Below are 48,396 nucleotides of genomic sequence, written 5' to 3'. Positions count from 1 at the left end.
CCCCCGCCCCCCCCCCCCCCCCCGCCGCCGTGGCCGGCCCTGCCGCCGGGCCCGCCCCCGGCACCGACCCCGCCATCGCCGTCGAAGGACTCCGCAAGAAGTACGGGCCCAAGGCCGCCCTGGACGGCCTCGACCTGACCGTGCCGCGCGGCACCGTGCACGGCGTCCTCGGCCCCAACGGCGCCGGCAAGACCACCCTCGTCCGCATCCTGTCCACCCTGCTCCGCCCGGACGCCGGTACCGCCCGGGTCGCCGGCTTCGACGTACGGCACCGGCCCGACGAGGTACGCGTACGGATCGGGCTGCTCGGCCAGCACGCCGCCGTGGACGAGGAGCTCAGCGGCCGGCAGAACCTGGAGATGTTCGGCCGGCTCTACCACCTGGGCGGACGTGCCGCTGCGGCCCGCGCCGCCGAACTGCTGGAACGGTTCGCGCTGGCCGACACCGGCAAGAAGGCGGTCGGCCGGTACAGCGGCGGGATGCGGCGGCGCCTCGACCTGGCCGCCAGCCTGATCATGTCGCCGCGCATCCTGTTCCTCGACGAGCCGACCACCGGCCTGGACCCGCGGGGCCGCACCGAGGTGTGGCAGGCGGTCCGGTCTCTGGTCGAAGGCGGTACGACCGTCCTGCTGACCACGCAGTACCTGGAGGAGGCCGACCAGCTGGCCGACCGGATCTCCGTGGTCGACGGCGGGCGGATCATCGCGGACGGCACATCCGACGAACTCAAGGCCAAGGTGGGCGGCGACCGTATCGACGTGGTCCTGCACGACCCGGCCGACCTGGAACGCGCCGCGGCGATCGTCGGCGCCGTCGCCGGACCGGCCGCCACCGACGCCGACGCCCGGCGGGTCAGCGCGCCGGTCACCGACCGGATGGCGGCACTCACCGAGACCGTACGGGCCCTGGCCTCGGCCGGGATCGAGGCGCGGGACATCGCCCTGCGCCGCCCCACCCTCGACGAGGTCTTCCTGCACCTGACCCAGCGGCCCGCCACTGAGGAGACGACCGTATGAGCACTGCCACGGCATCTGCATCTGCACCGGCACCCGCCCCGGCTCCCGGGGCCCGCGCCCGTACGGCCGGCTGGGTCCTCGCCGACTCCTGGACCATGACCCGCCGCGGCCTCGCGCACTGGGCCCGGCAGCCCGTGCAGGTCGTCGTCGGGCTGGTCTTCCCCGTGATGATGCTGGTGATGTTCGGCTACTTCCTCGGCGGCGGGATGGCGCTGCCGGGCGGCGGCGACTACAAGGAGTACCTGGTCCCCGGCATGCTCGCGCTGACCATGGCCTTCGGCCTGGAAGCGACGATGGTGGCGGTCACCCAGGACCTCAACAAGGGCGTCATCGACCGCTTCCGGTCCATGCCCATGGCTCCGTCGGCGGTCCTGATCGGCCGCAGCGTCCTGGACATGCTGGAGTCGTCGGTCAGCCTGCTGGTGATGATCGGCGCCGGGCTGGCGATGGGCTGGCGCTGGCACGGCGGCCTCGACGACGCCCTGTACGCGGTGGGCCTGCTGCTCCTGCTGCGCTTCGCGATGCTGTGGATCGGCATCCACCTGGCCCTGGTCGCCGGCAAGCCCGAACTGGTCCAGGCCGTACAAATCCTGGTCTGGCCCGTCGGCTTCCTCTCCAGCGCCTTCGTCTCCCCGGCGTCGATGCCCGGCTGGATGGGCGCCGTGGCGGAGTGGAACCCGATGTCCGCGACCGCGGGCGCGATACGGGAACTCTTCGGCAACCCGCACTCGGCGGGCGGCGGTTGGGCGCCCCAACATGCGGAACTGCTGGCGGTGGCGTGGCCGTTGGCGCTGCTGGCGGTGTTCTTTCCACTGGCGGTAAGGAGGTTCGGGCGGTTGGGGAGGTAGGTCGGGGAGGGTGAGGTCGGTGGGATCGGCCCTCACCCCTCGGTAAGGGACCGCAGGTCGATGTCTACGGGGAACGGGACGCTGGTCACGAGCTTGCCGGTGTGGACAGGGCGCTCGGGGCTGGGAGCGTAGACACCTGTCTCGTGGTGCAGCCAGAACTCGTGCACCACGGGCAGGTCGTTCTCGTCGCGTTCGATGCGCCAGTAGGAGGGGATGCCAGCTTCGGCATACAAGCCGGGCTTGAGGATCCGGTCATGGCGGCGGGACCCGGTCGAGACGACTTCGACGGCCAGTACGGTGTTCTTCGCGGGGGTGCAATCGAGGGTGCTGCTGTCGAGACCACGCTTGTCGAAGACGACGACATCTGGTTTTGGGGCGTTACGTTCATCGAGCATGGTCCAGCGCTCGACGTTGACACCGAAGGGCTCGACCCGGGCACTTCGAAGCCTGAAGTACAGCTCGTCCCGGACCAGGTCGTGCCACCATACGGTCGCTCCACGTACCACGATCTTCCCGTCCACGAGTTCCCAGTCGTACGGCAGGATCAGCTCCTTCACCTGGTCATACGTCCAGCCGTCCGGCGGCGGGTACATCCAGTTCTCCGGGGTGGCCCGCTCTCCCCGCTCCTGCTCGGCTTCTGCGGCCATTGCTGCTCCCATGCACCGAATCGTGAACGCGTTCGTGGTCCCGCGTCCTTCGAACGACCGTAGCGCCACCCGCACGAGTGAAGCCGGGCGACGCGCCCCCGCTCTCCTCCGTGGCGAGGGCGACCTCAGTGATGGAACGCCGTATCCGTACCCGCACGATTCCCCAGCGGCCCGCCCTGCTTCCGCAGTTCCGGCAGCAAACGTTCCAAATCGGCCATGAACAGATCGCTCAGGTCGTGGGAGAAGCCGTTGCGGCAGACGATGCGGAGGACGGAGAGGTCGTCGCGGTCGGGCGGGAAGGTGTAGGCGGGGATGAGCCAGCCGCGTTCGCGCATGCGGCGGGAGACGTCGAAGACGTCGAAGCCGCGCACGCCGTCGGCCGTGGTGAAGGCGAAGACGGGCAGTTCGTCGCCGCGGGTCAGCAGGCGGAAGTCGCCCAGGGCGCCGATACGGTCGGCGAGCGAGCGTGCCACGTCGCGCGTGTTCTGTTGTACGGCGCGGTAGCCGGCCCGGCCCAGCCGCAGGAACGTGTAGTACTGGGCGACGACCTGGGCGCCGGGCCGGGAGAAGTTGAGGGCGAAGGTCGGCATGTCGCCGCCCAGGTAGTCGACGCGGAAGACCAGCTCCTCCGGTAGCGCCTGCTTGTCGCGCCACAGGGCCCAGCCGACGCCGGGGTAGACCAGCCCGTACTTGTGGCCCGAGGTGTTGATGGAGGCGACGCGCGGCAGCCGGAAGTCCCACACCAGGTCCTCGTCCAGGAACGGCGCGATCATGGCGCCGGACGCCCCGTCCACATGGACGGGGATGTCCAGCCCGGTGCGCTCCTGGAGGGCGTCCAGGGCCGCGCAGATCTCCGCCACCGGCTCGTACGACCCGTCGAACGTCGAGCCGAGGACCGCCACGACGCCGATGGTGTTCTCGTCGCAGAGCGCGGCGGCCGACTCCCCGTCCAGGTGGAAGCGGTCGCCGTGCATGGGCACCTGCCGCGCCTCGACCTCCCAGAAATTACAGAACTTCTCCCAGCACACCTGCACGTTCGCGCCCATGACCAGGTTGGGCCGGGCGGTGGCCGGGTAGCGGTCGGCGTTCGCCCTGGACCAGCGGCGCTTGAGGGCCATCCCGGCGAGCATGCACGCCTCGCTGGAGCCGGTCGTGGAGCAGCCGACGGCGCCGGCCGGGTCGGGCGCGTGCCACAGGTCGGCGAGCATGGCCACGCACCGCTGCTCCAGTTCGGCGGTGCGCGGATACTCGTCCTTGTCGATCATGTTCTTGTCGCGGCACTCCGCCATCAGGATGTCGGCCTGCGGCTCCATCCAGGTGGTGACGAAGGTGGCGAGGTTCAGCCGGGCGTTGCCGTCCAGCATCAGCTCGTCGTGGACGAGCTGGTAGGCGGCGCGCGGGGCGACCGGGTCGTCCGGCAGGGAATGGCGGGGCGGCGCGTCGGCCATGCCCGCCACCGGGTCGGCCTCCCCGTAGAAGGGATTGACCGACAGACGCTGCTCGCGGTCCCTGGCGGACGCGCCCTCGTGGAGTGCCATGGTGGCCGCGTACCCTCAGCCGGCCTCGGAAAGCCCCGCCTTCAGGGCGCGGGTGTATTTCACGACACGCCGCGCCTGGACGCCGGCGGCGGTGCGCACCTCGTCGTCGAGCGGCGTCTCGGGGCCGCCGACGTGCGAGGTGCCGTACGGGTTGCCGTCCGCGAATTTGCTCGGGTCGGTGTAACCGGGCGTCACGACGATGCCGCCGAAGTGGTGGATGGTGGTGTAGAGGGCGAGCAGGGTCGTCTCCTGGCCGCCGTGCTTGGTCGCGGAGGCGGTGAAGCCGCTGTAGACCTTGTCCGCCAGCCTGCCCTGCTGCCACAGCCCGCCGAGCGTGTCGATGAACTGCTTGAGCTGCGAGGCGATGTTGCCGTACCGGGTGGGCGAGCCGAAGATCACCGCGTCCGCCCAGACCATGTCGTCGGGCGTGGCCTCGGCGATGCCGGCGGTCGCGCGGACATTCTCGGCCCAGGCGGGATTGGACTCGATGGCCGCCTGCGGGGCCAGCTCGGCGGCCTTGCGCAGCCGCACCTCGGCGCCCGCCTTCTCGGCGGCATCCGCGACGGCCTTGGCCAGTTCGGTGATGGTCCCGGTCGAGGAGTAGTAGATGACGGCGAGGCGTACGGAGCGGTCGCCGGGGCCGGTGGCGGTGCTGCTGTCGGGCCGGTCGCTGGGCTGGGTCATGGTGATACCTCCTCTGGAGGGACGATACGGGCATACCGGGTTATACGGGGGGTTGGGCGCGCCTGCGGCTGTGCTCGTGGTCGCGCCGTGGCCGTGCTCGGTCGGACCGCACCTGTGACCGCGCTCGGTCGGACCACGTTCGTGACCGCGCCGGTGGTCGCGCTCGGCCGCAGGCCGTCGGGGCGCGGACGGCACCCTCTCCCCGTCGACGGTGCTCCCTCCCTGCCGACGGCACCCCCTCCCCGCCGACGGCGCCCCTCCCCACCGTGACGCCACGATGGGTGAAGCGTCAACAACCGATTCCCATACGCCTGTTGCGCGACCCCGGCGATCAACTTAGGCTTACCTAACTAACGCGGGACGGGGGTACGGTCCGCCGGCCCGCCGCGCCGTCCCCGGGCCACGACCTGGCACGGAAGCGGCGTCCGAGGCGAATGAGACCAAGGAGCGGACGTGGAAGCGAACGAGGAACGGGCGACACCCACACGCGCGGCCCGCGGCACCGTCACCGGGCTGCTGTTCGGCCAGCTCGCCACGTACGCCGTGGGCACGGCCGTCCGGCTCGGCGTGCTGGACCGCATCGGCGCCGGCACCCGTACGGCGGACGAAGTGGCGGCCGACTGCGGAACCCACCCGCAGGCCACGCTGCGCCTGCTGCGCGCCCTGGCCGCGCTGGACCTGCTGACCGAACCCGAACCGGCCGTCTTCGAGGCCACCGCCGCCGGAGCGCTGCTGCGCAGCGACGCCCCGGACTCCATGTACGCGCTCGCGCGCATCTTCAGCGAGCCGCTCATGACCCGCGCCCGGGAACGCATGGAGGACAGCGTTCGCACCGGCGAACCCGTCTTCGACGCGATCTTCGGTACGGACTTCTTCAGCCACCTCAAGAGCGAGCCGGAACTGTCGCAGGTGTTCAACACCGCGATGGGCCAGGGCACCCGCATCGCCGCCCAGGACGTGCCGCCCGCCTACGACTTCGGGCGCTTCGGCACCATCGTCGACGTGGGCGGCGGCGACGGCACGCTGCTCGCCGCCATCCTGCGGGCCCACCCCGCACCGCGCGGCATGATCTACGACACCGCCGAGGGTCTCGCCCAGGCCGGCGCCAAACTGGCCGCCGAGGGCGTCGCCGACCGCGTCACCCTGCGCACCGGCGACTTCTTCACCGAAGCCCCCACCGGCGGCGACCTCTACCTCCTCAAAAGCGTCATCCACGACTGGAACGACGACCAGTGCGCGCAAATCCTGCGCCACATCCGCCAGGTACTGCCCCCGGACGGCCGCCTCCTGATCATCGAGCCGGTCCTCACCGACACCGTGGGCCCCGACGCCTCCGCCCTCCCCTACCTGAGCGACCTCAACATGCTGGTCAACGTAGGCGGCCGGGAACGCACCCGCACCGACTTCGAAACCCTCTGCACCAAGGCCGGCTTCCACCTCACCGGCCTCACCCCACTACCGGCCCCGGACCCCTTCGTCCTCATCGAGGCCATCGCGGTCTGAGCCGGTACGGGCCGGTCACCTACGACCGGCCACCACGCGCCGCCCGGCAACCTGCCCGGCCGGGCGGCGTCGGCGTACCGTCACCGGCGGCGTACGGCTGGGGCGCCGACGAGAGCGCGGTCACGGGCGGTGACACGGTGCAGGTACCGGTCGATCGCTTCAGGCCCTGCCCCGGGCCCGATCGCGTCGAGTCCGAGCACGAGACAGACCTGCCCGCCGCCCAGGGCGTACTCGATCCATCGGACCGTCGGCCGTGGCACCCGCAAACAGAAATCCGGGTGGCCATAGTCGAGTACGAGGTGCGGCCCCCGGACCGTCAGCCGGTCACCGATGTCCGGAACCCGCCCCGAAGCGGCGCACAGCCCGAGGCCACCGGCCATGCCGAGCAAAGAGGTCTCGATACGCTCGACGGATTCGCCGGGACGGCGCGGAGGCGGATGCGCGATCAGCATCCACGCCACGAGGCCGGCCGGCGGGGCCGCGTCGAGCCATGTACTGACCACGACACCGGCGACGAACGCGGGCCCCGGCACGGGCCGGACCGCGGTCACCATGCCAGCACCGCCCACACGACCTTCCCGAGCGGCCGGTCCGCCACGCCCCAACTGTCGCAAAGCGCCTCGACGATGAGCAGCCCGCGGCCCCTTTGGCGGTCCGCGTCAGGGGGTTTCCGACGGGGACGACGCCGAGCCGGATCGTGCACCTGAATCCGCGCCCCGGCGGGAGAGGCCGTCACGGCCAGGGCGACGAGATCTCCGGGCTCGGTCCCGTAGCGGCAGGCGTTGGTGACGAGTTCGCTGACGAGGAGTTCGACTTGGTCGAGCCGTTCTTCGGTGATTCCGGGTACGGACTGTTGGACCACTTGGCGGGCGTAGGTGCGGGCTTGCCCAACACTTCTGGCCGTACCGGGAAATGTACGTGGTGGTGCGAGTGTGAGTGCTTCCTGAAGGGAGTCTCCGCGGGCGGTGTTTTGCATGGGTCGGCAACCTTTCGTCGCCCTCGCCCTCCTGATTGGCGCGACGCTTCAGTGGCGGCGATCGGCCCTCGTTGCGTCGACACCGAGGAATGGGCGAGCTTGGGGAATTATTCGGCGCAGCACCGTTTCCGCTTTGATCTTGTCGCTGGTTGTCGCTGGTTGTCGCTGGTTGTCGCTGGTTGTCGCTTGTGTTGCCGCGCTGCCGGGCGCGTTGGGGGCGCGCTTCTCATGAGTCCCGCACGCACGATCGACGGGAAGGGAAGCGTTGAACCGTGCCGTTGTGGTTGTGGAACGGTGACGCATGAGGAACGTAGCGCCTGACGCTGATGCGTATCAACAGTTGTACGTCTAAAGAGTGAGACGGAGTGCGCCAACGATTGTGACCCGCGCACGGGTGAGCCCCTCCGCCGAGCTCGGCGGAGGGGCTCACCCGTGCGCGGGTCAGTTCGGGTCGCCGAACCGTCCTTCCTTTGCTCCCGAGATGAGCGCGCACAATTGGGCTTGCGACGTCCGTATGATGTCCTGCGGGGCATCGCTCTCACGTATCAGAATCCCGCCGCCATGGCCGGCGATTTCTATGCAGTTACCCTCTGCGTCGGTCGACTTCGAAGACTTCTGCCACTGAATGTCCACGGTTCCCAGCTTTCACGCTTGGTGCGTCAATTTATGGACGAAGTCGAATGACTTCGCGGGGGTCAGGGCTCTTTCTTGGGTGCGGTCGAGAACCGCTCGGTAATTGGCGAGCCGAGTATCCGCATCAAGGAAAGCAGGCCCCGTCGGTGTGTCCGTCTGCACGGTGTCGAGCTGCGGCACGGGGCCGTACGCGTAGAGGGTCGAGCTTCCGGCGTTCGGGAACCCCGCTCCGAAGGGGATGACGCGTACTTCGACGTTGTCCCGCTCCATCTCTTTGAGCAGGTACTCGCGCTGCGTTCGAGTAACCTCTCGCCCGCCGAACTCCATCCGCAGCGCGGCCTCGTGGATGAGGAACGTACAGGCCGGAGGCGTTGGGCGGTCGAGCACGTCACGACGCCTCAGCCGGTGGGACAGCCGACGGCGGAGGGTGGCGGGGTCGAGGGACGGTACGGCTTCCGTGAAAACGGCGCGGGCGTACTCCTCGGACTGGAGCAGGCCGGGCATGTGCATGATTTGCACCGAACGCAGTGCGACTGCGTGGTATTCCAACTCGGAGAGGTCGAGCGCACCGCCCGACAGGTCTCCCCTGTAGTCCTCCCACCAACCGCTGATGCGCTCTTCCGCCATGGCGGCCAGGGCATCGATGTAGGAAGCGTCGGGACAGGTGTAGTGCGATGCCCACGCTCGCACGCGCTCCCGGCTCACCCCGAAGCGGCCCGATTCGGTGTTGCTGATCGTGGTCCGGTCTGTGCTGAGCAGGGCTGCGGCCTCGGCGAGTGTGAGGCCGGCGTGCTCACGCATCTTCCGCAACTCGGTGCCCACACGGCGCTGTCGCGCTGTTGGCGACTTCCTGGGTGGCATCCGCTCCCCTTCTGTCGGGTCTCAGTGTGGCCCGCGTACTTATGGGGGTCTATCAGGTCCCACGGGTTATACGAATACGTACAACTGAGCTAGTGTCACGCCTCACGTCTACGGCCACAACCCTTCGAATCCGCGGCACTCACGCGCCACGATGGGTGGCCACCGGTCCGGCAGCGGCCTGGCCTGGGACCGGACGTGAGAGGACTCGCACCATGCGACTGGGCATCACTGGGCACAGAGGGCTCTCGGCGGCCATCGAGAAGACCGTGCGGGCCGAGATGCAGGCGCGCCTGCGGGGGTATGGGGCCTCGGAACTGTGTGGGGTCTCCTGTCTTGCCGACGGCCCCGATACGTGGTTCGCGGAGATCGTGCTCGCGTTCGGAGGGCGTATCGAGGCCGTCGTGCCCGCGGAGGGCTATCGCGCAGGGCTTCCGGAGGGGCATCGCGCCACGTATGACGTGCTCCTCGGGCAGGCGGTGGAGGTGCATCGCACCGGGCTGCGGGAGTCGTGTCCGGAGGCTCACATGGCAGGTGGCGAGATTCTTGTGGGGCTCGTTGACCGGCTGTTGGCGGTGTGGGATGGGGAGGAAGCGCGGGGGTTCGGTGGTACGGCCGATGTGGTCGCATACGCCCGGCGTACGGGCGTACCCGTTGACGTCATCTGGCCTGCCGGGGCCACCCGGGATTAGCGGGCCGGCCCCCGCCCCTCACCCCGCACTCGCCAGCGAAAGCTTTGCCGCGAAGCCCAGGAATGCTGCTCCGGCGCCTGCCGACAGGCCCGCCGTCAAACGCTTGCGGCGGCGGAATGTGGCGGCGAGGTAGGTGCCGCTGAAGATGAGGATGGTGAGGTAGGTGAAGCTGAAGAGTTGGGCCCAGGCGCCGAGGGTGAGGAAGGAGAGGGCGGGGTGGGCGTAGTGGGGGTCCACGAACTGGACGAAGAAGGAGATGAAGAAGAGGATCGCCTTGGGGTTGAGGAGGCTGATCACGAGGGCGCGGCGGTACGGGCGCTCGCGGACCTCCTTGGACCGGCCGGCCTCGTCGGCCGTGGCCTTCTTGCGGAGGGACGTGGCGGCCTCGCGGTTGCGCCACAGGGACCAGGCGCCGCGCAGCATGCCGATCGCGAGCCACGTGAGGTAGCCCGCGCCCGCGAACTTCACGATGGCGAAGAGGACCGGGCTGGTCTGGAGGAGTGAGGCCACGCCGCCCGCGGACAGCGTCATCAGCACCGTGTCGCCGCACAGCACGCCGGCCGCCGCGCGGTAGGCGATGCGCGGGCCCCGGCGGGCCGCGACGGAGACGACGTACAGCGAGTTCGGGCCCGGCAGCAGCACGATGAGCGCGACGCCCACCAGGTAGGTCGGAAGATCGGTTATCCCCAGCATGGGGGCAGGATGCCACCGGCGTCCCGTCCGCCCCACTGGTTTCCGGGATACGGACTTGCACCTCACGTGGCGTGAGGTCGCATCGTGGAGCGCGTACCGAGAAGGAGGGCGGAAGCAGTGGGCTACTCCGTGGGACAGGTCGCCGGATTTGCCGGTGTGACGGTGCGTGCCCTGCACCATTACGACGAGATCGGGCTGCTGGTGCCGGGCGGGCGCAGCCACGCCGGCCACCGGCGCTACAGCGACGCCGATCTCGACCGGCTCCAGCAGATCATGTTCTACCGGGAGCTCGGCTTCCCGCTCGACGAGGTGGCGGCCCTCCTGGACGACCCGGACGCCGACCCGCAGGAGCACCTGCGGCGGCAGCACGCGCTGCTGAGCGCCCGGATCGGCAAGCTCCAGGCCATGGCCACCGCCGTCGAACACGCGATGGAGGCACGCAAGATGGGCGTCAATCTGACCCCTGAGGAGAAGTTCGAGGTCTTCGGTGACTTCGACCCGGACGCGTACGCGGGCGAGGTGCGCGAGCGCTGGGGCGGCACCGAGGCGTACAAGGAGTCGCAGCGCCGTACGGCCACGTACACGAAGGAGGACTGGAAGCGGCTGACGGAGGAGTTCGACGCCATCCACCGGAAGATGGCCGACACGATGGCGAGCGGGCTGCCGGCCGACTCGGCCGAGGCGATGGACGTCGCCGAGGAGCACCGCCGGTTCATCTCGTCCGGCTACTACGACTGCTCGCACGAGATGCACACCTGTCTCGGCGAGATGTACGTAGCGGACGAGCGTTTCACCGCCACCTATGAGGCCATCCGGCCCGGGCTGGCCGTCTACATGCGCGACGCGATGCTCGCCAACGCGGTGCGCAACAGCTGAGACCGTACGGGACAGGGGAGCGCGCCCCCTGGCCCGTACGGCTGTGTCGCGGTCCGGACCGGCCCGGTCCGTACGGCCGCGTCGCCAGGACCGGCCGCTCAGGCGGCCTTCGGGGCGATCACCACGGCGGTGCCGTACGCGCAGACCTCCGTGCCCACGTCCGCCGCCTCCGTCACGTCGAAGCGGAACATCAGCACCGCGTTCGCACCGCGGGCCCGCGCCTGTTCGACCAGCCGCTCCATGGCCTGGTTACGGGTCTCCACGAGCGTCTTGGTCAGGCCCTTCAGCTCGCCGCCGATCATCGACTTCAGCCCGGCCCCGATCTGGCTGCCCAGGTGCCGCGAGCGCACCGTCAGGCCGAAGACCTCGCCGATGACCCGCTGCACCTCGTATCCGGGGACGTCGTTGGTGGTCACCACCAGTACGTCGGCCTGCGCGGCCTGCCCGCCGCCGAACTCCTCGATGCCCATCGTGTGTCCTGTCCCTCCGTGCGGTGAGCCCGCCGGGAGGCCGGCTCCTCGGGGGAGCGTCTCATGGGGGCGGGGCAGAACCGCGGGACCCGGGGGAGGGGGCGTCGGTGTCCGGCCAGGGAGGGCGCGAGGGGCGTCCCGGCGCGTATCCGGGGGCCCGCTGAGGCCCGTGACGGGCGGCTGGAACCACGGCATGTCATCCGGCGTTGATAGCTTTGGGCCGCACACTGCGCCTCCATCCCCGTCGCACCGCACGATCCGGCGCCCTCGACCCAGGAGCCTTCACCCCGTGAATACTCTCGCGCTCGGCCCCCAGTGGCTGGACCCGGACTACCTGATCGGCACGTTCGGGCTGATCGGCGTGCTGATCATCGTCTTCGCGGAATCCGGCCTGCTGATCGGCTTCTTCCTGCCGGGCGACTCGCTCCTGTTCACCACCGGCCTGCTGGTGACGACCGACAAGCTGGACAAGCCGCTGTGGCTGGTGTGCCTGCTGATCGTGCTCGCGGCCGTCCTCGGCGACCAGGCGGGCTATCTCTTCGGCCGCAAGGTCGGACCCGCGCTCTTCAAGCGCCCGGACTCCAAGCTGTTCAAGCAGGAGAACGTGGAGAAGGCGCACGAGTTCTTCGAGAAGCACGGCCCGAAGTCGCTGATCCTGGCCCGCTTCGTGCCGATCGTCCGTACCTTCACCCCGATCATCGCGGGCGTGAGCCGGATGAACTACCGCTCGTTCATCACCTTCAACGTGATCGGCGGCACGCTGTGGGGCGCGGGCGTGACCCTGCTCGGCGCCTCCCTCGGCAACATCGAGTTCGTGCACAAGCACATCGAGCTGATCCTCGTCGCGATCGTGCTGATCTCCGTCGTCCCGATCGTCATCGAGTACCTGCGCTCCCGCGGCAAGAACAAGAAGGCGGCGGCCCAGGTGGCGTACGACCCGGCCGGCGCCGTACAGCCGCCCCGCCAGCCCGGCAACGACGGGCGCCGGGGTCGGCACGCGAAGCGATAGGCGTACGGCCCTACGGGCGACGCGGCGCGCGGGCCCACCGGCCCGCGCGTTCGTGCGCCCGGCCCCGACGGCACCGGTGACCGGCGCACCGGAAGCCCCGGGTTTCTCTCGTTGCGCAGGGGAAACCCGCAGCACATAAGAACCTCAGTGAGGGCCCCGCCCCGCGCGCCCCTGCCGACCATCAGGCATCGTGTCCTTGATGGTCGGCAGGAGGCGTACGAGGAGCGAAGAGACGTGGCGTCGGACGCACAGCGGGGACAGCGCGGAACCAACGGCACGAACGGGAAGAACGGCGTGAACGGCGTCAAAGGCGTGCACGGAACCAGCAATGGTGCGAACGGCGGAACCGATCACTCCGAGGACCGCAAACCGCAGTCGGACGAGGCGCGCAGCGCCTTCACACCGCCGCTCGGCGTGCCGTACCCGCCGGTCCCCGAGGAAGAGCACCCCACCTCCGAGTTCGCCCTCCCCGAGGGCCTGAAGACCGAGGCGCCGGCCGAGCCGGAAGGCTCCGCCTTCAGCCCGCCCGGCGGTACGGCCACCGGCAACGGCAGCACCACCGGACAGCACCAGCTGCCCGACCGGACCCCGGCGGGCTGGCCCGCCTTCACACCGCCGCACGGCGTCCCCGTCATCAACCTGACCAAGCAGACGCCCTGGCAGGACCGGATGCGCACGATGCTGCGCATGCCGGTCGGCGAGCGGCCGGTGCCGGAGCGGGTGGAGCGCGCCGAGGACACCGGACCCGCCGTACCGCGCGTCCTGGACCTGACGCTGCGCATCGGCGAGATCCTGCTGGCGGGCGGCGAGGGCGCGGAGGACGTGGAAGCCGCGATGTTCGGCGTCGCGCACGCGTACGGGCTGGAGCGGGTCGAGCCCACCGTCACTTTCACGCTGCTGTCGATCTCCTACCAGCCGTCGCTGGTCGACGACCCGGTCACGGCCAGCCGTACGGTACGGCGGCGCGGCGTGGACTACACCCGGCTCTCCGCGGTCTTCCGCCTCGTCGACGACATCACCTCTGAAGGCATCACCCTGGAGGAGGCGTACCGCGGCCTGGCCGAGATCCGCCGTAACCGCCACCCCTTCCCGAGCTGGTCCCTCACCCTCGCCTCCGGACTGCTGTCCGGCGCGGCGAGCATGCTGGTCGGCGGCGGGGCGATCGTCTTCATCGCGGCGGCGATCGGCTCGATGCTCGGCGACCGGCTGGCCTGGCTGGCGTCCAGCCGCGGGCTGCCGGAGTTCTACCAGTTCGTGGTCGCGGCGATGCCGCCGGCCGCCATAGGCGTCGCGATGAGCTTCTCGCACGTCGCCGTCCAGGCGTCCGCGGTGATCACCGGTGGCCTCTTCGCGCTGATCCCCGGACGGGCCCTGGTGGCCTCCGTACAGGACGGCCTGACGGGGTACTACATCACCGCCGCGGCACGCCTGCTGGAAGTCGGCTACCTCATCGTCGGCATCGTCATCGGCGTGCTCGCCGCGCTCTACATCGGGTTGCAGCTCAATCCGGAGGACCTGTACCCGGCGGCCGGATTCAGCACGTTCATCGATCCGCCGGTGCAGACGCTGGCCGCCATGCTGCTGGCGCTGTCCTTCTGCGTACTGCTCCAGCAGGAACGTCACACCGTCCTGTTCGCCACGCTCAATGGCGGCGTCGCGTGGGTCACCTACGGCGCGCTCGCCAACGTCAGCGGCATGAACGCGGTACCCGCCACGGCCATCGCCGCCGGCCTCGTCGGCCTCTTCGGCCAGCTCCTGAGCCGCTACCGGTACGCCTCCGCGCTGCCGTACGTCACGGCCGCGATCGGGCCCCTGCTGCCCGGTAGCGCCACGTACTTCGGCCTGCTCAACTTCGCCCAGGGCGACATCGGCCCCGGCGTCTCCTCCCTCATCAAGGCCGCGTCCCTGGCCCTGGCCATCGCGGTCGGCGTGAACCTCGGCGGCGAGGTGGCCCGCCTGTTCATGAAGGCACCCGGGATGGCTCAGGAGGAGCCGGGGGAGCGGCGGGCGGCGAAGCGGACGCGGGGCTTCTAGCGAAGCCTCGCGGGAGGGGGCCGCGGGGTTTCCGCGTGCCTCCGGCCGCGTCGTCCTCAATCTCCCCCAGCTAACGCTGGGAGGTACCCCCAGACGGGCTTGATCTGGCTAAGCCGTTCCAGATGTCCCCGCCGCGTCCGGCCTCGGCAGCGGAACGCGCCCGGCTTCACCCGGTCGGAGCCCCCCGACAACGCAAAGGCGGCACCCGACCCTCCGGATGCCGCCTCCGCGAACAAATGACTGCTGTCAGCCGACCAACTTCGTCAGGCGACCGACTTCATCCCGAGCTGCAGGCTCAGTGGTGGGCGCCGCCCTGCGCCTCCAGGCGCTTGAAGGAAGCCTCGATCTCGGCCTCGGCCTCGGCGCGGCCGACCCAGTCGGCGCCCTCGACGGACTTGCCGGGCTCCAGGTCCTTGTAGACCTCGAAGAAGTGCTGGATCTCCAGGCGGTCGAACTCCGACACGTGGTGGATGTCGCGCAGGTGCTCCACGCGCGGGTCGGAAGCCGGGACGCACAGCAGCTTGTCGTCGCCGCCGGCCTCGTCCGTCATACGGAACATGCCGATGGCGCGGCACTTGATCAGGCATCCGGGGAACGTCGGCTCGTCCAGGATGACCAGCGCGTCCAGCGGGTCGCCGTCCTCGCCGAGGGTGTTCTCGACGAAGCCGTAGTCGGCCGGGTAGCTGGTCGAGGTGAAGAGTCGACGGTCCAGGCGGATCCGTCCGGTCTCGTGGTCCACCTCGTACTTGTTCCGCGAACCCTTCGGGATCTCGATGGTGACGTCGAACTCCACGGGTGGCTCCTCCATGATCAACACATACGTCTGGTGATTAAGTGTCCCCCACGCAGGTGTGTGGTGGCGAAAGGGGCTGGTCCTAAGTGCCGGAGACCAGGTCGTGGCAGGTCAGGTGGCAGGCCGCGCAGCGGTTGGCGCAACGTTCCGCCCGGCGGGCGGCGGGCTCGGCCCGGTCGGCGGGGTCCACCGCCGCGTCCGTGACCCGTTCGGCGGCGGGCTCGGCGCGTTCGGCCTACCGGTCCGCCGCGGACACCACCCGTACCGCCTGGCGGTCCGCCTCCAAGCAGCAGCGGCAGACCGTACGGCTGACGGCCAGCTCCACCGTCCTGGGACTCGTGGTCTCGGCCGGAGCGGTGACGCTGGCCGGTCCCTGGGACTCCGGCCAGCGTACGGCGGAGCGGGCCCGCGCCGCGGCGGCCGACGGAAGGGGTGGCGAGCGTCACGCCCCGGGCGGCACCGCGACCGTACCCAGCGCGCCGCCCGTACTGGCCGCGGCCGGCACGCCCGCAGGCGGAACGCCGCCCGCGCCCGGCGCCAAGGCCCTGGCCGACGTGCTCGCGCCGCTGATGAAGGACCCGGCGCTCGGCTCGCTGCGTACGGCATCCGTCGTGGACGCCGCCACCGGCCGGGAACTCTTCGGCGCCGAACCGGCGCGCAACGCCACGCCCGCCTCGACCGTCAAGCTGGCCATCGCCACCGCCGCGCTCTCCGCGCTCGGCCCCGAGCACCGCATCGACACCACGGTCGTCGAGGCCGGGAGCGGCGGCATCGCCCTGGTCGGCGGCGGCGACCCCACCCTCACCGCCCGCGCGCCGAAGCAGGACGCCCAGGACCAGCCGGCCGGCCTGCGGGCGCTGGCCGACGGGACGGCCCGTGCGCTCAAGGACCGCGGCACCACCAAGGTACGGCTCGGGTATGACACCTCGGCCTATACGGGACCGGTGCTGCACCCCATAAGCCCCAACGAGAACATCGCCCCCGTCACGCCCCTCATGGTCGACGAGGGGCGCCTCGACCAGAGCGAATACGGGCCCGCGCCCCGCGACACGGACCCGGCCGCGGCGGCTGCCCGTACCTTCGCGCGGATGCTCAAGGACCGCGGCGTCACGGTCGACGGCGAGCCCGCCAAGACCACCGCCCCCGCCAAGGCCCCCCGCCTGGCCACCGTCCGCTCCCTGCCGCTCGCCGGGCTCGTCGAGCGGATGCTGACGCACAGCGACAACGACATCGCGGAGGCGCTGGCCCGCCAGACGGCCCTGGCCGGCGGCGAACCGGCCAGCTTCGAGGGCGCGGGCCGGGCCGTACGCAAGGAACTGGCGGACCTCAAGCTCCCGCTGGGCGGCGCCGTCTTCGAGGACGGCAGCGGCCTGGACCGCGACGACAAGGTCTCGGCCGGCCTGCTCTCCCGCATCCTCACCCTGGCCACATCCGCCGACCACCCCGAACTGCGCCCGGTCACCACCGGCCTCCCGGTCGCCGGCTTCACCGGCACCCTCAGCAGCCGCTACGCGGGCGAAAAGGCGGGCGCCGGCACCGTACGCGCCAAAACCGGCACCCTCACCGGCGTGAACACCCTGGCCGGCACGGTCGTGGACACCGACGGCCGCCTCCTGCTCTTCGCCTTCATGACCAACAACACCACCGACCCCCAGGCGGCCCAACAGGCACTGGACCGCCTGGCAACAGCAGTGGCCAACTGCGGTTGCCGTTAGCAAACAACCACCAAACAACCAGCACCCGACCACCCACACCAGCAAGAACCCACCTTCCCCCTCCCACCCACGGAAGGGGACGGGCCGGAGCGGCCTGCCGCGCAGGCCCGTCCCCGAACCTTGACCGCCCCGCGCAGCGGCCACAGCCCGCCGCAGGCGCGAACGGACCGGCAGCCGAAACCGAACCGCCACCGACGGACCGGCCCGGCCCGCCGCAGGCGACCCGCGCCGCGCTACCCCAAGCGGATGCGCCCACGTACCGTGAACCCATGACGAGCATCGGTGGTGTGGAGATGGTCGACTGGAACCTCGCGGTAGCGACCGCGACCCGGTTCGTGCGGCCGGGACCAGAGGTGAGCCGCGACGAGGCGCGGGAGATCGTCGCCGAGCTGCGGCGGCACGCGAAGTCTTCCGAGGAGCACGTGCGCAGGTTCACGCGCATGGTGCACCCGGAGACGGCGGCGGAGGGGGAGCCGGGCGCGGAGCAGCCTCGTACTCAGCACGACACCCCTGTCCTCGTCGTGGACCGCCCCGGCTGGATCAGGGCCAATGTGGCCGGTTTCCGCGCCGTGCTGAAGCCGCTGCTGCACAAGATGGAGGAGCGCCGCTCCTCCATGCCGGGCGGCGCCGTGCTGGGCGCTGTCGGCGGCAAGGTGACCGGCGTCGAGCTGGGGATGCTGCTGTCGTTCCTGGCCTCGCGCGTTCTCGGCCAGTACGAGACCTTCGCGCCCGCCTCGCGCGACCTGCCGGCGGGGGCGCAGGGCGGCCGGCTGCTGCTGGTGGCGCCGAACATCGTGCACGTGGAGCGGGAGCTGGAGGTGGACCCGCACGACTTCCGCATGTGGGTGTGCCTGCACGAGGAGACGCACCGTACACAGTTCACGGCCGTGCCCTGGCTGCGCGATCACATCGAGGGCGAGATCCAGTCCTTCCTGGGCGAGACGGAGATCGACCCGGGGACGCTGCTGGAGCGGCTGCGGGAGGCCGTCCAGTCGCTGACCGGCGGCCGGCCGGAGGGCGAGGAGGGGGACGACGGGAGCCGCAGCTTCGTGGACCTGGTGCAGACCCCGGCGCAGCGGGAGATCCTGGCGCGGCTGACGGCGGTGATGTCGCTCCTGGAGGGGCACGCCGATTATGTGATGGACGGTGTCGGCCCGGATGTGGTGCCGTCCGTCGCGGAGATCCGCGAGAAGTTCCAGAAGCGGCGGGCCAGCGGCGCGGGCCGGCTGGACCAGGCGCTGCGCAAGCTGCTGGGGCTGGACGCGAAGCTGCGCCAGTACCGGGACGGCGAGCGGTTCGTACGGGCCGTCGTGGACGAGGTCGGCATGGACGGCTTCAACCGGGTGTGGACGTCGCCGAACACGCTGCCGACCAAACAGGAGATCGCCAAACCGGCGGACTGGGTCGCGCGGGTGCATCGCTGAAGGGGCGGAGCCCCGGGGGACAAAGGCGCGAGCCGGTCGCACCGCAGGGCGGGTGAACGCTCCCCTCAATCACTCTTCTGAGGGACCGTGACCGCAGGATGGGCGTGCAATGCTCAGGGAACTGCTCGTCTCTGTCACCATCTAGGCACTCTGTGTGACGAAAAGCCGTTGCTCGGCCCGAAGCCCCCCACGATTGGAAACGGACATGGGTCCCCATCCAGCGGTCGCCGCGATACGCGTGGCGGTCCGCCGCGTACTCCACGACGTACTGAACCACCACTCCTCGCAGATCCCGGCCCCCGCGCACGCCGCGCAGCAGCCGGTCGCCGCGGGCTCCGCGGGGCCCGCCGGGGCGCCGGCCCCCGCGGCGGACGCGCCCCCTCTGGTGCTCGTCGCGTGCTCCGGCGGCGCCGATTCCATGGCACTCGCCTCCGCGCTGGCCTTCGAGGCGCCCAAGCTGGGCGTAAGGGCTGGCGGCATCACCGTCGACCACGGCCTCCAGGACGGCTCCGACCTGCGCGCCGCCGAGGTCGTGGTGCGTCTGCGCGCCCTCGGTCTGGACCCGGTCGAAGCGGTGGCCGTCCAGGTGGGCGCCGAGGGCGGCCCCGAGGCCGCCGCCCGCGACGCGCGCTACGCCGCGCTCGACGCCGCCGCCGAGCGCCACGGCGCCGCCGCGATCCTCCTCGGCCACACCCGCGACGACCAGGCAGAGACGGTCCTGCTGGGGCTCGCCAGGGGCTCCGGCACGCGCTCCCTGTCCGGTATGGCGGCCACGACGGGCCGCGGCGGCCGCTACCGCCGCCCTTTCCTGGAGGTGGACCGGCAGACGGCCCGTAAGGCGTGCCTGATCCAGTCGCTGCCCGTATGGGACGACCCGCACAACGCCGATCCCCTGTACACGCGCTCCCGGCTGCGTCACGAGGGCCTGCCCGCACTGGAGAAGGCGCTCGGCAAGGGCGTCGTGGAGGCCCTGGCCCGTACGGCCCAGCTCTCCCGGGACGACGCCGACGCCCTGGACTCCTGGGCCGCCGACGCGGAGCGCACGGTCCTCGACGAGCGCGGCGCCCTGGACGCCGCCAAGCTGTACGCCTTGCCCGCCGCCGTCCGCCGCCGGGTGCTGCGCCGGGCGGCCATCGCGGCGGGCGCGCCGGCCGGTTCGCTCTTCGCCCGCCACATCGAAGAGGTGGACCGGCTGATCACGGCCTGGCGCGGGCAGGGAACCGTCAACCTCCCCGGGCGGGTGGGTGTGCGACGGCAGGGTGGCAGACTGGTGATCCGGCAGGGCTGAGCCGTACGAGACCGCCTTGCTGCATGAGTCTCATGACACCGAACCGAGCGAGAGTGGCACGGGTGGACGACAAGGACATGGGTTCCGACCTTCAGTCGGTGCTCATCAGCAAGGAAGAGATCGACGCGAAGCTGGCGGAGCTGGCCGCGAAGATCGACGCGGAGTACGCGGGCAAGGACCTGCTCCTGGTCGGCGTCCTCAAGGGCGCCGTGATGGTCATGGCGGACCTGGCGCGTGCGCTGTCCAACCCCGTCACGATGGACTGGATGGCCGTGTCGTCGTACGGCGCGGGCACCCAGTCCTCCGGAGTGGTCCGCATCCTCAAGGACCTGGACACCGACATCAAGGGCAAGCACGTCCTGATCGTCGAGGACATCATCGACTCCGGTCTGACGCTGTCCTGGCTGCTGTCGAACCTGGGCTCGCGCGAGCCCGCCAGCCTGGAGGTCTGCACGCTGCTGCGCAAGCCGGACGCGGCCAAGGTCGCGATCGACGTGAAGTGGATCGGCTTCGACATCCCCAACGAGTTCGTCGTGGGCTACGGCCTGGATTTCGCGGAGAAGTACCGCAACCTGCCGTTCGTCGGCACGCTCGCGCCGCACGTCTACGGCGGCTGAGCGGCGCCGTACCCGTCCGGCCGCCGCACCGGCGGCCGGGGCCCGGGACCGACCGGAGACCGGCGGCGGGAACCCCGTGGGGCCGCCCGCCGTTGGAGCAGGGAGAACGGCATCCGAAGCTGCATTGTTAACCGTGGGCGGCGTCGTCGGGTGACAATGCTGGGGTACCGTCCGAAGGTCAGTCTTTTTTCGGGCCAGTAATACACCGTACGCACGACCAGCCCTCCACAGGGCTGTTGTGCCTCACTGTGGCAGGAGGGACGGGGCTCAGAGAGCTCCGTATGGATGGACGTGAAGCGATACTTCCGTGGGCCGGTCATGTGGATCGTGCTGGCCGTCCTCGCCGTGGTCGTGTTGATGCAGGTCGTCGGCTCGTCCGGCGGCTACAAGACGGTGGACACCGGTCAGGTCGTCAAGGCGATCACTGACAACAAGGTGAAATCCGCCGAGCTGACGACCGGCGACGAGAACAAGATCAAGGTCGAGCTGTCCGGCGACAACAAGGTCGACGGCTCCAACAAGCTCCAGGCGAGCTACATCGGCGACCAGGGCGTCGATCTGGCCAAGACCCTGCAGGCCAGGTACCAGACCGGCGAGATCAAGGACGGTTACACCGTCTCCCCGTCGAAGCAGAACCCGTTCGTCGGGATGCTGATCTCGCTGCTGCCCTTCGTCCTCATCGTGGTCATCTTCCTGTTCCTGATGAACCAGATGCAGGGCGGCGGCTCCCGGGTGATGAACTTCGGGAAGTCCAAGGCCAAGCTGATCACCAAGGACACCCCGAAGACGACGTTCTCGGACGTCGCGGGTTCGGACGAGGCCGTCGAGGAGCTCCAGGAGATCAAGGAGTTCCTCCAGGAGCCGGCCAAGTTCCAGGCCGTCGGCGCCAAGATCCCGAAGGGTGTGCTGCTGTACGGCCCGCCCGGTACGGGCAAGACGCTGCTCGCGCGCGCCGTCGCCGGCGAGGCGGGCGTGCCGTTCTACTCGATCTCCGGCTCCGACTTCGTCGAGATGTTCGTGGGTGTCGGTGCCTCCCGGGTCCGTGACCTGTTCGAGCAGGCCAAGGCGAACGCCCCGGCGATCGTCTTCGTCGACGAGATCGACGCCGTCGGCCGGCACCGCGGCGCGGGCCTCGGCGGCGGCCACGACGAGCGCGAGCAGACGCTGAACCAGCTGCTCGTCGAGATGGACGGCTTCGACGTCAAGGGCGGCGTGATCCTGATCGCCGCGACCAACCGCCCGGACATCCTGGACCCGGCGCTGCTGCGCCCCGGCCGCTTCGACCGGCAGATCGCCGTCGACCGCCCGGACATGCAGGGCCGCCTGGAGATCCTCAAGGTCCACCAGAAGGGCAAGCCGGTCGCGCCGGACGTCGACCTGACGGCCGTCGCCAAGCGCACCCCCGGCTTCACCGGTGCCGACCTGTCGAACGTGCTCAACGAAGCCGCGCTGCTGACGGCCCGCAGCGACGCGAAGCTGATCGACAACAAGGCGCTGGACGAGGCGATCGACCGCGTGGTGGCCGGTCCGCAGAAGCGGACCCGCATCATGTCGGAGAAGGAGAAGAAGATCACCGCGTACCACGAGGGCGGACACGCCCTGGTCGCGGCCGCTTCGCCGAACTCCGACCCGGTCCACAAGATCACGATCCTGTCCCGCGGCCGGGCCCTGGGCTACACCATGGTCCTGCCGGACGAGGACAAGTACTCGACCACGCGCAACGAGATGCTCGATCAGCTGGCGTACATGCTCGGCGGCCGTGCGGCCGAGGAACTGGTCTTCCACGACCCGACCACCGGCGCCGCGAACGACATCGAGAAGGCGACCGCAACGGCCCGTGCCATGGTCACCCAGTACGGTATGACCGAGCGGCTCGGCGCGATCAAGTTCGGCTCCGACAACTCCGAGCCGTTCCTCGGCCGTGAGATGGGTCACCAGCGCGACTACTCCGAAGAGGTCGCGGCGCTGGTCGACGAAGAGGTCAAGAAGCTCATCGAGACCGCGCACAACGAGGCGTGGGAGATCCTGGTCGAGAACCGCGATGTGCTCGACAACCTGGTTCTGCAGCTCCTGGAGAAGGAGACGCTGAACAAGGAAGAGGTCGCCGAGGTCTTCAAGCACATCGTCAAGCGCCCGGCCCGCCCGGCGTGGACCGGCTCCTCGCGGCGTACGCCCTCGACCCGCCCGCCGGTGCTCTCCCCGAAGGAGCTGGCCCCGGCCAACGGCTCGGCGCCCTCGGCCCCCTCCGCCCCCTCGTCGTCGAATGTCTCGACCGAGAAGACCGAGTCCCCCGAGGACCGGACGCCGGAGAGCTGACCGCTTTCGGGCGCCGCCGACAAGGCACCGGCCGGGTTCGCCCGGCAGCAGACCGGGTCCGTACGGAACATTCCGTACGGACCCGGTTTTTTCGCAGCGCTGCGATCGTTATGACCGGAATGTCATGGGTCTCACACCGGCCCCGGAATGAAAGCCGTGCCCCACGGGTTCTAGCCTGGGCACGTGGTACTCCGCCTGAGGGGCGGGCGCAACAGGAACGAGGCACGAGATGACCGATCCGGTGACGCTGGACGGCGACGGCAAGATCGGCGAGTTCGACGAGAAGCGCGCCGAGAACGCCGTACGTGAGCTGCTGATCGCCGTCGGCGAGGACCCGGACCGCGAGGGCCTGCTGGAGACACCGGCGCGGGTCGCCCGCGCGTACAAGGAGATCCTGGCCGGACTGCGCCAGGAGCCCGAGGACGTCCTGACGACCACCTTCGACCTGGGCCACGACGAGATGGTGCTGGTCAAGGACATCGAGATCGTCTCGCTGTGCGAGCACCACCTGCTGCCCTTCCACGGCGTCGCGCACGTCGGCTACATCCCGGCCGAGAGCGGCAAGATCACCGGCCTGTCCAAGCTGGCCCGGCTGGTCGAGGTCTTCGCCCGCCGCCCGCAGGTGCAGGAACGCCTCACCACGCAGATCGCCGACTCCCTGATGCGCATCCTGGAGGCCCGCGGCGCCATCGTGGTGATCGAGGCCGAGCACATGTGCATGTCGGTGCGCGGCATCCGCAAGCCGGGCGCCAAGACGACCACCTCGGCCGTACGCGGCCAGCTGCGGGACTCCACGACCCGCTCCGAAGCGATGAGCCTGATACTGGCCCGCTAGGCCGTACGGGGGCGACTGGCCCGCTAGGCCGTACGGGGGCCGACGCGCCTCATGGAGGCCGGCTGACGTCCGCCGGCGGGCCTCCGGAGATACGAACGAGGGCGGGGCCCGGTGGAATCCACCGGGCCCCGCCCTCGTCGTCACGTCGCCCTCGGGGCGGTGTCCGCTACGCCTTGAGGTGGCCGCCCATCCACTCCAAGGCGGCCGGTATCTCACGGCGCCAGGTGTTGAAGTTGTGGCCGCCGCTGTCGAGGATGATCGACGCGATCCGGCTCGGGGATTTGGTCTGCTGGATGAACTTCAGCGTGTCCTTGTAGTTCTCCTCGCCCTGCTTGCTGGAGGTGACGAGGAGGTTCACCGGCGGTGCAGGAAGGTTTTTCTGCCGCCACATGAGGTCGTTCTCCCGCTCCAGCTGCTTGTCGCCGCCGAACAGCGCGCCGGTCGTGGCGTCCAGCGGGGCCTTGTACGCGCCGGAGAGGGCCACGCCGGTGGAGAACGCCTTCGGGTAGCGCATCGGCATCTTCAGGGCGCAGTAGCCGCCCGTGGAGTCCCCTATGACGCCCCAGTTCCTGGCGTCGGTGCCGACCCGGTAGTGGCTGGCTATGTCGTGGCGCACGTCATGGGTGAAGAACGTCTCGGTCTGCGGGCCGTTCGGGATGTCCACGCACTCGGTGTCCCGCGGCGGTGCCACGGTCGGGCGCATCATGACCAGTATCGTCGGCTGCATCTTGTTCTTGCGGACCAGGTCGTGCTGGGTCTGCGGGAAGTGCAGCTTCTTGTACAGGGCCTGCGCGGTGCCCGGGTAGCCGGTCAGCACCACGGACGCGGGGAAGCGCTTCTTCGCGTACTTGGGCTGGAAGTACTGCGGCGGCAGATACACGAACGCCGGGCTGTTGATCTTGGATTTCTCGCCCTGCAGCATGACCTTGTCTATCCGGCCGCCGACGTGCGGCTTGGAACCGCCGGGCACCCCCACGTGCTCGCTGCCGAGCATCTTCAGCTTGGTGCCGTTCGGGCCGGTCTCGTAATTGGTCACCACGCCCGGCTCCTGCTCCTTGCCGAACAGGTCCGCCCAGGATGCGTAGAAACCGAACGAGTTGTTCGCGAACAGGCCGATCGACGCGAAGATCGACAGCTGGGTCGCCAGCAGCAGGCCGACGCGGCCGAGGACCGCGCGCCAGTTGCGCTTGGACAGGCGCGGCCACAGCCAGATGGTGAGGACAAAGAGTGCTACCGCGAAAAGGACGGCCAGGAGCAGCACTTTTTTGCTGGTGAGACCCATGTGGCGCTTTCTTCCGGGCGGCCGGTCGACACGGCCGCAGGTGGAACCCCGGGCCCTGAAACGCCGTCATACAGGGCGCAAAAGTCCAGATGCTGCGACTAACACTCGCACGTTCTCTCGACCGGGGCGACGGGAAAGTAATGTCTGACAGGCTAGATGGCGAAAAGTCCGGGACGGTTGCGTGGCGTCCGCCACGCTGGCTGCGCGGCCCCCGCCCCGAAAAGGTCCCGCCATTGGTGGGGACCGCCGGAGCGGTCGTCGGGCTGCTGAATCTGGCGGCCGGGCTCTTCCCCCGTTTCCGGCACAGCCGGCTGCATGCGCTGGCGGAGGTCCTGCCGGGCACCGTGAGCGCCCTGGCCGCGGCTTCCTCCATAGTGGTCGGCATCCTGCTCCTGATGCTCGCCCACGGGCTCAAACGGCGTAAGCGCCGCGCCTGGGTGGCGGCCGTCGCGCTGCTCCCGGTGGGCATCGCGGCCCAGCTGGTCTACCGGCACTCCGTCCTCGGCGCGGCCTTCTCGCTGGCCCTGCTGGCCTTCCTGGTGTGGCACCGCCGCGCCTTCGAGGCGCTGCCGGACCCGCGCAGCCGGGTGAAGGCGCTGCTGAACTTCGTCGCCCTCGGAGGCATCAGCTTCGGCCTCGGCCTGGTGATCGTGAACTCCCACCCGCACAAGATCGTCGGCGATCCGTCGGTGTGGGAGCGGATCAAGCACGTCCTGTGGGGCCTGTTCGGCTTCGAGGGCCCGGTCCGGTACGTCAGCAACGTCGACTACACCGTCGGCTACTCCCTGGGCGCCCTCGGCCTGCTGACCGTCGCCACCACCGCCTACCTGGCCTTCCGCCCCGAGCACCCGGCCGCCCGGCTCACCGAGGCGGACGAGGAGAAGCTGCGCGAGCTGCTGGCCAAGCACGGCGGCCGGGACTCCCTCGGCTACTTCGCGCTCCGCCGCGACAAGGGCGTGGTCTTCTCGCCGACCGGCAAGGCCGCGGTCTGCTACCGGGTCATATCCGGCGTGATGCTCGCCAGCGGCGACCCGATCGGCGACGTGGAGGCGTGGCCGGGCGCCATCGAGCGCTTCATGGAGGAGGCGCGGGCGCACTCCTGGACCCCGGCCGTCACCGGCTGCAGCGAGACCGGCGGCCAGGTCTGGACCCGCGAGACCGGCATGGACGCGCTGGAGCTGGGCGACGAGGCGATCGTGGACGTGGCGGACTTCACCCTCACGGGCCGCTCGATGCGCAACGTACGCCAGATGGTCAAGCGCATCGAGCGCAACGGCTACGAGACCCGGGTGCGGCGGGTGCGCGACCTGGAGCCCGAGGAGCTGGCCCGTATCCAGAAGGCCGCCGACGCCTGGCGCGACACCGACACCGAGCGCGGCTTCTCGATGGCGCTGGGCCGTATCGACGCGGACAAGGACGGCGACGCGGTGATCGCCACCGCCCACCTGGCGCCCGCCGAGGGCGAGACGCCCGGCCCGTTCGGCGACCTGAAGGCCATGCAGCACTACGTACCGTGGGGCAAGGACGGCATCTCGCTGGAGCTGATGCGCCGCGACCGCTCCGCCGACCCCGGCATGAACGAGCTGCTGATCGTCGCCTCCCTCCAGGCGGCCCCCGGCCTGAAGATCAAGCAGGTGTCGCTGAACTTCGCGGTCTTCCGCTCCTCCCTGGAGCGCGGCGAGAAGCTGGGCGCGGGCCCGGTCATCCGGATCTGGCGCGGGATGCTGATCTTCCTGTCCCGCTGGTACCAGATCGAATCGCTCTACAAGTTCAACGACAAGTTCCAGCCCCGCTGGGAGCCGCGTTTCGTGGTCTTCCGCAACAGCCGGGACATACCGCGCATCGGCCTGGCCGCACTACAGGCCGAGGGGTACCTGGAACTGGGGCTGCCCCGGGCGCTGCGCCGCAAGGCGCCCGCCGAGCCGCAGCCGTGCGCGCACAAGGACGAGCCCATCACCGCGGACGCGGTCGGGACCGCCGCGTAAGAACCGGGTACGCCGCCCGCCTCTGACCGGGGTGGGCGGCCCCGTACCCCACACGCCTAGGCTGGAGCCATGAGTACCTTGCGCGGCCGGGTGGCCGGACTTCCGGACTGGGACCGCTGCGCGGTGATGGGCGTGGTGAACGTGACGCCCGACTCGTTCTCCGACGGCGGGCAGTGGTTCGACACCGAGCTGGCCGTCAAGCACGGGCTCGATCTGGTCGCGCAGGGCGCCGACCTGGTGGACGTGGGCGGCGAGTCGACGCGGCCGGGCGCCGCGCGGGTGGACGAGGCCGAGGAACTGCGCCGGGTCGTGCCGGTCGTGCGGGAGCTGTGCGCCGCCGGGGTCACGGTCTCGGTGGACACCATGCGGGCCTCGGTCGCCGAGCAGGCCGTCGCGGCCGGCGCGCGGCTGGTCAACGACGTGAGCGCGGGCGCGGCAGACCCGGCGATGGTGCCGGTGGTGGCCGCGGCCGGGGTGCCGTTCGTGGTCATGCACTGGCGCGGCCGGTCCATCGACATGAACAACCGGGCCGTCTACGGGGACGTGGTCTCCGAGGTCGTCGACGAGCTGCGGCAGAGCCTGGACCGGGCGGTGGCCGGCGGTATCGGCCCCGAGCGCATCGTGATCGACCCCGGGCTGGGCTTCGCCAAGGAGGCCGCGCACGACCTCGCGCTGGTCGCGCACCTGGCCCGGCTGCGGGAGCTGGGCCGTCCGCTGCTGGTGGCCGCTTCGCGCAAACGTTTCCTGGGCAGGGTGCTGGCAGGGGACGCGCACGCCGCCCCGCCGCCGGCCCGGGAGCGGGATGCGGCGACGGCCGCGGTCTCGGCGATGGTCGCGCGGGAGGGAGCCTGGGCGGTGCGGGTCCACGAGGTACGGGCGAGCGCGGACGCGGTACGGGTCGCGCGCGCCGTGGAGGGCGCGGTGCGGGAGACGGGCGGGACGAGTGTGACGGGCGCCGCGGGAGCGGCGGACGCGACGGGAGCGGTGTGAGTCCACGTACGGACATCGAGCTGGTCGAGCAGGCGAACACCGACCTGTACGAGGCCATGGAGCGCGGTGATCACGCGGCCATGTCCGAGATGTGGATGGACGGCCAGGTGAGCGTGGTGCACCCGGGCTGGCCGGTGCTGCGCGGGCGCGGCGAGGTGCTGCGCTCATACGCCCTGATCATGGCGAACACCGAGTACATCCAGTTCTTCCTGACGGACGTGGAGATCGACGTCCTGGGCGACACCGCGCTGGTGACCTGCACCGAGAACATCCTCAGCGGCGGGCCCGCGGAGGAGGACGGCTCGGTCGGGCCGCTGATCGGCCAGCTGGTCGTGGCGACCAATGTCTTCCGGCGTACGGAAGAGGGCTGGCGGGTCTGGTCGCACCACGGCTCGCCCGTCCTGGCGGACCGGGACGACGACGAGGACGGGGAAGCGGGGGAGTCCGGCGACGGCGACGGGCCGGGCGCCGGAAGTATGGGCGGCTGACGAACGTGAAACCCGCGTGAAGTCTTCGGGCAATTTCGCGGGCGTTGTGTGGTCGAACTGTGGTCTTGCCGGGGCTGCCGTCAGGTCCGGACCAGGGCGGACGACGGGTCCGACCGTCAGCGGGAAGCGTCAGCAAGGTCGACTTCTGCGCACCCGTTCGAGCCAAGTGCTGCAAGGGTAGGGGTGGGACCGCGAGGGCCCGGGTAGTGGCCGCGCGGACGGCCGCCCGACCGCTCGGCGGTGCCGCCCTGCAGCGTCGGGTGGCCTTGTCCATGGCCCCCGTGGGCAAGCACTGTCGGTGCTCGCAGGTAGATTCGATGACAGGGCGGCGTGCCGGACGAGTCCTCGGCCCCCGCCCGGAATTCCGACGATCAGTGGTACCAGAGGTGCCAATGGGACCAGTGGGAGTGTGATTCGCGTGGATCGTGTCGCGCTGCGTGGGCTGAAGGCCAGAGGGCACCACGGGGTCTTCCCCCGGGAACGCGAGGAGGGCCAGACCTTCATCGTGGACCTGGTGCTGGGTCTGGACACCCGCCCGGCGGCGGCGGCCGACGACCTCGCGAAGACCGTGCATTACGGCGTCGTGGCGGAGGAGGTCGTGGCCGTCGTCGAGGGCGAGCCGGTCGACCTCATCGAGACGCTCGCGGAGCGCATCGCCGGTCAGTGCCTCAAGCACGAGGGGGTGCAGGAGGTGGAGGTGGTCGTCCACAAGCCGGACGCCCCGATCACCGTCCCCTTTGACGACGTGACCATCACCATCACCCGGAGCCGAGTATGACCAGCAGTGACCCGACCGTACAGCCGGTGCCCACGTCCGTGGTGGAGCGGGTGGACGCGGCGGACGTGACCCTCTCCAACCCCAAGCGGGCCGTCCTCTCCCTCGGCAGCAACCTCGGCAACCGCCTGGAGACCCTCCAGGGGGCCATCGACGCCCTGGAGGACACCCCGGGCGTCCGGGTCAAGGCCGTCTCGCCGGTCTACGAGACCGAGCCGTGGGGCGTCGACCCGGGCTCCCAGCCCACGTACTTCAACGCCGTGGTGCTCATCAAGACGACGCTGCCGCCCAGCTCGCTGCTGGAGCGCGGGCACGCCATCGAGGAAGCCTTCGAGCGCGTCCGCGACGAGCGCTGGGGCCCGCGCACGATCGACGTGGACATCCTCGCGTACCAGGACGTGGTCTCCGAGGACCCGCTGCTCACCCTGCCCCACCCGCGCGCCCACGAGCGCGCCTTCGTGCTGGTGCCGTGGCACGACGTGGACCCGGAGGCGGAGGTCCCGGGCCGCGGCGCGGTGGTGGAGCTGCTCTCGGCGGTCGGCCGCGAGGGCGTCATGCCGCGGGCGGACCTGGAGCTGCGGCTGCCGGAGTAGCGGTCCCGGCAGCGCGGTGGCGGCTGTCCAGGAACCGGGACCGCCGGGGCGGTCGTTAAGACAGCGGCACACGTACGAGAACGAAGGCACGAGGGGCGAGCGCTCGGTGAAGCAGCTACACATCAAGGTGCTGGTCGGGCTGTTCCTGGCGGCCGGGGTGCTGGCGTGGGCCGGCGCCCGGCTGTGGGACGCCCTCGGCACGCTCCCCGGCGTGCCCCTGGCGGCGCCCATCGTGCTGGCCCTGATCGCCGCCGTCCTGGCCGCCACCGCCCTGTCCCTGCGCTCCCGGCTGAACGCCCAGCGTGCCCGCGAGCCCGGCGCCAAGGGCGTCGACCCGCTGGTCGCCGCCCGCGCCGTCGTCTTCGGCCAGGCGAGCGCCCTGGTGGCGTCCCTGGTGGCCGGTCTGTACGGCGGCGTCGGCGTCTTCCTGCTGTCCACCGGCATGGACGTGGACCCCCGCCGGGACCAGGCCATCTACGCCGGCTTCTCGGTCCTGACGGGGGCGGCGGTGGTGGTGGCCGCGATCTTCCTGGAGCGGGTGTGCAAGCTTCCGGAGGACGATGACGAGACGGGCACGGGGGGCGCTAGCCCGGCGTAGGCGGCCGGTGCGGGCGGCGTACGGCCTCGTACTGGACCTGCCGCCCGGCCCGTACGGCTACGCGCCGGGGACGCTCTCCACCACGACGTCCTCCCGCTGTACGTGACCCGCGTCCGCCGCCGTGGACCGCCGCAGCGCGGCATGCAGGCCCGCGGGCGTCAGTACGCCGAGGAAGCGCTCGCCGTCCAGCACCGCGATCCAGCCCGCGTCGTGCTGGAGCATCGTGCTGAACGCCTGCTTCAGCGGCGCCCCGAGCGGCAGCCACGCGTCCATCCGCCGCGCGTGGTCCCGCACCTCGCCACCGGTCTCGCCGGGCCCGTCGGGCCCGCCCGTTCCGGCGGCCAGCCCGGCGCCGGAGACCCACCCGTGCAGGGCCCCGTCCGCGTCGAGCACCACGGCCCATGCCGCGCCCTCCTCGGCCAGCCGGGCCGCGGCCCGCGCCGCGTCGTCGTCGAGCCGGACCACCGGCGGCTGCTCCAGGTCACCGGTCTCGATCGGGGTGACCGAGAGCCGCTTGAGACCGCGGTCGGCGCCGACGAACTCCGCCACGTACGGGGTGGCCGGTGCGCCCAGCACCGTGGCCGGGGTGTCGAACTGCTCGACGCGGCCCGCCCCGTACACCGCGATGCGGTCACCGAGCCGGACCGCTTCCTCGATGTCGTGGGTGACGAAGAGCACCGTCTTGTGGAGCGTGGACTGCAGGCGCAGGAATTCCGTCTGGAGGTGTTCGCGCACGACCGGGTCGACGGCTCCGAACGGCTCGTCCATCAGCAGGACGGGCGGGTCGGCGGCCAGCGCGCGGGCCACGCCGACGCGCTGGCGCTGGCCGCCGGAGAGCTGTTCCGGGTAGCGGTCCCCGTACTGCGCGGGGTCCAAGCCGACCAGGTCGAGGAGTTCGGCCGCGCGGTCCCGGGCCTTCTTGCGCTGCCAACCGAGCAGGTGCGGGACGGTGGCGGTGTTGTCCAGCACCGTCTTGTGCGGGAAGAGGCCGACCTGCTGGATGACGTAGCCGATGCGGCGCCGCAGTTCGACGGGGTCGATGGTTGATATGTCCGTGCCGTCCAGATAGATGTGACCGCTCGTCGGCTCGATGAGCCGGTTGACCATCTTCATCGTCGTGGTCTTGCCGCAGCCCGACGGCCCGACGAGCGTGACCAGCTCGCCCTCCCCGACCTCGAAGGAGAGGTCGTCGACGGCGGTGGCGCCGTCGGCGTAGCTCTTGGTGACGTGCTCGAAACGGATCATGGTGGGGTCCCCCAGTGTGAACGGTCGCCGGCCGGGCAGGCGCACGGAGCGCTCCCCGGCTGATACCCGCGGAATCCGTTCCTTCGCAGGCGTCTTGTTACGACTGGATGGCGGGCCGGTTGGATTGTCAGTGGTGGGGGATAGGGTCGCAGACAGTCACCGAAAATGTGAGCGACAGGGCGGGGGAGGTGACCGCGGGTGAGTGCGCAGAGCTGTCTGGAAGCGAACGACTGGATCTGCGGTGAGTATGTCCGGACGCGCAGCCAGGAGTTGATCGACGCGACCGTCCAGCATGTGGGCATCACGCTGGTGTCCGTCGTCATCGGGCTGCTGATCGCCTTCCCGCTGGCGCTGGTGGCCCGCCGCTGGCGGGCCGCCGCAGGCCCGGTCCTCGGTCTGACGACGATTTTGTACACGGTCCCGTCGCTGGCCATGTTCGCCCTGCTGACCCCCATATTCGGGGTCTCGGCGGCCGTCGTGATCACGGGCCTCGTGCTGTATTCGCTGACGATCCTCGTACGCAACATCCTGGCCGGGCTCCAGTCCGTGCCCCAGGAGGTCCGCGAGGCGGCCCGCGGCATGGGGTACGGCCCGGTGAAGCTGCTGTTCGGCGTCGAACTCCCGCTGGCGCTGCCCGCGTTGACGGCCGGGCTGCGCATCGCGACGGTCTCGACGGTCGCGATGACGACGATCGGCGCCGTGGTGGGCTACGGCGGCCTCGGCAACCTCATATCCAGCGGCATGGAGGGCTTCTTCAAGGCGGAGGTGCTGACGGCCTCGGTGCTGTGCGTGCTGCTGGCGGTCGTCGCCGACGTCCTCCTCCTCGGCCTCCAGCGACTGCTGACGCCGTGGACCCGGGCGCAGGCGCGGGCGCGCTCCCGGGCGCGGCGCGAGCGGCGGGCCGCCGGGCGGGCGAAGAAGGCGGTGGCCTAGGCGATGGACGCGATAACGGGCGCGTGGGACTGGCTGGCGACCTCGGCCAACTGGGCCGGCGAGAAGGGGGTATGGCACCGGCTCGGCGAGCATGTCTATCTGAGCGCGCTGTGCCTGGCGATCTCCTGTCTGATAGCCCTGCCGGTCGCCCTGTATCTGGGCCACATCGGCAAGGGCGGGGCGCTGGCCGTCAACATCTCCAACGTGGGCCGCGCGGTGCCGACGTTCGCCGTACTGGTCCTGCTGACGCTCAGTCCGCTGGGTACGGCGGGGGACTGGCCGACGATCATCGCGCTGGTGCTGTTCGCGGTGCCGCCGCTGCTGACCAACGCGTATGTGGGCATGCGGGAGGCCGACCGGGACGTGGTCGAGGCGGCGCGCGGGATGGGCATGTCGGGGCCGCAGCTGCTGCTGCGGGTCGAGCTGCCGCTCGCGTATCCGCTGATCATGACGGGGCTGCGCTCGGCCGGTGTCCAGGTGGTGGCCACGGCCACGCTGGCCGCGCTCGCGGGCGGCGGCGGCCTCGGCCGCATCATCACCGCCGGGTTCGGCAACTACAACACGCCGCAGGTGGTGGCGGGCGCGGTGCTCGTGGCGGTGCTGGCGCTGCTGGTCGAGGGGCTGCTGGTGCTGACGGACCGGGCCTTCGACCCGATGCGCCGCGGCCGGAGCCGGTCGCGGAAGTCCCGTACGACGGCCGACGACGCGACACCGGCCGGGAGCCCCGCGTGAGCCGGACCGGCCTGCGACGGGACGGCCCGGCCCGGAGATGACGCGTCCCGGGGCCGAGGTGATCACGAGCCCGAGGCCCGGGTGAACACGAGCCCGAGGCCCGGGACGCTCAGCGATGACGGGCCCCGAGGCCCCGGGACCCGCGCAAGAACTTCCTCTCTCCTCCTTGGATGGTGAACCGGTATGAACCAGGACCCGAACAGCCAGCACCACAGCCACCACCCCACTCGCCGGTCCGGCCGCGGCCGGAGACCGGCCCGCGCGCTGCGTGCCGCGCTCGTCGCGGGCACCGTGGCCGCGCTGGCCGGCGGGCTGGCCGCCTGCGGCGGAAAGAGCCTGGAGGAGAAGGGGGGCGCGCAGAGCGGCGGCGGTAAGGGGGACCTCGTCATCGGCTCGGCGGGATTCACCGAGTCGAAGGTGCTCGCGGAGATCTATTCCAAGATCCTTAACGACGCCGGATACCACGCCACCGTCAAGACGCTCGCCAATCGCGAGCTGTACGAACCGGCGCTGGAGAAGGGCCAGATCGATGTCGTACCGGAATACGCCTCGACGCTCGCCGAATTCCTCAACGCCAAGAAGAACGGACCCGACGCGAAGCCCGTCGCCTCCAGCGACATCGGCAGGACGGTCGAGGCCCTGAAGGCGCTCGCCGGTCCCCGCGGACTGAAGGTGCTGCCGGCCGGGGAGGCGACGGACCAGAACGCGTTCGCGGTGACCAAGGAATTCGCCGACCGCCATCAGCTGAAGACGCTCTCCGACCTCGGCCGCTCGAAGCAGAAGGTCAAGCTGGCGGCGGGCGAGGAGTGCGAGACGCGGCCGTTCTGCAAGCCGGGCCTGGAGAAGACGTACGGCATAGCCGTGACGGGCATCGACCCGAAGGGCGTCGGCACCACCCAGGCCAAGCAGGCGGTCAAGGACGGCACGGACCAGATGGTGCTGACCACGACCACGGACGCCACGCTCGACAACTTCGGCCTGGTGCTGCTGAAGGACGACAAGAAGCTGCAGAATGCCGACAATGTGCTGCCCGTGGTGAATGCGAAGAGCGCCGGTGACAAGGAGATCGAGGCGGCTCTCGGCAAGCTCACGGACAAGCTGACGACCGGCGATCTGATCGACCTGAACCGCAAGGTCGACGCGGAACGGCAGAAGCCGGCGGATGTCGCGCGCGCATATCTGGAGTCGAAGGGACTGGCAAAGAAGTAACCACCATGAAACGAAGCGGCGGGCGGGGCCCCATAAGTCCCGCACGCACGGTAAGTTTCAGGCCATGCCACGAGGACGCCACCGCCATTCGCCACCCCTGCACCGGCTTCTTCCCCCTGTGACGGTCGCCGGTGTGTCCCTAGCCTGCGCCTCGGGCGTCTGGTTCGTCGGTGATGACCTGGTACAGGGCGCGCTCGCCACGGGCGCGGCGGCCGCCGCGGTCACCGGTTCCGTCCTGCTGCGCGCATGGGACCGTACGGCCGGCAAGAGCGTCGCCGAGCTGAAGACCGCCCGGGTGCGGGACGAGTGGAAGACCGACGAGCGGATAGCCGAGCTCGAAACGGACCTGGAGGAGTCCCGCGAGATACGCGGCAGGCTGGACACCAAGCTGCGGGCCAAGCGGGCCGAGCTGGCCCGGCTGCGCAGCGAGCACGCCGAGCTGCTGCGCCGCTACGCCACCGCCGAGACCGAGCGCGCCAGCGCGCTGGAAGGCCGCCGGCTGCTCGCCATCGAGGCCGGCACGCCTGCCGGGGAGCTGACGGCCGGGGACGGCCCGGACGGCGTGCCGGGCACGCTCACCGCGGTGATGTACCACCGGGCGGCGGAAGCGCTGCGGCACCTGTCGCGCAACGCGGCCCGCCAGGCCGAGCACGGACCGGCCGGACACGTACCGGCCCAGGACGGTGAGGACGGCCAGGGGAATCCCGTGGCGGCCACGGAGCCTTCGGCCGAGCAGGGCCGCCCCCGTACGGCCGCCGATCCTCAGCCGACCGGTTCGGAGCCTGACGGTTCGCAGCAGACCGGTACGGAGCAGGCCGGTACGGAATCCGACGGTTCGCGGCCGGGTGATGCCGTGGCCGCCGCCGGTGAGGACTCGAACGCCGTCTCCGGAAGCGACGCCCCCGCCGGTGACCGGAGCCCCGCCGGCGCCGACGCCCGGGACGCCGGGCGGCAGACCGCGCGGCCGGCGCCGAAGCTGCGTCCCGTACCGGCCGCCGCGGCCGTCGTCCCGCCCGTAAAGGTGCCGCGGCTGCCCGCTTCCCGGGTACAGGGCGGTTTCGACTTCTTCGGTACGGCCACGGGCACCGGCGCCGTACGGAACGGGACGGCGCCGACCGGCCCGGGCACGGGCGTGCCGTCGGCCGTACCGCGCCGCGCGAAGCCCGCCCGCCAGCTGGAGGAGGACCTCGCCGACGTGGTCGGGGACGAGGCGGTCGCCGAACAGTCGGCGCGCGGCCGGGCCCGTACGACGGACGAGGTGCAGTCCGGGAGTGGCCAGAAGTCCGGGAACGGCGGCTCGAAGCCCGCGACCGGCTCGAAGCCCGGCGAGGCCGGGGACGAGGCGGCGGAGGCGGCCGAGACGAAGACGGCTGCGGTGGCTGACGCGGCCGAGGCGTCGGACGGCGGCACGACCGAGGGAGCGGCCGAGGAAGCGTCCGAAGCCGAGGACTCCGGCAAAGGCGACGGCGAGATCATCGACCTGACCGCGCACGACGAGACCGAGCAGATCGACCTGGTGGAGCTGCGCAGCGCGGTCTCCTCCTGATCGCTTCCGCGCCTTCCGAGGAGCCCGCCCCGCTGCACGAGCCGCAAACAGCGCTCCGCATCCGGCCGCCGTCACTCATGACGGCGGCCGACTGCTGTCACTCACGGCGGCGTCCGGCCGCCGTCAGCACGGCCGCGACCAGCGTGAACCCGGCGGCCAGCCACGGCAGGCGGGCCGCCCCCACCGTCTCCACGCCGATGCCGCCCAGACCGCCCGCCAGGGATACGGCGAGGTGGATGGCGGCCGCGTTGAGGGAGACGACCACGGCCTGGGCCTGGGGGGCGAGCGCGGCGATCCGGTGCTGCTGGGGTGTGGTCACCGAGAACGACACCCACCCGGACACCGCCACCGCGACCAGCGCGGCGGGCAGCCACTCCCTGCTCAGCGGTACGAGCGCGAAGACGACGGTGAGCGCGAGCGCGGCGCCCAGGATCACCCGCCGCGGGCCGAAGCGGTCGGCCAGGTGCCCGGCGACGAGGTTCCCCGCCGTACCGGTGACGCCGAAGATCAGCAGCAGGACCGCCGCGAGGGTGCTGTCCGTACCGCCGCCGCCCGCGCCGTGGCCGAGCACGGGCGCGTAGACGGCGCTGATGTATTCGAACGGAATGTAGATCCCGACGAACACGACGACGGTGACGGCCAGCGCGTACAGGACACGGCGGTCCGCCAGTGGGGCGAGGCGGCGGCGCAGGCCGCGCGGGGTGTCGATGCGTACGCGCGGCAGGCGGGCGGCGAGCAGCGGTACGACGAGCAGGGGCAGGACGGTGACCAGCCACATCGTGGTGCGCCAGCCGTACGCGCCGCCGACGGCGGTACCGAGCGGCGCGCCGAGGACCAGCGCGGAGGTCAGCCCGGTGTTCACCAGGGCGAAGGCACGCCCGCGTGCCGTCTCGCCCGCGAGGGCGGCGGCGGTGGCCGAGGCGTTCGGGGTGTAGAGCGCGGCGCCGGCCGCCGCGACGACGCGGGCGGCGAGGGCCAGCGGGTAGGTCGGAGCCAGGGCGGTGGCCGCGTTGCCGAGTGCGAAGACGAGCAGCGCGGTGATCAGCACCGTGCGCCGTGACCAGCCCGCGGTGAGCGCCGCCAGGAGGGGCGAGAGCAGCGCGTAGCCGATGGCGAACGTGGTGACGAGCTGACCCGCGGCGCCGAGGCCGATGTGCAGGTCGGCGGCGATGTCGGGGAGGACGCCGGCGATCACGAAGGCGTCGGTGCCGACGACGAACGTACCGAGGGCGAGCACCGCCCCGTGGAAGCGCCAGCTTCCGGAGGCGGCGGAGGCGGAGGCGGCCGATGAGGTCGGTGCGGTGGGAGTGCCGGGCGTGCTGGGCGCGCACGGCGGTGGATGGGACGCGCTGTTGCGGGGCATGCGGCCTCCGGCTCAGGAAATGGTACCGATCAGTACCGTCTGCTGGGATGGCGAGACGGTACCGATCGGTTCCATCTGAGGTCAAGGTTGGTTATCGTGGCCGCATGCCGACCAACGCCAGGGAACGGCTCGTCAGGGCAGCCGAGGACCTCTTCTACGCCGAGGGCATCCGTGCCGTCGGCGTCGAGCGGCTGCTCGCCACCTCCGGGGTGGGGCGGGCCTCGTTCTACCGCCACTTCGCGAGCAAGGACGACCTGGTCGTGGCCATGATCGACGGATATGGCCGGCGCTGGTTCGACTGGCTGCACGCCGCGGTGGCCGAGCGTGGCGGCACGCCGCTCGCCCTCTTCGACGCCCTCGCCGCGCGCTTCGCATCCGACGACTACCGTGGCTGCGCCGCCATCAACACCATGGTCGAGATCGCGGACCCGGCCAGCGCCGCGCACCGCGCCGCCGCCGCCCACAAGGCCACCCTGACCTCGTACGTCGCCGAACTGCTCACCGGCGCCGGCTACACCCGCGGCACCCGCGAACTCGCCGAACAGCTCGTCCTGCTGATCGACGGCGCCCAGGTCACCGCCCTGCGCGAGCGCTCGGCGGCCCCCGCCCTCCGCGCCAAGGCGGTGGCGACCGCCCTGCTCGCGGCCGCATGACTCACCGGAGGCGGCGGATCAGGGAATCGAGGGGGCTCCGGCCCGACTCGGGGGCGAACGGCGTGCCCGTCCTGCGTGCGCGGAAGTAGATCAGCAGCGACTCGCCCAGGAAGCTGACGCCGATGGTGAGTTGGGTGGGGCGGGCGTACGGGTGCATACCCATGTGCTCGGCGAGGATGCCGTAACCGGCGGAGACCAGCAGCGACGCGATGACGACGGCGAATGTGCGGCCGGTGTAGCGCTGCCACAGGGCGCCGTCCCGCTCGCCGAGGTGGACCAGGCAGCCGCGTACGGCGCCGAGCGCGAGTCCGAGGAAGGCGCCGGGGATCACCCAGGCGAGGTCGGTCCCGGTCACGTTGTCGGCCTTGGCGATGAAGGCGATGCCGAGCGCCGTGAGGACGGCCGGGCCCGCGAAGAGCTCGCGCACATGGACCGGCTCACCCTTCAGCCGCCTGACGATCACGAGGACGAGGATCGCGGCGATGAGCGTCGCGAGCAGCCAGCCGTTCACTGTTCCCCCGAGAGTGTGTGCTGGTGGGCGCGTAGGGCAGCCCCGAATGTTTTTAGCTCGACCGAGCTAAAAACAATTTAGCGCGGCCGTGCCACAATGGCCACCATGCCCAAGATCGTTGATCCCGGGGCCCGCCGCCGGGCCGTCGCCGACGCCGTGCTGCGCGTGATCGGCCGGGAGGGGGTGGAAGGCGCCTCGCTGCGCAACGTCGCCGAAGAGGCCGGGCTCGCCATCGGATCGGTGCGGCACTACTTCCGCGACCACGACGAGCTGCTGCTGTTCACGATGCGCGAGCTGAGCGCGCGTATCGACGGGCGCGTGCGCACCCACGTGGACCGCCTCCTCGACCCGGCGGCGCGCGACGAACGCCCGGCGCGGGTCGAGGAGCTGATCGGGGAGTTCCTGGCGCTGGACGAGGAGCGGCGGCAGGAGGCGGTCCTGTGGATGGCGTTCTGCGGGGCGGCCCGTATCCGCCCGGAACTGCGGGCGTGCGCGGTGGAGATGGAGGCCGGCCTGCGGGACCTGCTGGCGCGGGTGCTGCGCGGCGCGCAGGAATCCGGCGCCCTGCCCGCCGACCTGGACGTGGACCTGGAGTGCCTGCGGCTGTCCGCCCTGCTGGACGGGCTCAACCTGCGGGCGATGCTGGAGCCGGAGTACGTCACTCCGGAAGCGCAGCGCGCGGTGCTGCGGCGGCATCTGCAGGGGCTGAGGGCGCGGTAATCCGGTCGACGGACTGCCGTACGTTCGGCAGCATTCCGTCATGGCAGACACGGCAGACACGGCAGGCGACGCACGTAAAGGAGAACCCGTGCCGGAGTACGGGTTCCGCTTCTGGCCCCCGCACGGCATCCGTATCCGCACCCCGCGCCTGGAACTGCGCCTGCCGGACACCGCCTTGCTGGACGAACTCGCCGCGGTCTCCGCGGACGGTGTGCACGATCCGGCGGAGATGCCGTTCAGCGTGCCCTGGACGGATGGTTCCCCGGAGGAGCGCGGGCGGAGCACCTTCCAGCACCAGCTCGGCTTGATCGCGCAATGGCGGCCGGAGCGCTGGGCGCTGGGCCTGGCCGTGACGCGGGACGGCAAACCGGTGGGCATACAGGAACTCTCCGCCGCCGACTTCGGCGTGACCCGGGAGGCGGAGACCGGTTCCTGGCTGGGGCTGGCCCACCAGAACCAGGGCATCGGTACGGAAATGCGCGCGGCCGTCCTGCACTTCGCCTTCGCACAGCTCGGCGCGCACGCCGTGACGTCCGCCGCGATGACGGACAACCCCCGGTCCCTGGCCGTCTCGCGCAAGCTCGGATACGTACCGGACGGCGTGCGGGTCATCGCGGTGCGCGGGGAGGCGCGGACGCTGCGGCGGCTGCGGCTGGACCGGGAGCGGTGGGAGGCGCACCGGATGGTGCCGGTCGAGGTGACGGGGTGGACGCAGGAGTGCCGGGAGCTCTTCGGGGCATGAAGCGGCGGGCCGTACGGCGAGGCGGGACGTTTGCATACGGGTACGCTGGCGACCGACTTGATCAGGGCGCGGCGCGCGCCGTACGGGACGCGCGGGCGCCGGGCGGACGCGGGGGTGGGCAGTGGCCGGACCAGGCACCGGGAGAGCGGCCGGGCCGGTGACGCGGACGGCGCTGGCTGCCGCCCTCGCCGTCACGGCGCTCGCCGCGGCCGGCTGCTCGTCGGCGTCCGAACCGAAGGCGCGGCCGGAGCCCACGGCCAAGCCCTCCAGGACCGCGCCCGCCTGCCCCGAGGACGGCGTCGTCATCAAGGGGCTGCCGGTGGACGCCGCCATGGGCACCCGCGCGATGGGGATCACCCTGACCAACTGCGGCACCCGCCCGTACAAGATCAACGGCTACCCGGGCGTCCGCGTCCTCGACGAGCACCGCAAGCCGCTGGACGTGAAGGTAGCGCACGGCTCGGACATCGTGGACGACATCGGCCCCGAACCGCTGACGCTCAAGCCGGGCGAGCACGCCACGGCCGTACTGATGTGGCGCAACCGGGTCACGAACGTGACGGGCGGCGCGGTGAACGGCGCGTACCTGGCGCTCACACCGGCCGAGGACGGCGGCCGGCCGCAGACGGTGCGCGAACTGGTCGACCTGGGCAGCACCGGCAGGCTCGGCGTCACGGCGTGGCACCGGGAGGGGCCGAAGCCGCGCAGGTAGCGGCGCTCGCCCGCGTACCGGCGCCGCCTACTTGTCGATGTCGCCCACCACGAAGAACAGCGACCCGAGGATGGCGACCATGTCGGCGACGAGCGTGCCCGGCAGCAGTTCGGTCAGCGCCTGGATGTTGTTGTACGACGCCGAGCGGAGCTTGAGGCGGTACGGGGTCTTCTCGCCCTTGGAGACCAGGTAGTAGCCGTTGATGCCGAGCGGGTTCTCGGTCCAGGCGTAGGTCGCGCCCTCGGGGGCCTTGAGGACCTTCGGCAGGCGCTGGTTGATCGGCCCCGGCGGCAGGCCGGCGATCCGGTCCAGGCAGGCGTCGGCCAGGTCGAGGGAGTTGTGGGTCTGCTCCAGCAGGCATTCGAAGCGGGCCAGGCAGTCGCCCTCCTCGCGGGTGACCACCTTCAGCGTGTCCTGGAGCTCGGCGTACGCCAGGTACGGCTCGTCGCGGCGCAGGTCGAAGTCGACACCGGAGGCGCGGGCGATCGGCCCCGACACGCCGTACCCGTGCACCGCTTCGCGGCTCAGCACGCCGATGCCGCGGGTGCGGCCCCGGAAGATGTCGTTGCCCAGGACCAGCCGGTCGAAGACGTCCATCCGGGAACGGACCTCGGAGACGGCGTGCCGGGCGCGCCCGAGCCAGCCCGCCGGCAGGTCCTCCTTCAGGCCGCCGACGCGGTTGAACATGTAGTGCATGCGCCCGCCGGAGATCTCCTCCATCACGTTCTGCAGCTCTTCGCGCTCGCGGAAGGCGTGGAAGACGGGCGTGATGCCGCCCAGCTCCAGGGGGTAGGAGCCGAGGAACATCAGGTGGTTGAGGACCCGGTTCAGCTCGGCGAGGAGCGTACGGGTCCACACGGCGCGCTCGGGGACCTCCATGCCGAGCATCCGCTCCACACCGAGGACCACGCCCAGCTCGTTGGAGAAGGCCGACAGCCAGTCGTGGCGGTTGGCGAGCATGATGATCTGCCGGTAGTCGCGCGCCTCGAAGAGCTTCTCGGCGCCGCGGTGCATATAGCCGATCACGGGCTCGGCGTGCTGGATGCGCTCGCCGTCCAGGACGAGGCGCAGCCGCAGCACGCCGTGCGTGGAGGGGTGCTGCGGGCCGATGTTCAGCACCATGTCGGTGCTCTCCGCCGCGCCGCCGATGCCGACCGTGGTCTCCGTCATGGGAACAGTCTCGCAGCTCGCCGGCCGCCGCCGGCCGTCACCTGGTGAGCAGCCCCGTACAGCTGCCGCCGACCGGTTGCAGCAGCCAGCCGAAGGAGCCCAGGCCCGCCGGGTCGGTCAGCTCCGCCGCCGCGCCCGCCGCGCCGAGGGCCCGTACGTAGGCGGCCGGGTCGCTGGAGGCGAGGGACAGGGGCGGGCGGCGGCCGTCGATGCCGAGGGCGTGCAGCGCCTGCCGCTGGGTGAGGTGTTCGGCGCCGGGGCCCGCGCAGGCGTCGAGGGCGACGTGGGCGGTGATGTCGCAGGTGCCGTCCGGTACGGGGCGGACCTCGCGGCCCTCGCGGAAGCCGGTGAGCGTGCCGTAGGGCGGGCGGGCGTCGCGGGAGTGCGCGTAGTCGGCGGTGACGGCGAGGCCGGCGCGCAGGGTGTGTACGGCGCGGGACCAGGCCGTGTCCCGGGGGTGGCCGATCTCGGCGCGCAGCCCGGAGGCGGGGGCGTGGTCCGGAGCGCAGTCCGGCAGGGGCCACCACCGGGCGAGCCAGTCGGCGTCGGCGCCGGTGACCGGGTCGCCGAGCCGTTCGGTGCCGTCCGCGCTGACGAGGACGAGCCGCGGCACCCCGTCCCCGTCGGTCTCGGCGACATCGACCGGGACGTTGTCCAGCCACTCGTTGGCGAAGAGCAGGCCCGTCAGGGAGCCGGGCGCGGGCAGCTCGGCGCGCCAGGTGACGCGCTCGTCGAGGCCGGCGGGCCGGGGGGCGCGTTCGACGGCGTAGGGGCGCACGCGGGCGCACACCGGTTCGGGGAGCGCCGCCAGTACGCCCGTCAGCAGTTCGCCACGCCCGGCGCCCACATCCACCAGCGCGAGTTCCGCCGGGCTGCCGAGCGCCGCGTCGACCCGGCACAGCAGCGTGGCCAGCGCCTCGGCGTACAGGGGGGATACGTGCACGGAGGTACGGAAGTGACCGGCGGGGCCCGGCCCGTCGCCGCAGGTGTAGAAGCCACCGGGGCCGTACAGCGCCCGCTCCGTCGCGTCCCGCCAGCCGCACCAGTCGTGTGTCACCGCACCACGGTACGCGGGGCCGCCCGGCCCGGGGCGCGGACCGGCGCCGGAAACGGCCGTGTGCCCGGGGACCGGAGACCACGGTCCCGGGCCCGTCTCCACCTTGCGGAGTAGTCCCGTCCCCCAGGATCGCCCGTCCGGTTGACCCGTCCGCCGATACGCTCTGCCTACGCTGGGTGACGTGCAGCGTCTCTACGACTTCTTCCGCAGGCATCCGACCGGTGTGGACACCTTCTGGGCGGTCCTGCTGTTCGGTGTCAGCAGCCTGACGCTGGTGGCGTCGGCGGATGCGCAGAGCGACCTGAGGACCGTCGCCGACGCCCTCGTCGACATCGCGATGTGCCTCGTCGTGGCGCTGCGGCGCAAGGCGCCCGGACAGATGCTGCTGCTGGCGATCGTGGTCGGGCTCTGCCAGGTCGGGACCGACGTACAGCCCAGGCCGTCCAACCTCGCCATGCTGGTGATCATCTACACGGTCGCCTCCGGCACCCGGCGCTGGGCCTCGCGCGTCGCCCTCGCCGGAGCGCTGCTCGGCCCGACCATCGCCGCCGTCCGGTACGGCGGGGACGAGGCCCCGCACCGCAACCTCTGGCAGGGCCTGATCGCCATCGCCTTCCTCACCGTCCCCTTCGTCCTGGCGTGGGTGCTCGGCGACTCCGTGCGGACCCGCCGCGCGTACTGGGCCCAGCTGGAGGAGAAGGCCGCCCGCCTGGAGAAGGAACGCGAGACGCAGTCGCGCATCGCGGTGGCCGCCGAGCGCGCCCGGATCGCCCGCGAACTGCACGACGTCGTCGCGCACAACGTGTCCGTGATGGTCGTCCAGGCCGACGGCGCCGCCTACGTCCTGGACTCCGCCCCCGAGCAGGCCAAACAGGCGCTGGAGACGATCTCCGGCACCGGCCGGCAGGCGCTCGCCGAGATGCGCCGGCTGCTCGGCGTGCTGCGCACCGGTGAACAGCCCGAGAGCGGCGAGTACGTACCGCAGCCGGGCGTCGAGCAGCTGGCGGACCTGATCGACCAGGTACGGGGGGCCGGGCTGCCGGTCGACTTCCGGGTGGCGGGCGAGCCGCGCCCGCTGCCCAGCAGCGTCGAGCTGACCGCGTACCGCATCGTGCAGGAAGCGCTGACCAACACCCGCAAGCACGGCGGCCCGGACGTGGGCGCCACGGTCCGCCTCTCCTACCAGGACGGCGAGCTGGACCTGCTGGTCGAGGACGACGGCCGGGGCGCCCAGCACGAGCTGTACACGGGCGGCGGCGCCGACGGCCTCGGCCACGGCCTGATCGGCATGCGCGAACGCGTCGGCATGGTCGGCGGCAGCCTGGACGCGGGGCCGCGGCCGGGCGGGGGCTTCCGGATCAGCGCGGTGCTGCCGTTGAAGTCGGGGCAGTGAGGGGGAGCCGGGGCAGTGAGGGGAAGGGCGGTGAGGGCGGCGGTGGTCGGGGGCCGGTCGTCCCGCCGGGCGCTCCGCCTCCTGCCGGGCGCCGTCCCGTAGGGCTTTCGCTCCGTACGCACTTACCCCCGTACGCATATATCTCCGTACCCTGTTGCCGCACCGCCGTTGAAAGGGACCTCCTGCCATGACTGTCCGCGTGATGCTCGTCGACGACCAGGTGCTCTTGCGCACCGGTTTCCGTATGGTGCTGGCCGCACAGCCCGACATGGAGGTCGTCGCCGAGGCCGGTGACGGGGTGGAGGCCCTGGAGGTGCTGCGGTCCACCAAGGTCGACGTGATCCTGATGGACGTCCGGATGCCGAACCTGGACGGGGTGGAGACCACCCGCCGGATCTGCGCGGACGGTCAGAAGGAAGATGCGCCGAAGGTGCTCATCCTGACCACCTTCGACCTGGACGAGTACGCCTTCTCCGCGCTCAAGGCGGGGGCCAGCGGCTTCATGCTGAAGGACGTGCCGCCGAACGAGCTGCTGGCCGCGATCCGCGCCGTCCAGAGCGGGGACGCGGTGGTCGCGCCGTCCACCACCCGCCGCCTGCTGGACCGGTTCACGCCGATGCTGCCGACGGCCGCCGCCGAGCCGTCCCGCCCGGAACTCGGGCGGCTCACCGAACGCGAGCGGGAGGTGCTGCTGCTGGTCGCGCAGGGGCTGTCGAACGGCGAGATCGCGGCCCAGCTGGTGCTGTCGGAGGCCACGGTCAAGACCCACGTGGGCCGCATCCTCACGAAGCTGGAACTGCGCGACCGGGTACAGGCGGTGGTGCTGGCGTACGAGACGGGGCTCGTACGGGCCGGGGGCGGCGCGGGGGCCTGACGGAGTCCTTCCGGTACCGGGGCGGGGCAGAACCGCTAAAACCCGCCCTGAGCTGCGCAAACCGCCGATAATGGGAGGCGTCGGCACACCGCCCAACGGTAGGAGCTCATCCATGACAGCAACTCCCGTCACCCCGTCGGCCGCCTCCCACCCCCACTTCCCCACGTCGTCGCTGCACGACCTCATGTACGGGCACATCTACGCGTCCGCACTGCGCGCCGTCGTCCTCCACGGCATAGCGGACCTCCTGGCCGACGGCGCGCGGACCGCCGACGAGCTGGCCGAACGTTCCGGTACCCGGACCGTCCCCCTGCGCCGCATCCTGCGACTGCTGGCCGCACGCGGCCTGTTCAGCGAGAACGCGGACGGCACCTTCGGCCTGACGGAAGCCGGCGCGGACCTGCGTACCGGGGTACCGGGCTCCCGGCACGCCGGTGTCCTGCTGTTCACCGACGAGATGTACCAGCGGTCCGCCGACGGTCTCGCGGACACCCTCCGTACGGGACAGCCCGGTTTCGACGCCGCGTACGGGGTCCCGTTCTTCACCCACCTCGCCGAAACCCCCGACGCGAGCCGCCTCTTCGACACCGGGATGACCTCGCTCACCGGCGGGGTGAACGAACTGCTCGCCGGGAGCTACCCGTTCCCCGACAGCGGGACGGTCGTGGATGTGGCGGGTGGCCGGGGCGGCCTGCTCCGCGAAGTGCTCACCCGCTCACCGGGCCTGACCGGCGTGCTCTTCGACCGGCCCGGAACGGTTGCCGATCACCTGCTCGACACCGCCGAGTTGGCCGGCCGCTGGCGTACCGAGGGCGGGGACCTGTTCACGGCCGTACCCGAGGGCGGCGACCTGTATCTGCTCAAGAACATCCTGCACGACTGGCCCGACGACGACTGCCTGCGCATCCTCGGCACCGTCCGCAGGGCCATGACCCCGGGCACCCGGCTGCTTGTGATCGACGCGGTGCTGCCCGCCGACGGCACGCCGCATCCGGCCTTCGCGCTGGATGTGGTGATGCTCATGATGCTTCAGGGGCGGGAGCGTACGGCTGCGGAGTTCGAGGTGTTGCTGGAGGGGGCGGGGTTTCGGATGGTCCGGGTTGTGCCTACTCCGGCGCTGACTTCGGTTGTTGAGGCTGAGGCGATTTGAGGCTGAGGTGGTTCGAGGGGGGCGGGGGTGGTGGCCCGGTTGGTGTTGGTGAGGTGAACGGGCAGCGGTGTGGGGGCCGTTGGGGGTGAGTCGAGAGATGGCGCGGGGTTGACGGGGGTGGGGGAGGGGAGGAGATTGGGCGGGCTCCGTAAGGAAACTTTCCTAACAGAGGGGTCCTCCCGTGCGTATACGTACCGCCGCCCTCGCCACCGCCGCCGGAACCGCGCTGCTCGCCGCCGCGGCACTGCCCGCCACCGCCCAGCCCTCCGCCGCTCCCGCCGCCGCGAGCCGGCCGGGCGTGTCCGAGGGGTCGGTGAGCGCCGCCGACCTGCTCGCCAAGGTCAAGAACTGTTCGCAGATATCCAGCGGCAAGTACCGCACCGACGAGGAGACATCGGCCACGGTCCCGGTCTGCGGCAAGAAGAACGCCGTGTTCTGGAAGGCGGACATGGACATCGACTGCGACGGCCAGGTCACCGCCAAGTGCAACAAGAACACCGACCCCTGGTTCCAGGCGGACACCCGCTTCCACCAGTCCGACGGCAAACCGCTGAACGCCGAGAAACTGCCGTACGTCGTCGTCCCGTCAGTCAGCGGCATCTGGAACTACGAGTCGGCGGGCATCAAGGGCGGCGGCGTGGTCGCCATCATCTACAACAACAAGGTCGAGTACGCGGTCGTCGGCGACACCGGCCCCGAAAAGATCATCGGCGAGGCGTCGTACGCGGCGGCCAAGGGCCTCGGCATCGACCCCGACCCGGCCACCGGCGGCGCCGAGTCCGGCGTCACGTACATCCTGTTCAAGAACTCCAAGGCGTCTCCCATCGAGAGCCACAGCGAGGCTGTGTCCCGTGGTGACGCGCTCGCCAAGAAATTCCTTCAGGAGGACTGAGGGGGCGGCCGTGGAACAGGCGCTTCCTCAGCGCAGCACGCCCTCCAGGAAGTCACTGCCCAGACGCGCCACCACCTGCACGTCCAGCTGGTGCTGTACGTACCGGCCACGGCGGCGCGTCTGGAGCAGCCCGGCCTTCCTGAGGACGGCGAGGTGCCGCGACACCTCCGGCGCGGATATCTCGTGCACGGCGGCGAGTTCGCCGGTCGTGTAGGCCGTACGGGCCAGGTTGCGGCACATCCGCAGGCGCATCGGGTGGGCGAGCGCGTCGAGCCGCGATTCGAGCAGGGCGACCGAGGCGGGACCGGCCAGCTCCGGCGCCGCGACCGGGTAGTGGATCACCGGCCGCCAGCCCGGCGCATGCAGCACCATCAGGTGCGGCCAGCCGAACGAGGACGGCACGAAGGTGACGCCCGCGCCGACAGCCGGATCGGTGGCCGTGCTGTGGCCGTGGCTGAGCTTGTCGACGACGATGCGCGAACGCTCCTCGTCCAGCGATACCGCAGGTGACACCTCGGCCATCGCCTCGGCCAGGCCCTTACGGCGCAACACCTCGGCCTTGTGGCGCGCGTCCGCGGCGAGCTGGAACCGCACCCGCTGCCAGACGTCCGAGAAGAACGCCTGGTCACAGTCCTCGAACAGCCGGCGGACCCAAGCTCGTACGGCAGGCGGATCGGCGAGCAGCCGCCGCGCGAACTCGGACTGCCGGGGACCGCGCGCGGCGGCCCGCTCCAGCGCCGCCCGACGGCTCTCCGCGTTCACCAGCGGCGACGGCCCGCCGCGGCTGTAGGCGCTGGAGCAGGTGATCTCCAGCGCGGCGTCCACGTAGAGCTCGTCGTCGAGCCGGTCGAGCAGATCCAGATCCTCGGCCAGCGTCGTGCCGGGCTGCCCGGCCGCCTCCGCGACCGCGGCGAACGCCATCGTCACGTCCGAAAACGTAGGCCCCCACAGAAAGTCCGCCTCATGCAGCCGATCCGCCAGATCGGCCTTGAGCGCGCTTGCCGTCGAGGTCGTCCAGCCGTGCAGCCCCGGATGGTGCCCGGGCTCGGCAAGCGCGTGCAGGGCAGACCCCAACTCGGCGAGCGGCGAGGGACTGAATATCAAACGCTCGGGGGGTAGCCCTGCGATGTCGATCCAGATAGCCATGGGGTGAATCTTTTCTGGTGGGTGGGGGTGGGGGCGGCGGTGTGGATGGTGAGGGGTGCGGTGCTGGTGTGGATGGTGAGGGGTGCGGTGCTGGTACTGGGGGTGTTTGTGCGGTGGGTTCGTGCGGGTCTTGCCTGCTCGGCCCCCTCCTCGCCTGGGGGCCTGCCCCCCC

Annotated in this window: 48 protein-coding genes; 31 read left to right on the top strand and 17 right to left on the bottom strand. The window is 71.1% G+C overall.

Annotation, left to right across the window (positions count from 1 at the left end; genetic code table 11):
* The first annotated feature begins 74 nt into the window (after window positions 1–74).
* Together ADK86_RS31015 and ADK86_RS31010 are read left to right on the top strand one after the other, a co-directional pair.
* Window positions 75–1,016 (top strand): ATP-binding cassette domain-containing protein, encoded by a 942-nt coding sequence (locus tag ADK86_RS31015; protein ID WP_324611427.1) that lies wholly within the window; start codon window positions 75–77, stop codon window positions 1,014–1,016.
* Window positions 1,013–1,864: an ABC transporter permease gene (locus ADK86_RS31010; protein ID WP_053699582.1), complete on the top strand. Its 852-nt coding sequence runs from the start codon at window positions 1,013–1,015 to the stop codon at window positions 1,862–1,864. The genes ADK86_RS31015 and ADK86_RS31010 overlap by 4 nt, the downstream gene beginning before the upstream one ends.
* Before the next feature lie 32 nt (window positions 1,865–1,896).
* Here the strand turns inward: ADK86_RS31010 and ADK86_RS31005 are convergent, their stop codons facing one another.
* The 3 genes from ADK86_RS31005 to wrbA form a co-directional block, all read right to left on the bottom strand.
* Window positions 1,897–2,523 carry a Uma2 family endonuclease gene (locus tag ADK86_RS31005; protein ID WP_234346105.1) on the bottom strand — a complete coding sequence of 209 codons (627 nt, stop codon included), beginning with the start codon at window positions 2,521–2,523 and terminating at the stop codon, window positions 1,897–1,899.
* A gap of 113 nt (window positions 2,524–2,636) precedes the next feature.
* Window positions 2,637–4,049 carry a glutamate decarboxylase gene (locus ADK86_RS31000; RefSeq protein ID WP_053699580.1) on the bottom strand — a complete coding sequence of 471 codons (1,413 nt, stop codon included), beginning with the start codon at window positions 4,047–4,049 and terminating at the stop codon, window positions 2,637–2,639.
* Window positions 4,050–4,064: 15 nt separating this feature from the next.
* Window positions 4,065–4,733 (bottom strand): NAD(P)H:quinone oxidoreductase, encoded by a 669-nt coding sequence (gene wrbA / locus ADK86_RS30995; RefSeq protein WP_053699579.1) that lies wholly within the window; start codon window positions 4,731–4,733, stop codon window positions 4,065–4,067.
* Window positions 4,734–5,186: 453 nt separating this feature from the next.
* Here wrbA and ADK86_RS30990 point away from each other — a divergent pair, with 453 nt between their 5' ends.
* A complete protein-coding gene (locus ADK86_RS30990; RefSeq protein ID WP_053699578.1) occupies window positions 5,187–6,236 on the top strand; it encodes a methyltransferase in 1,050 nt (349 codons plus the stop codon).
* An 80-nt stretch (window positions 6,237–6,316) separates the two neighbouring features.
* Here ADK86_RS30990 and ADK86_RS30985 read toward each other — a convergent pair whose 3' ends face one another.
* The 4 genes from ADK86_RS30985 to ADK86_RS30975 all read right to left on the bottom strand — a co-directional run bounded on the left by ADK86_RS30985 (window position 6,317) and on the right by ADK86_RS30975 (window position 8,706).
* A complete protein-coding gene (locus ADK86_RS30985; protein ID WP_053699577.1) occupies window positions 6,317–6,790 on the bottom strand; it encodes a hypothetical protein in 474 nt (157 codons plus the stop codon).
* Window positions 6,784–7,212: an ATP-binding protein gene (locus tag ADK86_RS30980; RefSeq protein WP_053699576.1), complete on the bottom strand. Its 429-nt coding sequence runs from the start codon at window positions 7,210–7,212 to the stop codon at window positions 6,784–6,786. Before ADK86_RS30980 ends, ADK86_RS30985 begins: the two co-directional genes overlap by 7 nt.
* A gap of 441 nt (window positions 7,213–7,653) precedes the next feature.
* Complete coding sequence (locus tag ADK86_RS41570) at window positions 7,654–7,845, bottom strand: DUF397 domain-containing protein (RefSeq protein WP_078952371.1); 192 nt, start codon at window positions 7,843–7,845, stop codon at window positions 7,654–7,656.
* 12 nt (window positions 7,846–7,857) lie between these two features.
* On the bottom strand, window positions 7,858–8,706 hold the full coding sequence (locus tag ADK86_RS30975) for a DUF5753 domain-containing protein (protein ID WP_053699575.1): 849 nt from the start codon (window positions 8,704–8,706) through the stop codon (window positions 7,858–7,860).
* Window positions 8,707–8,918: 212 nt separating this feature from the next.
* Here ADK86_RS30975 and ADK86_RS30970 point away from each other — a divergent pair, with 212 nt between their 5' ends.
* Complete coding sequence (locus ADK86_RS30970; RefSeq protein ID WP_199834505.1) at window positions 8,919–9,395, top strand: hypothetical protein; 477 nt, start codon at window positions 8,919–8,921, stop codon at window positions 9,393–9,395.
* Window positions 9,396–9,413: 18 nt separating this feature from the next.
* On the opposite strand, the gene leuE is transcribed toward ADK86_RS30970, so the two are convergent.
* The gene (gene leuE, locus ADK86_RS30965) at window positions 9,414–10,088 is read right to left on the bottom strand and encodes a leucine efflux protein LeuE (RefSeq protein WP_053699574.1); all 675 of its coding nucleotides are present in this window, start codon (window positions 10,086–10,088) and stop codon (window positions 9,414–9,416) included.
* A gap of 117 nt (window positions 10,089–10,205) precedes the next feature.
* Between leuE and ADK86_RS30960 the strand changes: the two genes are divergently transcribed.
* Window positions 10,206–10,964 (top strand): MerR family transcriptional regulator, encoded by a 759-nt coding sequence (locus ADK86_RS30960; protein ID WP_053699573.1) that lies wholly within the window; start codon window positions 10,206–10,208, stop codon window positions 10,962–10,964.
* A gap of 98 nt (window positions 10,965–11,062) precedes the next feature.
* Here the strand turns inward: ADK86_RS30960 and ADK86_RS30955 are convergent, their stop codons facing one another.
* Window positions 11,063–11,434, bottom strand: coding sequence for a YbjQ family protein (locus ADK86_RS30955; protein ID WP_030375002.1), 372 nt, complete (start codon window positions 11,432–11,434; stop codon window positions 11,063–11,065).
* A 289-nt stretch (window positions 11,435–11,723) separates the two neighbouring features.
* Here ADK86_RS30955 and ADK86_RS30950 point away from each other — a divergent pair, with 289 nt between their 5' ends.
* Both ADK86_RS30950 and ADK86_RS30945 read left to right on the top strand, forming a co-directional pair.
* The gene (locus ADK86_RS30950; RefSeq protein WP_053699572.1) at window positions 11,724–12,443 is read left to right on the top strand and encodes a DedA family protein; all 720 of its coding nucleotides are present in this window, start codon (window positions 11,724–11,726) and stop codon (window positions 12,441–12,443) included.
* A gap of 234 nt (window positions 12,444–12,677) precedes the next feature.
* Window positions 12,678–14,477 (top strand): threonine/serine ThrE exporter family protein, encoded by a 1,800-nt coding sequence (locus ADK86_RS30945; RefSeq protein ID WP_078952370.1) that lies wholly within the window; start codon window positions 12,678–12,680, stop codon window positions 14,475–14,477.
* 295 nt (window positions 14,478–14,772) lie between these two features.
* Here the strand turns inward: ADK86_RS30945 and ADK86_RS30940 are convergent, their stop codons facing one another.
* A complete protein-coding gene (locus ADK86_RS30940; protein WP_004571927.1) occupies window positions 14,773–15,270 on the bottom strand; it encodes an inorganic diphosphatase in 498 nt (165 codons plus the stop codon).
* Window positions 15,271–15,470: 200 nt separating this feature from the next.
* On the opposite strand from ADK86_RS30940, the gene dacB reads away from it, so the two are divergent.
* The 6 genes from dacB to folE all read left to right on the top strand — a co-directional run bounded on the left by dacB (window position 15,471) and on the right by folE (window position 23,465).
* Window positions 15,471–16,985, top strand: coding sequence for a D-alanyl-D-alanine carboxypeptidase/D-alanyl-D-alanine-endopeptidase (gene dacB, locus ADK86_RS30935; protein WP_234346103.1), 1,515 nt, complete (start codon window positions 15,471–15,473; stop codon window positions 16,983–16,985).
* 269 nt (window positions 16,986–17,254) lie between these two features.
* Window positions 17,255–18,409 carry a zinc-dependent metalloprotease gene (locus tag ADK86_RS30930; RefSeq protein ID WP_030596438.1) on the top strand — a complete coding sequence of 385 codons (1,155 nt, stop codon included), beginning with the start codon at window positions 17,255–17,257 and terminating at the stop codon, window positions 18,407–18,409.
* Window positions 18,410–18,614: 205 nt separating this feature from the next.
* A complete protein-coding gene (tilS, locus tag ADK86_RS30925; RefSeq protein ID WP_053699570.1) occupies window positions 18,615–19,697 on the top strand; it encodes a tRNA lysidine(34) synthetase TilS in 1,083 nt (360 codons plus the stop codon).
* Between the two features lie 77 nt (window positions 19,698–19,774).
* Window positions 19,775–20,314: a hypoxanthine phosphoribosyltransferase gene (gene hpt, locus ADK86_RS30920; protein ID WP_004571923.1), complete on the top strand. Its 540-nt coding sequence runs from the start codon at window positions 19,775–19,777 to the stop codon at window positions 20,312–20,314.
* A gap of 285 nt (window positions 20,315–20,599) precedes the next feature.
* Window positions 20,600–22,630: an ATP-dependent zinc metalloprotease FtsH gene (gene ftsH, locus ADK86_RS30915; RefSeq protein WP_053699569.1), complete on the top strand. Its 2,031-nt coding sequence runs from the start codon at window positions 20,600–20,602 to the stop codon at window positions 22,628–22,630.
* Window positions 22,631–22,859: 229 nt separating this feature from the next.
* The gene (folE, locus tag ADK86_RS30910; RefSeq protein WP_004571921.1) at window positions 22,860–23,465 is read left to right on the top strand and encodes a GTP cyclohydrolase I FolE; all 606 of its coding nucleotides are present in this window, start codon (window positions 22,860–22,862) and stop codon (window positions 23,463–23,465) included.
* Window positions 23,466–23,631: 166 nt separating this feature from the next.
* Here the strand turns inward: folE and ADK86_RS30905 are convergent, their stop codons facing one another.
* On the bottom strand, window positions 23,632–24,747 hold the full coding sequence (locus ADK86_RS30905; RefSeq protein ID WP_053699568.1) for an alpha/beta hydrolase: 1,116 nt from the start codon (window positions 24,745–24,747) through the stop codon (window positions 23,632–23,634).
* 140 nt (window positions 24,748–24,887) lie between these two features.
* On the opposite strand from ADK86_RS30905, the gene ADK86_RS30900 reads away from it, so the two are divergent.
* The 6 genes from ADK86_RS30900 (at window position 24,888) to ADK86_RS30875 (ending at window position 30,176) form a co-directional block, all read left to right on the top strand.
* Window positions 24,888–26,732 (top strand): phosphatidylglycerol lysyltransferase domain-containing protein, encoded by a 1,845-nt coding sequence (locus ADK86_RS30900; RefSeq protein ID WP_078952368.1) that lies wholly within the window; start codon window positions 24,888–24,890, stop codon window positions 26,730–26,732.
* A 69-nt stretch (window positions 26,733–26,801) separates the two neighbouring features.
* Window positions 26,802–27,722 (top strand): dihydropteroate synthase, encoded by a 921-nt coding sequence (gene folP / locus ADK86_RS30895; protein WP_030596423.1) that lies wholly within the window; start codon window positions 26,802–26,804, stop codon window positions 27,720–27,722.
* Complete coding sequence (locus tag ADK86_RS30890; protein WP_053699566.1) at window positions 27,719–28,210, top strand: nuclear transport factor 2 family protein; 492 nt, start codon at window positions 27,719–27,721, stop codon at window positions 28,208–28,210. The genes folP and ADK86_RS30890 overlap by 4 nt, the downstream gene beginning before the upstream one ends.
* Window positions 28,211–28,628: 418 nt before the next feature.
* On the top strand, window positions 28,629–28,988 hold the full coding sequence (gene folB / locus ADK86_RS30885) for a dihydroneopterin aldolase (protein WP_030596419.1): 360 nt from the start codon (window positions 28,629–28,631) through the stop codon (window positions 28,986–28,988).
* Window positions 28,985–29,578, top strand: coding sequence for a 2-amino-4-hydroxy-6-hydroxymethyldihydropteridine diphosphokinase (gene folK / locus ADK86_RS30880; RefSeq protein WP_053699565.1), 594 nt, complete (start codon window positions 28,985–28,987; stop codon window positions 29,576–29,578). The genes folB and folK overlap by 4 nt, the downstream gene beginning before the upstream one ends.
* A 106-nt stretch (window positions 29,579–29,684) precedes the next feature.
* Window positions 29,685–30,176: a DUF3180 domain-containing protein gene (locus tag ADK86_RS30875; protein ID WP_030596415.1), complete on the top strand. Its 492-nt coding sequence runs from the start codon at window positions 29,685–29,687 to the stop codon at window positions 30,174–30,176.
* A gap of 57 nt (window positions 30,177–30,233) precedes the next feature.
* On the opposite strand, the gene ADK86_RS30870 is transcribed toward ADK86_RS30875, so the two are convergent.
* A complete protein-coding gene (locus ADK86_RS30870) occupies window positions 30,234–31,421 on the bottom strand; it encodes an ABC transporter ATP-binding protein (protein ID WP_053699585.1) in 1,188 nt (395 codons plus the stop codon).
* A gap of 198 nt (window positions 31,422–31,619) precedes the next feature.
* On the opposite strand from ADK86_RS30870, the gene ADK86_RS30865 reads away from it, so the two are divergent.
* The 4 genes from ADK86_RS30865 (at window position 31,620) to ADK86_RS43950 (ending at window position 35,841) form a co-directional block, all read left to right on the top strand.
* A complete protein-coding gene (locus ADK86_RS30865) occupies window positions 31,620–32,354 on the top strand; it encodes an ABC transporter permease (protein WP_053699564.1) in 735 nt (244 codons plus the stop codon).
* A gap of 3 nt (window positions 32,355–32,357) precedes the next feature.
* Window positions 32,358–33,086, top strand: a complete 729-nt coding sequence (locus ADK86_RS30860; protein WP_004571911.1) for an ABC transporter permease — start codon at window positions 32,358–32,360, stop codon at window positions 33,084–33,086.
* Between the two features lie 183 nt (window positions 33,087–33,269).
* The gene (locus ADK86_RS30855) at window positions 33,270–34,295 is read left to right on the top strand and encodes an ABC transporter substrate-binding protein (protein WP_053699563.1); all 1,026 of its coding nucleotides are present in this window, start codon (window positions 33,270–33,272) and stop codon (window positions 34,293–34,295) included.
* A 133-nt stretch (window positions 34,296–34,428) separates the two neighbouring features.
* Window positions 34,429–35,841, top strand: a complete 1,413-nt coding sequence (locus ADK86_RS43950) for a hypothetical protein (protein WP_053699562.1) — start codon at window positions 34,429–34,431, stop codon at window positions 35,839–35,841.
* A 97-nt stretch (window positions 35,842–35,938) separates the two neighbouring features.
* Here the strand turns inward: ADK86_RS43950 and ADK86_RS30845 are convergent, their stop codons facing one another.
* On the bottom strand, window positions 35,939–37,204 hold the full coding sequence (locus ADK86_RS30845) for an MFS transporter (protein WP_234346102.1): 1,266 nt from the start codon (window positions 37,202–37,204) through the stop codon (window positions 35,939–35,941).
* Between the two features lie 104 nt (window positions 37,205–37,308).
* Between ADK86_RS30845 and ADK86_RS30835 the strand changes: the two genes are divergently transcribed.
* Window positions 37,309–37,857 (top strand): TetR/AcrR family transcriptional regulator, encoded by a 549-nt coding sequence (locus ADK86_RS30835; RefSeq protein WP_004571905.1) that lies wholly within the window; start codon window positions 37,309–37,311, stop codon window positions 37,855–37,857.
* A 1-nt stretch (window position 37,858) separates the two neighbouring features.
* On the opposite strand, the gene ADK86_RS30830 is transcribed toward ADK86_RS30835, so the two are convergent.
* The gene (locus tag ADK86_RS30830; RefSeq protein ID WP_053699559.1) at window positions 37,859–38,368 is read right to left on the bottom strand and encodes a DUF1453 family protein; all 510 of its coding nucleotides are present in this window, start codon (window positions 38,366–38,368) and stop codon (window positions 37,859–37,861) included.
* Between the two features lie 105 nt (window positions 38,369–38,473).
* Between ADK86_RS30830 and ADK86_RS30825 the strand changes: the two genes are divergently transcribed.
* From ADK86_RS30825 to ADK86_RS30815, 3 genes are all read left to right on the top strand, one after another.
* Window positions 38,474–39,088 (top strand): TetR/AcrR family transcriptional regulator, encoded by a 615-nt coding sequence (locus ADK86_RS30825; RefSeq protein WP_053699584.1) that lies wholly within the window; start codon window positions 38,474–38,476, stop codon window positions 39,086–39,088.
* A 40-nt stretch (window positions 39,089–39,128) separates the two neighbouring features.
* On the top strand, window positions 39,129–39,830 hold the full coding sequence (locus ADK86_RS30820) for a GNAT family N-acetyltransferase (protein ID WP_234346101.1): 702 nt from the start codon (window positions 39,129–39,131) through the stop codon (window positions 39,828–39,830).
* A 157-nt stretch (window positions 39,831–39,987) separates the two neighbouring features.
* Window positions 39,988–40,542, top strand: coding sequence for a DUF4232 domain-containing protein (locus tag ADK86_RS30815; RefSeq protein ID WP_053699557.1), 555 nt, complete (start codon window positions 39,988–39,990; stop codon window positions 40,540–40,542).
* Window positions 40,543–40,569: 27 nt separating this feature from the next.
* Here ADK86_RS30815 and ADK86_RS30810 read toward each other — a convergent pair whose 3' ends face one another.
* Window positions 40,570–41,712 carry an NADH-quinone oxidoreductase subunit D gene (locus ADK86_RS30810; protein ID WP_053699556.1) on the bottom strand — a complete coding sequence of 381 codons (1,143 nt, stop codon included), beginning with the start codon at window positions 41,710–41,712 and terminating at the stop codon, window positions 40,570–40,572.
* A 37-nt stretch (window positions 41,713–41,749) separates the two neighbouring features.
* Window positions 41,750–42,769 (bottom strand): SAM-dependent methyltransferase, encoded by a 1,020-nt coding sequence (locus tag ADK86_RS30805; protein WP_053699555.1) that lies wholly within the window; start codon window positions 42,767–42,769, stop codon window positions 41,750–41,752.
* Between the two features lie 181 nt (window positions 42,770–42,950).
* Between ADK86_RS30805 and ADK86_RS30800 the strand changes: the two genes are divergently transcribed.
* The 4 genes from ADK86_RS30800 to ADK86_RS30785 all read left to right on the top strand — a co-directional run bounded on the left by ADK86_RS30800 (window position 42,951) and on the right by ADK86_RS30785 (window position 47,078).
* Complete coding sequence (locus ADK86_RS30800) at window positions 42,951–44,162, top strand: sensor histidine kinase (protein WP_053699554.1); 1,212 nt, start codon at window positions 42,951–42,953, stop codon at window positions 44,160–44,162.
* Window positions 44,163–44,349: 187 nt separating this feature from the next.
* The gene (locus ADK86_RS30795; RefSeq protein ID WP_053699553.1) at window positions 44,350–45,036 is read left to right on the top strand and encodes a response regulator; all 687 of its coding nucleotides are present in this window, start codon (window positions 44,350–44,352) and stop codon (window positions 45,034–45,036) included.
* Window positions 45,037–45,148: 112 nt separating this feature from the next.
* Window positions 45,149–46,186, top strand: a complete 1,038-nt coding sequence (locus ADK86_RS30790; RefSeq protein WP_053699552.1) for a methyltransferase — start codon at window positions 45,149–45,151, stop codon at window positions 46,184–46,186.
* A 181-nt stretch (window positions 46,187–46,367) separates the two neighbouring features.
* Window positions 46,368–47,078, top strand: coding sequence for a glycoside hydrolase family 75 protein (locus ADK86_RS30785; RefSeq protein ID WP_053699551.1), 711 nt, complete (start codon window positions 46,368–46,370; stop codon window positions 47,076–47,078).
* A gap of 27 nt (window positions 47,079–47,105) precedes the next feature.
* Here ADK86_RS30785 and ADK86_RS30780 read toward each other — a convergent pair whose 3' ends face one another.
* On the bottom strand, window positions 47,106–48,218 hold the full coding sequence (locus ADK86_RS30780; protein WP_078952372.1) for a DUF5937 family protein: 1,113 nt from the start codon (window positions 48,216–48,218) through the stop codon (window positions 47,106–47,108).
* Between the last annotated feature and the right edge of the window lie 178 nt (window positions 48,219–48,396).

The organism is Streptomyces sp. NRRL F-5755, assembly GCF_001279365.1.
GTDB lineage: Bacteria > Actinomycetota > Actinomycetes > Streptomycetales > Streptomycetaceae > Streptomyces > Streptomyces rimosus.
This window is presented reverse-complemented; position numbering and strand designations above follow the sequence as displayed.

Bases quoted from the DNA above. Each gene is read 5' to 3' on its own strand.
- ADK86_RS30855 (WP_053699563.1), top strand. From the start codon at position 33,270: ATGAACCAGGACCCGAACAGCCAGCACCACAGCCACCACCCCACTCGC.
- ADK86_RS31000 (WP_053699580.1), bottom strand. From the start codon at position 4,049: ATGGCACTCCACGAGGGCGCGTCCGCCAGGGACCGCGAGCAGCGTCTG.
- folK (WP_053699565.1), top strand. From the start codon at position 28,985: ATGACCAGCAGTGACCCGACCGTACAGCCGGTGCCCACGTCCGTGGTG.
- ADK86_RS30860 (WP_004571911.1), top strand. From the start codon at position 32,358: ATGGACGCGATAACGGGCGCGTGGGACTGGCTGGCGACCTCGGCCAAC.
- tilS (WP_053699570.1), top strand. From the start codon at position 18,615: ATGGGTCCCCATCCAGCGGTCGCCGCGATACGCGTGGCGGTCCGCCGC.
- ADK86_RS30985 (WP_053699577.1), bottom strand. From the start codon at position 6,790: ATGGTGACCGCGGTCCGGCCCGTGCCGGGGCCCGCGTTCGTCGCCGGT.
- ADK86_RS30980 (WP_053699576.1), bottom strand. From the start codon at position 7,212: ATGCAAAACACCGCCCGCGGAGACTCCCTTCAGGAAGCACTCACACTC.
- ADK86_RS30900 (WP_078952368.1), top strand. From the start codon at position 24,888: ATGTCTGACAGGCTAGATGGCGAAAAGTCCGGGACGGTTGCGTGGCGT.
- ADK86_RS30810 (WP_053699556.1), bottom strand. From the start codon at position 41,712: ATGACGGAGACCACGGTCGGCATCGGCGGCGCGGCGGAGAGCACCGAC.
- ADK86_RS30825 (WP_053699584.1), top strand. From the start codon at position 38,474: ATGCCCAAGATCGTTGATCCCGGGGCCCGCCGCCGGGCCGTCGCCGAC.
- ADK86_RS30790 (WP_053699552.1), top strand. From the start codon at position 45,149: ATGACAGCAACTCCCGTCACCCCGTCGGCCGCCTCCCACCCCCACTTC.
- ADK86_RS30870 (WP_053699585.1), bottom strand. From the start codon at position 31,421: ATGATCCGTTTCGAGCACGTCACCAAGAGCTACGCCGACGGCGCCACC.
- ADK86_RS30975 (WP_053699575.1), bottom strand. From the start codon at position 8,706: ATGCCACCCAGGAAGTCGCCAACAGCGCGACAGCGCCGTGTGGGCACC.
- wrbA (WP_053699579.1), bottom strand. From the start codon at position 4,733: ATGACCCAGCCCAGCGACCGGCCCGACAGCAGCACCGCCACCGGCCCC.
- ftsH (WP_053699569.1), top strand. From the start codon at position 20,600: ATGGACGTGAAGCGATACTTCCGTGGGCCGGTCATGTGGATCGTGCTG.
- hpt (WP_004571923.1), top strand. From the start codon at position 19,775: ATGGGTTCCGACCTTCAGTCGGTGCTCATCAGCAAGGAAGAGATCGAC.
- ADK86_RS30970 (WP_199834505.1), top strand. From the start codon at position 8,919: ATGCGACTGGGCATCACTGGGCACAGAGGGCTCTCGGCGGCCATCGAG.
- ADK86_RS31005 (WP_234346105.1), bottom strand. From the start codon at position 2,523: ATGGGAGCAGCAATGGCCGCAGAAGCCGAGCAGGAGCGGGGAGAGCGG.
- ADK86_RS30820 (WP_234346101.1), top strand. From the start codon at position 39,129: ATGGCAGACACGGCAGACACGGCAGGCGACGCACGTAAAGGAGAACCC.
- folE (WP_004571921.1), top strand. From the start codon at position 22,860: ATGACCGATCCGGTGACGCTGGACGGCGACGGCAAGATCGGCGAGTTC.
- ADK86_RS30795 (WP_053699553.1), top strand. From the start codon at position 44,350: ATGACTGTCCGCGTGATGCTCGTCGACGACCAGGTGCTCTTGCGCACC.
- ADK86_RS30845 (WP_234346102.1), bottom strand. From the start codon at position 37,204: ATGCCCCGCAACAGCGCGTCCCATCCACCGCCGTGCGCGCCCAGCACG.
- ADK86_RS30955 (WP_030375002.1), bottom strand. From the start codon at position 11,434: ATGGGCATCGAGGAGTTCGGCGGCGGGCAGGCCGCGCAGGCCGACGTA.
- folP (WP_030596423.1), top strand. From the start codon at position 26,802: ATGAGTACCTTGCGCGGCCGGGTGGCCGGACTTCCGGACTGGGACCGC.
- ADK86_RS30905 (WP_053699568.1), bottom strand. From the start codon at position 24,747: ATGGGTCTCACCAGCAAAAAAGTGCTGCTCCTGGCCGTCCTTTTCGCG.
- ADK86_RS30835 (WP_004571905.1), top strand. From the start codon at position 37,309: ATGCCGACCAACGCCAGGGAACGGCTCGTCAGGGCAGCCGAGGACCTC.
- ADK86_RS31010 (WP_053699582.1), top strand. From the start codon at position 1,013: ATGAGCACTGCCACGGCATCTGCATCTGCACCGGCACCCGCCCCGGCT.
- ADK86_RS30930 (WP_030596438.1), top strand. From the start codon at position 17,255: ATGACGAGCATCGGTGGTGTGGAGATGGTCGACTGGAACCTCGCGGTA.
- leuE (WP_053699574.1), bottom strand. From the start codon at position 10,088: ATGCTGGGGATAACCGATCTTCCGACCTACCTGGTGGGCGTCGCGCTC.